Source organism: Pseudanabaena sp. lw0831 (assembly GCF_016584665.1).
Taxonomy (GTDB): Bacteria; Cyanobacteriota; Cyanobacteriia; order Pseudanabaenales; family Pseudanabaenaceae; genus Pseudanabaena.
In genome coordinates this window covers 115,344-173,014 of sequence record NZ_BBJB01000016.1, presented here as the reverse complement: position 1 = coordinate 173,014, position 57,671 = coordinate 115,344, and the positions used below count along the sequence as shown (strand labels likewise).

Genomic DNA, 57,671 nt, shown 5'->3' with positions numbered 1-57,671 from the left:
TTCAGATCATCACCCTGATCCGTAATTACCCACCAGTACATTTGTGAAACTATCGAAAATTTAACAGTGATTTGCTTGCATGGATCAAGAGAGTTTCCATGTTTTACAGCATTAACTAATGCTTCTTGCAAACCTAACCGTAACTCTGCTTGCCATTCTGACGGGACTTCGTCAAGCAACAAGTCTAGTACTGGGACAAGATAAAGCGTTGAAGTAAAACTGAGATTTCTCCACTTTCGCCCTAATGGACGCACAGGTGTCACAATCACGGACTTTTAACTCCTCTGAAAGACGGCTGTAGCTTGCTTTTGTGCTTTGTGAATAGCAAAAATATTCACTAAACATGCAATGGAATTAATTAAATTCACGATCGCCATACAATAGATTTATCTATATATTCTAGCGAAAAAATCTTCCTTAAAAATCTTTACCTAATCAATATGACTTTTACGCAGCGAAAAATTTCTCCTTTTAATCCCACCGAAAACACTCGCACGATGGGAAAAGGGATGCGGGCGGCTATTTTATTTTTGCTAAGTGTATTAGTGTTAATTGGGATTTTAGGCGGACGACTTTTTTACTTGCAACTGATTGAAGGCGATCGAAATCAACAACTTGCCGAGAATAATCGGATCAGATTAATTGCGAAACCTCCAGAGAGGGGGAGACTATTTGATCGCAAAGGTAATATTCTTGCTTCAAGCCGCTTAGCGCATGTAGTTTACCTATGGCCGATCGCTCAATCTAAAGACAAATGGCAACCAATTATTAATCGTTTAGCTGGGTTAATTGGCGTTTCGGCACAGACAATTACCGATAAGCTTGAACAGGAAGGCTATAACTCACCGAGCCTAGTCCGAATTTCTACATCGATTAGTCCAAAACTTGTAACTGTTCTCTCCGAGCATAGCCTTGAATTACCAGGGGTAAAAGTTGAGGCTGAAGCAGTGCGTTATTACCCCAATGGTGATGTCGCAGCTCATGTGCTGGGCTATACAGGAGAACTAACTGCCGAAGAGTTACCCAAATTACGCGAAAAAGGTTATCGCCCTGGGGATGTGATTGGTAAAGCAGGTGTGGAATATGCCTTTGAAAATCATCTACGTGGCGAATGGGGCGGACAACAGGTAGAAGTCGATGCTTTTGGCAAGGTACTGCGAATTTTAGGTCAAAAACCACCTAAAGCGGGTAACGCCGTCAAAATGACAATTGACGTAGATTTAGAAAAAGCAGTTGAGAAAATTTTAGGCGAGCAGCAAGGCGGGATTATCGCGATGAATCCTAATAATGGGGAAATACTCGCCATGGTTAGTCATCCCGCCTTTGATCCAAATCTGTTTTCGGGCAAGATTTCTGACGCAACTTGGAAACGCTTACAAGAAAAAGACCATCCTTTTGTAAATCGAGTCTTGCAGGTATATCCGCCCGCTAGTACATTTAAGGTCGTAACCATGACCGCAGGTTTAGAAACCAACAAATTTGGTATAAATGATGTCCTTGCGACCTACCCCTATCTTGATGTGGGTGGTTTTCAATTTTGGGATCACAACAAAGCGGGGTTTGGCACAATTGGTTTTTATGAGGCGATGGCATACAGCAGCAATACTTTCTTTGGACAGGTAGGTATGCGTGTGGGTGAGAAAGACCTTGCCGCGTGGTCGCATAAATTTGGTTATGGTGAATATTCAGGCATTGAAATAAAAGAGGAAGAAACCAAAGGTACAGTTCCTGACGAAGAATGGAAAAAGCGGGTAATTGGCGAACCTTGGTATGTCGGCAATACTCTGAATATGTCGATTGGACAGGGTGATGTGCAGGCTAATCTTGTTCAAGTTTCGATGATGACTGCTGCTGTTGCTAATGGCGGATTTAAAATTAGACCCCATTTGCTATTGGACGATAATGATGCAAGGGAATGGCGACAATCTCTGAATATATCGCCATCAAATTTGGCAGCATTGCAAAAGGCTTTAAAATCTGTGTTTGAGTTCGGTACTGCCTCGTCTCTAAATTCATTGGAAATTTCTATGGCAGGTAAGTCTGGCACTGCTCAAGACCCTCCCCGCCCCAACCATGCATGGTTTACGCTGTACGCCCCCTATGAGAAGCCAGAAATTGTGGTGACAGTTTTTGCAGAGAACGCAGGTGGTGGTGGTGGCAGTGCGATCGCTGCTCCTTTGGCTGTACAGACGATTGAGGCTTATATGCAAATCAAAAATAAGCCCAACTCACCCTATAATCCGCCAATTCCTGCGGAGACTAATTAAACAAAAAAAGCGGCACTTTGTGCCGCTTTTTTTGTTTAACCGATGAGACTAGATCTTCTTCAACCAACTAAACATAGCGCGGAGGTCTTTACCGACAGATTCGATTTGATGCTCTGCTTCTTGACGACGCATTGCTGTAAAGCCTGGTTTACCAGCTTGGTTTTCAAGGACAAACTCACGAGCAAATTGTCCAGATTGAATTTCCGAAAGAATTTTCTTCATTTCAATCTTAGTCTGCTCATTCACCACGCGAGGACCACGGGTGTAATCGCCATATTCAGCAGTGTTCGAGATGCTGTAACGCATATTCGACATACCGCCTTCAACCACCAAGTCCACAATCAGCTTTACTTCATGTAGGCACTCAAAGTAGGCGAGTTCGGGCTGATAGCCAGCTTCTACAAGGGTTTCAAAACCTGCCTTGATCAGCGCACACAAGCCGCCACAAAGTACAGCTTGTTCGCCGAATAGATCGGTTTCAGTTTCTTCACGGAAAGTCGTTTCGAGAACGCCGCCGCGTGTACCGCCGATACCTTTGGCATATGCCATCGCGCGATCGCGTGCTTGTCCAGTGGCATCTTGATACACAGCGAACAAAGCAGGAACGCCTTGACCTTGGGTATAGGTGCGACGAACCAAGTGTCCAGGACCTTTAGGAGCGACCATGATCACATCGACATCCGCAGGAGGCACAACTTGCCCGAAGTGAATATTAAAACCATGGGCAAAGGCTAGGGTATTACCAGCTTTAAGGTTTGGAGCGATTTCGGTAGCATAGATTGCTTTTTGCGTTTCGTCAGGCAATAAAATCATAATTAGGTCAGCAGCAGATGATGCGTCTGCAACAGTCTTGACAGTTAGACCTTCAGATTCGGCTTTTTGCCATGAGGGACTGCCTTGATATAACCCCACGATGACATCCACGCCGCTTTCTTTTAGGTTAAGGGCATGGGCGTGACCCTGAGAACCGTAGCCGATAATTGCAACTGTCTTACCTGCTAGAAATTCAAGATTTGCGTCCGTGTCGTAGTACATCCGAGCCATAGTGTGGTTATCTCCGAGACAAAAGATGGGGTGAGTAGTTTTTTGATGTAGTTTGGAAGATTTATTGTCAATTGCCTTCAAACACTTTTCCTAGTCTAACAAAAATCGCCACAACTCTTTAAATATCTTTAAGAGACCTATTTAGAATAATAAAATCCAAAATTATTGCGGCGGGCTTTGCCCACCACAATAATTTTGGGCTTTATTTGGATCATTTATTGCTTTGCTGTCTCTAAGTGCGCCGCCGAAGGCGAGGACGATTGCGATCTGCTTTATCGCGTTCGTAATTAATTAGTCTGCCGTAATATTCGTGTTTGGCGAGATTTAGCGACAAGAAAACATGTTCTCTGGCATTACCAAAACCTTTGCGGGTAAAGAAATTAATCGCTGGCGTATTTGCAGGATCGGTATCAACGAGCATAAACCTTACATTGTCCTCGATCATCCGCTCAACGATTTTATCGACTAGGCGATCTGCGATACCCCGACGCTGAAAATTTGGGCTAATTCCTAGCCAAGTAATGTATCCATATTTCCATGAAGCCTTAATGATAATTGTGCCAAGAATAAATCCTGCTAGTTGCTCATCAACTTCGGCAACTAAGCAATACTCTGAGTCAGTGTTATACATGCCGATCACCTCCCACTCGTCCCATGTGCGATAGAGATATGGATAGAGATCGCTAGTAAATAATTGCTCTCCTAAATGAAAAATCGGTGCAATATCATCGATATTCATCTCGCGAATGGAGATGCTACTGCTTTCGGGGCGATCGCGATCGCTATCCTTGTCGGTAGATTTATCAGGTAAATCGTTCATAATTGTTATATATATTTTTAAAAACCTGTTAAAAAACTATGTTTGAGTTTGCTTACATCTGTCAAAAGCATTAAAATATATTACAGCTATCAAAAAATTGTTAAATAGTTCAGCAATCTTGGGTCTTTCAATTACATGAGTAAAGTTTACGATTGGTTTAACGATCGCCTTGAAGTCGGGGCGCTCGCTGAGGACATTACTAGTAAGTACGTTCCCCCTCACGTCAATATTTTTTACTGTCTTGGTGGCATCACCCTCACCTGCTTCCTGATTCAGTTCGCGACAGGTTTCGCGATGACCTTTTATTACAAGCCATCCGTAACCGAAGCATTTGACTCAGTGCGCTACATTATGACCGACGTTAACTTCGGTTGGTTGATCCGCTCAGTCCACCGTTGGTCGGCAAGCATGATGGTATTGATGATGATCTTGCACGTTTTCCGCGTGTATTTAACAGGCGGTTTCAAAAAGCCCCGCGAATTGACTTGGATCACTGGCGTAATCCTTGCTGTAATCACTGTTACCTTTGGTGTAACAGGCTACTCCTTACCTTGGGATCAAGTAGGATACTGGGCAGTTAAGATCGTATCTGGCGTACCTGATGCAATTCCTGTTGTTGGTGGAACATTAGTTGAACTATTGCGCGGTGGTCAAAGCGTTGGTCAACCAACTCTTACCCGTTTTTACAGCTTACACACCTTTGTATTGCCTTGGCTGATTGCGGTATTCATGCTTGCTCACTTCTTGATGATCCGTAAGCAAGGTATTTCTGGTCCTTTGTAAGGTTTCTTATCCTAGAAACACTTATGGGATTTTCCTATTAGATAATTTTAGAAAATTATAACGCAATAATATAGAGCAATAAAATGGCAAAGACTGAGAAGCTCCCCGATTTAAATGATCCAATTTTGCGTGCAAAGTTGGAAAAGAACATGGGTCACAACTACTACGGCGAACCAGCTTGGCCAAATGACCTGTTGTACATGTTCCCAGTTGTAATTACTGGCACGATCGCTTTGATTACTGGTTTGGCTGTGCTTGACCCCACGATGGTCGGCGAACCCGCAAACCCATTCGCAACTCCTTTGGAAATTTTGCCAGAGTGGTTCTTATATCCTGCATTCCAAATTTTGCGGATTGTTCCTAATAAATTGTTAGGAGTATTGCTACAAAGTTTGATTCCTGTCGGTTTGATTCTCATTCCTTTCATTGAGAATGTAAACAAGTTTCAAAATCCTTTCCGTCGTCCTGTAGCGATGGCTGTATTCTTGTTTGGTACTGCTGTTACTCTTTGGTTAGGAATTGGCTCCACAATGCCAATTGACAAGTCTTTGACTTTAGGCTTGTTCTAAGCATCACATTAATCTAAACAAAAAGGGTTTCGAGCAATGCTCGAAACCCTTTTTTAGATAAAAACCAAGAGAGAATTGCGCCGCAACTCTCTCTTGGTTTGGCTACAGATATATTTAATTCAGAGAGCCATTTTGTAGTTTTGTGCTAAAAGTTATATAACGCATCTCAAATTTTCATCAACCTTAATGAAATCGTAGTAGCAAACCGCTATGACTATTACATCCATCATATCCAAACCAGAAATTGCAGCAGCACCAGCTAATAACGCTGTACTGCCAAATATTAGTTGGCAAACCTACCAAGCCATGCTGACTGATATGGGCGACCAGCGATCTATTCATTTAGCTTATTATCACGGAGTTTTAGAAATACAAATGCCTTTGGGATTGCATGAAACCATCAACTACATCCTAGAGAGAATAGTTATTGCACTAACAGAAGAATTAGATTTAGGCATTCGGGGATTTGGCTCGACAAGACTAAATCGAGAAGACTTAGCTGTAGGTGTAGAGCCAGACTGTTGTTTTTATATTCAAAACAGCGATCGCATTAGTGGTCGTGAAATTGACCTTGAGATCGATCCACCTCCTGATTTGGTCGTTGAAGTTGATATTACTAGTCCTAGCGATCGTAGATTTGCAATTTATAGAGATCTAGATGTACCAGAAATATGGAAATATAGCGATTCAAGTATCCGCATCTATAAATTGCAAGGCGACGCATATTTGGAAAACGATTTCAGTTTTGCATTCCCGATGGTTTCTAGTGAGATTCTTAATCGATTTTTGCAACAGTCAGTATCCAATGATGACAACAAATTGATCCGTGAGTTTAGGAAATGGATAAGACAACAGATAAACTCATAAAGAACCAGTTTTTGTGGCGCGGCGAAGTCGCGCCACAAAAACTGGTTCCAAAAAGAAGGGTAGCGCTTCTTCTACCCTTCTTTTTGGGTTTTAAAAATTTGCGTTTACAGAGAAGTAAAGTCCTGAATCTTGCAAATTATTGCCTGAGTTAGAGACATTTACTAAAGGAATTCCATAGTCAAGACGCAGAACTAGATTGCGAAGTGGTTGATAGATTGCACCTAAGCCCAGACCAAACAATGACTGAGTTGTCGAATTTACACCTGAAGAATTCCAAATTGTGCCAGCTTCCACAAAAGGTAATAGCTTCACAATAGATACTCCTTCTTCATCTCGTGCCACGGGAAATTGGAACTCTACTGAAGCCTGAAGCCCGCTATCGCCGGCCAGTTGATTTTGGCGATAGCCGCGAATAGATTGATAACCACCAATACTAAACCGATTAAGAGACAGCAACTGATCTCCCGAAAACTGCATATTGAAGCGAAAGAAAGCCAAGGTATCTTTATCATTACCAAGACGTTGCACCCTCAAAACTTGACCAATCCAATAGAAAAACCTACCATCAGGCGAACCATCATTGCGAATCGTTGCTCCGAGAATATTTAGACCCAGATTTAGGGTGGAACGCAATACCCAAGCACCATCTGGATCGCGGTTTAAATAATCTTGGCTAAATCGTAAAACTCTGGACTGCGATCGCCCATCATCAAACTTGAAATTTTGAAAATTAAATGATCGATTACCAAAATAGGAGCCACTATTCTCAAAAGCAATACTGCCGCCAAGGGCAAACTCTTCACGGGGCGATCGCAATAATGGTTGACGGTATGCTAACTCATAGGTTTGCGAATCTGTGAGAATATTCAAGCTATCGAAAGGCTTCTCAGTAATCGGGTTTTGACCTGCAGAAAAGTTAAAGACTAGGGTTCCACCTTTAGGATTAATCGGGTATTGATAATTCAGTTGATAAACATCTGAGCTGCCAGAGCGGGTATAGCCAACAAAAGTCGAGTCCCCAATACCTGTCGTGTTAAGTTCTTGCAAATTCACGCCAGCGCGATAGATCCCTGTGGAAGTATTGCCATAGTTATCAAAAAATGGACGGATGCTCAGAGACTTTGCTTCGCTAAACGTAATTTGCAAAATGCTCTGATTTTGCTGGCTGCCAGTAGTTAAATTAGCTCGAATGTCCCCAATTAAAGGATCAGATCGCAATAGCTGAAGTGCGTCTTCCAAATAAGTAAAGTTTAGAGGCGTTGATGCTGCTTGCAGGATGCGATCGCGGATATAGCTATCATTTAACCTGCCAATTACATCTCCCGATCTCTTGACATCAACTCGCTCCAAAGCTCCTTCTCTAACTTGAATTGTGACCACACCATCTTTAATATCTTGCGGCGTAAGGACAGCACGAGAAGTAATATAGTTTCGATCTTGATAGATTTGCGTAATTTTATCGGCAACTTCCTGCAATTGGCTGAGCGTAACCGATTTATTTTGTAACGGCGACACAAGTGTTTCAATTTCTACTGATGTGAGAATTGAACTTCCCAAAACATCAATTCGCTTGACTGGAATTAAGACTTCATTTACAGAAGGGGGTGATGGATTGTCTTGTGGACTTGTTGAAGGGGATGTGAGGATTGGAGTCTGTGGTTTAACGGGTAGCTTTGGGGATAAAGCTTCTGGTGGGCGAGTTAATGGGAAAGATGAGGGGACTTGTTGAGCCTCGCTAGGCAATCCAATGAGCAGTAGGCTTGGTAGCAAGATCATAATAATCTTGCTGCTTGCTTTGATTAGACGGTTCAAATTTTGACTCACCCTCACACCTCAAATTGATAAATTACACGAATCTTGTAGCCCAAAGATTGCGATCGCATTACTATACACAACAATTACAGCAATTTACGATCATAAAAAACTTTGTTCAGGTTTGATCGCAAAGCGATGATAAGTCATAGCCAATTACCCACCAAAATAAAAGATGACCAAAAGAAAGGGTGGCTGATATCGACATTTCCAGTTCCCTTTGGCAATGCGATCGCAGCTAAACCTTCAACCCCGACAATTTGATTATTCACAATCTTGACTTTCCCATTTATCAAATCAAGCTGTGCTTTTCTTAGAGCCGTAGCCTTACTCAGCGCATCAGGGAAAGCCTTGTAAAAACTAATCATCAAAGGCGCTGTCCCCGCATCCGATACTGTCCACAGAGATGCAAGAATACTTCTAGCCCCTGACTCAACCGCCAAGCCACTGATACCAAGATTGTTGCCAACAGCAGTTTCACAAGCACTTAAGGTCAGCATATCGATCACAGGTTGATCAAATCTTAGACTAGGGATTTGGCTGGATCGTAGCTTCCCATTCCAAAACTGAATAAACGACTCATTAGATCGATCTTGCAAGAATTTTCCATGCGTTCCTAAATGGAGAATTCCATATTTCTCTTTACCACGTTGCGATTGAAGATTATTGACTGTAAAGTCTCGGTCTAAAAACGTAGTCCCAGCTAACACCTGAGTAGTAATCGTTCTAATTTCCACTTCCACGGCTGGCAATGCACTCAAGCCTTCTCTTGCCTCTGTCAGACCCATTGCTAAAACCCGCGTGTTTTTGCGATCGCGCTCTTCTAGTCTAGTCACCCGTAATGCGGGAATATTTGCCGAAGCATAGCGCTCTACTAAAAACTGTTTACCGTCATGAAGAGCCGCAGGAGGGATCACTCGTAAGCCAGAGTCCATCACAAATACAACTGTTTCAATTTTTAGTGCTTGCAGTTGAGTATCAATCGGACGCATCACCCAGTCATAAAGCTTTCGCGCCTGTTCTAAATAGTCCAGAGAGCTTGTATCGCGGAGGCTGGCTCGATAATCCGTCAAAACTGTAATGATTTCCTCTTCGTTAGCATAGTTGGTATAGCGATGAAAGGGTTTGCCAAGTTCCTTAGGCGGAATGACCAGAATCTCGATGCGATCGTTCAGCATAATCGGATAGATCAACACAGAGGGACTTCCAGATCGCTTTGAGACATCGCTTAATATATCTTGGGCTTGGTTGATGGTTAAAGTTGGCAGCTTGAGAGGTTCCCCCAAGAAAATCCCTAACTCAGAGATATAGGCTTTTTCGATCGCCTCAAAAGCTTTGTCTAATTTTTCTTCTTTTAAGAAGCGATCGACCTCTTTTTTCATCACATCTCTGATTGCGAGCAAATCGTTCTTCTCTATATCAACAGTATTTACCTTGACTAAAATCTTTGGTGGGGTAAATATTGTGTTACCTGATGGCGCGACAAGAATATTGCCTTGCGCAAAAATACTTGTGCCGACGGGAATAATGCTTCCTAGAGCTAAGGTGGAAGATCCTGTAGTAACGATACCTGCGGTTCCATTAGTACTAGAATTGCCAATCACAAATGGGTTAAGTCCACCATGACTCAGAAATATCTGACCGCCTGTGCCACCGCTATTGCTAGCAGAACAAATACTCGATCCTGCACAAGCGGCAAATACACTAGACACAAAGCCAGTAACCCTGATACTTCCGCCTGTTGAGGATGCGAAGAAATTACCACCCTGAATCGATCCCGATGTATTTGCAGAGGTTAGAACAATGTCACCGATGGGATCGAGGCTAATATTGCCGCCAACACCAAGATCGCTACTGGTATTAAGATTAGTGGTTGTAATGCTATTGCGGGCTTTGAAGTTGATATTGCCCCCATTGCCACTGATAGAACTAGCATTAATATCTCCTGTAGTTGTATTAATCGCGCCACCTGTACTAGTCAGGTTGATAGTACCGCCGCCTAATGTGCCTGTCGCCAAAATTTCATTTGTAGTGATGTCCCCAAATGCTTGAAAATTAATAATACCTCCATTGCCATTCCCTCCATTGATCCTTGCTCTAACATTACCGAGGGTCGTGTTAATCGCTCCACTAGTGCTAGTTACAGAGATAGATCCTGCGTTACCAAGTAAAAGACTACTTGCTGCAAGATTACTGGTTGTGACATTTCCTAACGCCTGAAGGAAAATACTTCCACCATTGCCTAAAGCTCCCACATTGAGTTGTCCTAATGTAGTGTTAATAGAACCAAATTGACTGATGAGACTAATTCTTCCGCCGTTGCCACTAGCATCAAATGTTGCAGCGGTTACATTAGAAGTAACAATATTACTGGCCGCTTGAAAGAAAACATTACCAGCATTACCAATATTTGAATTTCCAGCATCTATATCTCCCAAACTCGTATCGATCGCGCCATTCGTACTAGTTATCGAAATCGCGCCAGGAGTCCCAGTACCACCGAAACCGATAATGGAAGACACAGCAGCATTTGGAAATACTCCTGCTCCAGTAATAATATTACCGAATGCTTGCAATGTGATATTACCGCTCTTACCATCAGTTGCAGAAGAAGCAACTCGCCCAGAGCTAACGTCGATCGCTCCGTTTGTACTCGTCAGGGAGATATTTCCTGCATTACCAGTCCCAACAAAGGAACTCACCGAATCTAGAGTATTAGTACCTGTCTTAATGTTGCCAAATGACTGAAAGGTAATGTTGCCACTATTTCCTGTAGGAGTTGTAGCAGTAACTCGCCCAGAACTAACGTTGATGGCTCCGTTTATACTCGTCAGGGAAATATTTCCTGCATTACCACTAAAAGTAGTCCCAACATTTGTTGTAATAGTTTCGTTAAAAATATTGGCAACCCCTGTGGTTTGAATGTTTCCGCCTGCCTGCACAATTACATTGCCGCCATTTCCATTTGTCGGAGGAATCGCTTGGAAGCTATTTACACTGATATTTCCACCAGCAGTGAGATTGATATCCCCAGCATTAGTTGCATTTGTAATTAGATTTCCCGTTCCAGCCGTACCTGTAATATTGCGCCCCGCGCTAAAGTTAATTGCTCCACCATTTGTGGTAATACTATCGTTAAAATTGATATCTCTGTTGGCTTGAGCCGTCAATCCGACACCAGACAAAGCAATTGCCACAGGAGTATTAAAATTTATGTCATTCGTTGCTTGTAAAGTGACATTCGCTAATGCAGTATTAATGAAATTTACATCCAGTGTATTTCCACCTTGATCGATGTCACTAAATTGATCTACATCAGTCAATCCACCTGTAAACGAACCACCAGTACCGATGATGTTAATATCTGTCGGATCAAGCAGTAATGTGCCAATTTTTCCTTTGGGAGCAAAGGTATTTACAGTTCCTCTGAAATCAAGGTTCTGTTTACCTGACACCTCCACAAGTCCTCCATCACCAGAAAGAGTTCCACCTTTGGCAATAATTGATCCAAGAAATCTGGTGTTGAGATCAGACCAAACGATCGCAGTGCCAGCATTTCCACGCAAAAGCGCACTAACATCAATCTTGGAATTCGCACTTACAAAAGTTCTCAACGCATTCGGCGCTATGCCATTACCCTGAAAATTTCCACCAATTAAAACTGTCCCGCCGCCAAGTGCTCCAGACGCATCAATCTGAGCATTCACCAATCCTACTTTTTCACCAAAAATCCCAACATTGCCTGCCTTTGATGCTGGAGAAGATACATCAACTCGCCCCGAAACGATCGCCATCCCATTGGTCACCGCAATATCGGTAGCCGCAGGAGTTGCTACTAGAGCCAGCGAACCATCAGCTTTAACCACCACCTGATTGGCTTCTGGTACTTTGCCAGTAAGTAGCTCCGCTAATTTGGGTAACTCCGTAATCTTGCCATTCCAGTTAGTAGGAATAGCATTGTTTGTCACTTGCAGACCTAAAACTGCATCAGGAGATCGCAGCTCAACTAGACTATTTCCTGCCACAGAAGTTAAAGCAACATTGCCACTAGGAGCCGTCAATGTGCCTGTATTGATAATGCTGCCGCCAGTAAAAGTAATCGATTTACCAGCATCTACCGCTAAATTACCTTGATTGATAAGCCCAGCAGGTTGAGCGATCGCAAAGCGAATCGTTTTCGGATCACCATTGGGAAAGCTAAGAGAATTTCTATCAACATTAAAAGTGCCGCTATCGAAGCCCAAAGCAGTGCCTGTAGTCGCATGAAAGGAGCCACCAATATCTAAACGGGCATTTTGTCCAAATACAATCCCATTGGGATTCATGAGATAAAGATTAGCATTAGGAAAAGCTTGACGGCTCTCAAGCGTGCCTAAAATCGCAGAGGGGTTGTCGCCTGTAACCCGATTGATAATGTTGCGAACGTCAGCGCCATTGACCGCAGAGTTTCCAGTATTAAAGATTACTCCCGACTGCGGTACGTTAAATTCACCAAAGCTATGATAAAGATTATTGCCATTGACCGTGCCTGCTCCTGTTGGAGCGATCGCATTGCCATTTACTTGAGTAGCCGTAGTGCCATCAGTTGCGATCTGGGCTTGGGTAGAATGGGCGATGCTTAAGGAAACGATCGCTGACAAAAGTAGACAAAATTTGTTTCTCATTTCAACTCACACCAGAGAAAAATTAATAACTACTGTCAGCAAAAAGTAGATCTAAGTAGGAAGGCTTGATTAAATGTAGGATGCATTAGTGAAACGTAACGCATCAATTAGTTGTCAATGATGGGTTACGTTATCGCTAACCCATCCTACGTTTAATTCCAACAACTTATCTTACCGACTAAATTATCATGAAGTCCTGAAACAGTAAAGGATTTTTATTCAGCAATTTCTACTATTTGTTAAGCAAAAAATGAGCAGCGATATGAAGCGATCGCAGTCATATGTTTTCGGCTTCGTCGAACTAACGTTAAAATTAAGTAAGTACCTCAGCATAATTAAAAATCCAGAACCAGAATCTGTACCGCCCGCTAAGCGGGCGGTACAGATTCTTGGGGTTTTATATTTAATTATGCTGAGGTACTTAATGGTCAAACTTAGGTCATCATTAATTTTTAGTATTTTTTAGGATTCAAAATTTAAACATGGGCAGTACATTCGGGGCTTTATTTCGCGTCACGACTTTTGGGGAATCTCACGGTGGGGGCGTGGGAGCGATCATCGATGGATGCCCACCACAACTAGAACTGAGCGAAGCCGATATTCAAATTGACCTCGATCGCCGTAAACCAGGACAAAGCAAAATCGTCACCCCACGCCGCGAAGATGATCGCGCTCAGATCTTGTCAGGCGTATTTGCAGGGAAAACCCTCGGCACACCGATCATGATTTTGGTGCAGAACAAAGATGCTCGTAGCCAAGACTATTCCGAAATGGCTGAAAAGTTCCGCCCATCCCATGCTGATGCCACCTATCAAGCAAAATATGGCATTCGTAATTGGCAAGGCGGCGGTAGATCTTCGGCGAGGGAAACGATCGGACGGGTTGCCGCAGGTGCGATCGCTAAAAAAATCCTCAAACAAGCCGCAGGTGTCGAAATCATTGCCTATGTAAAACAGGTTAAAGACATGGTTGCGCCTGATATCGATCCGAATACAGTCACAATGGAACAAGTGGAAAGTAACATTTTGCGCTGTCCCAATCCTGAAATGGCGGAAAAAATGATCGACTTCATCGACAAAATCCGTCGCGATGGCAACTCCGTCGGCGGCATCATCGAATGTGTGGCGCGAAATGTACCTGTTGGTTTGGGCGATCCTGTATTTGACAAATTGGAAGCGGATCTAGCCAAAGCAGTGATGTCTTTGCCAGCCAGTAAGGGATTTGAGATTGGTTCAGGATTTGATGGTGTTCGCTTAACTGGTCGTGAGCATAACGATGAGTTCTACATGGAAGGCGATCGCATCCGCACTCGTACTAATAATTCTGGCGGCATTCAAGGCGGCATTTCCAACGGCGAAAATATCATTTTACGAGTTGCTTTTAAGCCCACTGCGACAATTTTGCTAGAGCAGAAGACGGTATCAGTCACGGGTGAAGATACCACACTCACAGGTCGAGGTCGCCATGACCCTTGTGTATTACCTCGCGCCGTGCCAATGGTGGAGGCAATGGTGGCTTTGGTGTTGTGCGATCGCTATCTCAGCCAAAAAACAGTAAGTATTTAAATCCAAGAACTCAAGTTCTTGGCTAAAAGCTCAAGTCTGCTGAAGCAGACTAAAAAAGACTTCTAAGTAACCCGCTGAAATGGTTTGACACTCAAGCCTAGCTTTGAGTGCAAGTTTGCGATGCTGGTTTTCGCAACCCGTTGAAACGGGTTTTAGCTCTTAGCCTGCACTTGAGTGCAGGGCTTCTGGCTGCGCGGCTAGTTTCGCCCGCATAGCGGGCGAAACAGCCTTTGGGTATAATTGGATGATGACTGAGCAATTACTGCAAGATTCCGAAAAATTACAGGCGCGTTTAAAAGAAATACCTCTAGAAGCGGGAGTTTATTTTATGCGCGATCGCCATGATGGTGTGATTTATATCGGCAAATCTAAGGCTCTACGCAATCGCGTGCGATCGTATTTTCGCAGTAGTCAAGATTTGTCACCTCGCATCGCGATGATGGTGCAGCTAGTCCATGAAATCGAGTTTATCGTCACCGACTCCGAAGCTGAAGCCCTCGCCCTCGAAGCGAATCTAATTAAGCAATATCAACCCTATTACAACGTCCTTCTCAAAGACGACAAAAAATATCCCTACGTCTGCATTACTTGGTCAGAGGACTATCCGCGCATTTTTATTACCCGCAAACGGAAGATGGGTGGAACTAAGGATAAGTATTATGGACCATACGTGGATGTCTTCAATCTCAAACGAACTTTGGGAATTATTAAACGCGCCTTTCCACTGCGTCAAAGACCAATACCAATGTTTAAGGATCGACCTTGTCTAAACTATGACATGGGCTTATGTCCGGGGGTATGTCAGGAGCTAATTTCACCAGAAGAATATCGCAAAATCATGCTGCGAGTTGCCATGATTTTTCAAGGTAGATCCAGTGAGTTGATTGAGACTTTTACCGAGAAAATGGAATCTGCGGCAGAGGCTTTAGAATTTGAGAAGGCTGCCGATCTCCGTGATCGCATTCAAGTTTTGCAAAATCTAGGAACCAATCAAAAGGTATCTCTGCCCGATGATACCGTTTCTCGCGATGCGATCGCCATGGCACAGGATGAGCAACATACCTGCATTCAGCTATTCCAGATTCGAGCAGGGCGACTTGTCGGACGATTAGCCTTTGTTGCCGATAGTCAAAGCGATGTACCTGAGGCGATTTTGCAACGCACTTTAGAAGCGCATTATCAAAACTGCGATCCTGTCGAAATCCCCAATGAGGTACATACCCAATTGGAACTTCCTGAAGTGGAGATTTTGCAAGCATGGCTCAGCGATCGCAAAGGGCGCAAAGTGGCGATCGCAACACCACAAAGACAACTCAAAGCCGAACTAATCGAAATGGTGGAACGCAATGCTCAGTATGAATTAGCGCGGATTCAAAAACAAAGCGATCGTAATTTACAAGGATTGGAAGACTTAGCCGAAATTCTCAATCTTGAGAGTTTGCCACATCGGATCGAAGGATATGATATCTCTCACATCCAAGGCTCCGATGCCGTGGCGAGTCAAGTTGTCTTTATCGACGGTATTCCCGCGAAACAACATTATCGACATTACAAAATCCGTAATCCAGACATTCAGACTGGTCATTCTGATGACTTTGCCAGTCTCGCAGAAGTGATTGCAAGAAGGTTTAGGAAGTATTCGGCTTTTGAAATGGAATCCCTCACCCCCAGCCCCTCTCCCCCTTTGGGAGAGGGGAGTATGAGTGAGGGTGATTTCCCTGACTTAATAATGATCGATGGTGGGAAAGGACAACTTTCGTCGGTAATGAAGATTATTGATAAGTTGGGTTTACGAGATCGCCTGACGGTAATTAGCCTTGCAAAAAAACGCGAGGAAATCTTTTTGCCAGAACAGTCTGATCCATTAATTGGTGGCGATCCAGAACGAGCAGGAGTACAAGTATTGCGCCGTTTGCGCGATGAGGCCCATCGTTTTGCAATTACGTTTCATCGCAAAAAACGCAGTCAAAGAATGCAGCGATCGCACCTCGATCAAATCACTGGTCTAGGGCATCATCGGCAAAAGATTCTGCTGGAAAAATTTCATTCCGTTGATTATATCCGCCAAGCAACAGTCGAACAGATCGCCGAAACCGACGGTATCGGCAAGAAGTTAGCACAACATATTTACGATCATTTCCATCACGCCAGCAATAATGATTAACGGAACATTAACTTGCTTTCTTTATCCCAATTGCGATACATCCAAATTACCGTGTACCAATTCATATAAATCCGAAAGATTTCCATCGCAACTTCCGATTTACCCCGATCGCATAGCCATGTTAATAAAGGCTTGAGCGTGCGATCGTTGAGCGTCCCTCCAAGAGTGAGAATTCCCCAAAGAGCTAAATGCAGCCAAGTTTTTTGGATCATTAACTTGACTTCTAAAGTGGGATGTTTTTGATAAAAAATAATGCTCATTCGACCGCGTTGTTCTTCGAGATCGAGTAACCGAGGCATTTTGTCGATCGAAAACTTAGCATGGTAATGGAAGGCGATCGCCCCCGCACAGGTCAAACGTTTTAAGCCTAATTTTTTAACCCGCATTCCTAGCTCAAAATCTTCCCAACCATATTGGAAGAACCCAGTATCAAATTTTCCTGCTTCCAATAACCATTTACGGGCGATCGCTAAATTACAAGTATCGAAAATAGCAGCGGTAAAATATGGTATCGCTGAGACAGCCTCAGAGTCAGGAGATTCAAGATTACTAGTATCTATGATCCGTCCATAACTATAAACTTTTTCGCCTTGGGCAAGGGTTTCAGTATGAGCTTGAAGATATTCAGGATTAACCGTGATATCACTATCGACAAAGGCAATGTATTTACCAAGTGCAGCATCAATGCCATAGTTGCGGGCAGTAGCCGCAGCCGCATGGTCTTGCGTTAACAGTCGCAGGTGTGGATAGCGATCGCTATTAGCTGTCAAAAACTCAACCGTGCCATCCGATGAGCCATCATCAACAACCAAAATTTCGTATGGCTGGGTTACGGTCTGTTTTTCTAATGCAGCAAGGCATTTTTGTAAAATCGGTAGACGGTTATAAGTTGGTACAACCACTGACCACAACATTTCCGACACTGTGTTTCTCCTATTGCGATCGCAAAAAGGATTATAACCCTAAGTGTCTTTGGGCTTAATCCTTTCCTAGTTAAGAACTAGTTCTTAACTTTACAACGTCTATTATTTCGGCGGGAAGAGAGTAGTGCAGTAAATGGGTGATTTTAAGACATAATTTTGGGGTTGATGTCTCGCAATATTTGCATGAAAGTTGAAATCACAGCAATTCCTGATATTTTACTAATTACACCTAGGGTGTTTGGTGATCAGCGCGGCTTTTTTTATGAGTCTTACAACCACCAGGTTTTTGTCGAAAAAACAGGTTTAGATCTCACCTTTGTCCAAGACAATCATTCACGATCTCAAAAAAATGTATTGCGAGGATTACATTATCAAATTGGCAAGCCGCAAGGCAAATTAGTCAGAGCTTTAGCAGGAATAATTCAAGATGTCGCTGTAGATTTACGACAAAGTTCTCCAACTTTTGGTAAATCGGTAAGTTATATTCTTAGTGCAGAAAACTATCAGCAACTATGGATTCCCGCAGGATTTGCTCACGGCTTTGTTGTATTGTCTGAAATTGCCGAGGTTTCCTACAAAACTACAGATTACTATGCTCCTAGTGAGGAGCGCTGTTTATTGTGGAGCGATCCTGAATTGGCGATCTCATGGCAACTGGATCACCCCCCAGTTTTGTCTGCTAAAGATGCTGTTGGTAAATTACTAAAAGAAACTGAGTTGTTTGCATGAGTCGAGTAGAAAAATTTCAAAAGGTACTTGTTACAGGTGGGGCGGGTTTTATCGGCTCTAATTATGTACATTACGCCCTCACCCATCATTCCAGTTGGGAGATTGTGGTCTTAGATAAGCTTACGTATGCAGGCAATTTAGATAATCTCAAGGATATTAGCGATCGCATTACTTTCGTCCAAGGCGATATTGCTAATCCTGAAGATGTGGACAAAGCCGTAAAGGGTGTCGATGCAATTCTCAATTTTGCTGCCGAAAGCCATGTCGATCGCAGCCTGAGAGATCCACTACCATTCATCCGAACCAATATCGAAGGCACATTACTATTATTGGAAGCGGCAAGAAAACATCAAATCAAACGCTTTCTCCATGTTTCCACCGATGAAGTCTACGGAGATTTAGTCGGTAGCGATCGCCATTCTCTAGAGTCAGATACCCTATCCCCTCGTAGTCCATATGCTGCCTCCAAAGCAGGAGCGGAGCATTTAGTCTTCTCATATGGTATTAGCTATGGTTTAGATGTGTTAATTACCCGTGGATCGAATACTTACGGGCTGTATCAATATCCTGAAAAAATTATTCCTCTCTTCATCACCAATGCCCTAGAGTCAAAATCCTTACCTATTTATGGTGATGGTTCCGCCGTCCGTGATTATCTCTATGTTGAAGATCATTGCTCAGGCATTGATACTGTGCTGCACGCAGGTACAAGTGGTAGAGCTTATAACCTTGGTGCGCGTATGGAAGTCAATGGGATCGAGGTTGCCAAAACTATTTTAGGGCTGCTCGATCGCCCCGAATCCTTAATGCAATCTGTCAGCGATCGTCCTGGACATGACTACCGCTATTCCGTCGATCCTAGTGCAACTGAAGCATTAGGTTGGCAACGTCAATGGGACTTTCAACGCGGTATGGCACATACTGTAGCTTGGTACAAACAAAACTCTGACTGGTGGCAAGCAGTCAAAGATAAGAAAGTATTCCAAGAACATTACAACCAGTGGTATGCCCGATGAGTCAACCTCTAAGAGTTGCCTTAATTGGCGCAAATGGACAATTAGGCTCGGATATTACTAGTCATTTTTCACAATGCGATCGCTATCAACTCACCGCCTTAACTCGATCCGATATTGACATTAGACAGTCTGACATTGTTGATCAAGTCTTAACCAGCCAGAAATTTGATGTGGTGATCAATAGTGCTGCCTATGTGCGTGTCGATGACTGTGAGCAAGAAGTGGATACAGCTTTTGATGTCAATGCGATCGGCGCGTTAAATGTGGCGCGAACCTGTCGTGATATTGGCGCTGTGTGTGTGTACATCAGTACCGATTATGTGTTTCGTGGCGATCGCCAACCTCCTTACACAGAGTCCGATATTCCTAACCCAATTAATATCTACGGCACATCCAAGCTTACGGGGGAATACCTAGTCCAACAAACCCTTGAGCGATCGCTAATTTTGCGAATCTCCAGTGTCTTTGGGAAAGCGGGGGCAAGCGGTAAGGGTGGTAATTTCGTCGAAACAATGATTAAAAAAGCCAAGGCTAGCGATCAAATCAAGGTAGTTAATGACATATTTATGTCGCCAACCTATACCTATGATGCGGCCAGATTGCTTGATGTACTTTTGCAAGAAGGCGCAACATCGGTCATTCATGGCGCTAATTCAGGGAGTTGTTCGTGGCATGAATTTGCTAGTGCGGCGCTTCGTCTTGCTAGTATTCATTATCCCATTGAAGCTATTCCTGCCTCGGATTTTCCTACTAAAGCTACCAGACCGATGAACTCAGCATTAATTAGTAATCAGTTGCCCAAAATTACTGATTTTCATATGCGTCCTTGGCAAGAAGCTCTTGCAGCCTATATTCAAGCTAGATAAGAACACTTAGTGATTTTTATCTAGCATTTACTATTCAAAAATATGAAAGCTCTAATTCTCTCTGGTGGCAAAGGTACAAGATTACGCCCACTGACCTATACAGGTGCAAAGCAGTTAGTACCCGTTGCCAATAAACCAATCCTTTGGTACTGTATCGAAAGTATTGTCGCCGTTGGCATAAACGATATCGGTATTGTTATCAGTCCCGAAACTGGCGATGAAGTAAAAAGCAAAACAGGTAATGGCGATCGCTTCGGTGCAAATATTACCTATATTCTTCAAGATAAACCCGCAGGTTTAGCCCATGCTGTCAAGATCTCCCAGCTATTTCTTGGTGACGACTCTTTCATTATGTTTCTTGGTGACAACCTGATCGAATCGCAATTAGACACATTTTTGACCAATTTCAACCAAAAGCAGCTAGATGCGTTGATTTTATTACGCCAAGTCGCTGATCCTAGTGCTTTTGGCGTGGCAACTGTTGATACTGATGGTAAAGTGATCAAATTAGTCGAAAAACCAAAACAGCCTGAATCAAATCTGGCTTTAGTTGGGGTGTACTTCTTTAAAAAGACAATTCATGAGGCGATCGCCCAAATCTCCCCATCGGCTAGAGGTGAGCTAGAAATCACTGATGCGATCCAACAACTAATTGATACTCACAAAAATGTATCAGCATCCGAGCTAGAGGGCTGGTGGTTAGATACAGGCAAAAAAGATGATATTCTTGCCGCTAATCAAATTGTTCTTGATGCCAGATTAAAATCTCAGAATCTGGGAGAGATCGATAGTGACAGTAGTATTAGTGGGCGCGTAGCAATTGGTATCGGCTCTCAAGTTATTGGTTGCAAAATTCGCGGACCAGTCATTATTGGCGAAAATTGCCATCTTGAAAATGCTTACATTGGTCCCTATACCAGTATTAGCGATCGCGTTACGATCATCGAAACCGATATTGAACATAGCGTTATCCTTAGTGATACCAAAATCACAGGTATCCATCAACGCATCGTCGATAGTGTGATCGGACAAAGAGTGTCGATGAAAGTTTCCCCTAAGCGTCCACAGGCTCTGAGGTTTCTTGTGGGCGATGACTCCCAACTAGAAATCACATAGAAAATACATAGATCAATTTAGGAGAGCGACTTTTGTAGACTCACTCCTAACTAATGTTTTGGAGAGATTACTTGCTGTTAGTAATGAAATGCCATATGTTAGACCAACAAATGGAAGCACTGTAGAGTTTGTAATTAGCAAAAATTTGGTAAAAATCTAAATGAAAGCTGTAATTTTAGCTGGCGGTTTAGGGACTCGGTTAAGCGAAGAAACCCACCTCAAACCAAAGCCAATGGTGGAGATTGGTGGCAAGCCCATTTTATGGCACATCATGAAAACTTATTCAGCCTATGAAATCAATGATTTCATTATTTGTTGTGGCTATAAAGGATATGTAATTAAGGAATATTTCGCTAATTATTTTTTACACATGTCTGATATTACTTTTGACATGCAGTCCAATCAAATGGAAGTGCATCAAAAAAAAGCAGAACCTTGGCGTGTGACCTTAGTGGATACAGGTGAAATCACTCAAACGGGGGGAAGGCTCCAAAGAGTGAAAAACTATGTAGGTAGTGACACCTTCTGTTTTACCTATGGTGATGGAGTAAGTAATGTCAACATCAAAGAATTAATTTCTTTTCATCATAAGCAGAAACATCTAGCTACTGTTACAGCAGTCCAACCTCCTGGACGCTATGGAAATATTAATATAGCGCAAGGCTTGGTCTTAAATTTTCAAGAGAAACCTCAAGGGGATGGTGGATGGATTAATGGAGGTTATTTTGTTTTGGAACCAGAAGTATTTGATTTATTAGAAGGCGATCAGACCAGTTGGGAGTCAGAGACTTTACCAAAGATTGCCTATAAACAGGAATTGTCTGCTTTTAATCATTATGGTTTTTGGCAAGCAATGGATACTCTTAGAGATAAAAATTATTTGGAAAGCCTATGGGAAACTGCTAGCGCTCCTTGGAAAGTATGGTGATGACTTTAGAGTTTTGGCAAGATAAAAGAGTTTTAGTGACGGGGCATACTGGCTTTAAAGGTAGTTGGCTATCAATTTGGCTACAAATTTTAGGAGCTAAGGTCGTTGGCTATAGTTTGTCACCCCATACACAGCCTTGTTTATTTGATTTAGCTCAGGTCAGCGATCGCATTACTTCGATAGTTGGTGATATTCGAGATTTAGATCATCTTGTAAAAACAGTAAAAAAACATCAGCCTGAAATTGTAATTCATATGGCAGCCCAAGCTTTAGTACGTGAATCTTACAAAAATCCTGCTGAGACCTATGCTGTTAATGTTATTGGTACAGTAAATGTGCTGGAAGCAGTTCGCCAAGTGGGAGGTGTAAAAGCCCTAGTTAACGTAACTTCGGACAAATGTTATGAAAATCGGGAATGGGTTTGGGGATATCGTGAGAATGAGGCTCTAGGAGGTTATGACCCTTACAGCAGCAGTAAAGGCTGCTCTGAACTGGTAACATCTGCCTATCGTAATTCTTTCTTCCATCCTCAAGATTATGCACAACATGGAGTTGGCATTGCCACCGCTCGCGCAGGTAATGTCATTGGTGGTGGTGATTGGTCAAGCGATCGCTTGATTCCTGATATTCTCAAGGCTTGGCAGACTGGACAGAAAGTAATTATCCGCTACCCCCATGCGGTTCGTCCTTGGCAACATGTGCTTGAACCTTTATCTGGCTACCTTACCTTAGCAGAGCATTTATATAATGATGGCGTAGGTTACGCAGGTGCTTGGAATTTTGGTCCTAATGAATCTGATGCTCAGACCGTTGGCTGGATTGTTGAGCAGATGGCAAATCTGTGGGGTAAAGAAGCAGATTGGGTTCAGGAAACTTCATTACAACCCCATGAGGCTCACTATTTAAAATTAGATTGCTCTAAAGCGCATAGTCAATTAAAATGGCAACCAAAGTTAGAGGTAAAAACTGCCTTAGCTTGGGTCATTGACTGGACAAAATCTTTGCAGTCTGGAGCAAATATGAGAGATATTACTGCTCATCAAATTAATCAATTTAGCCTTAAATAACTTTAGAGAAAATCCAAATTTCAAGAAATATTAAATAGTTATGCCCCAAGGAAAATGTCGATTTTGTAAAACCAGTTTAAAACATACATTTGTCGATTTAGGTATGTCGCCTTTATCTAACTCCTATTTAAAATTAGACCAGTTAAACAAAGCAGAGAAGTTTTATCCTCTTCATACTTATGTCTGTGAACAATGTCTATTAGTACAGTTAGAAGAATTTGAATCTCCTGATCATATTTTTAGTGATTATGCTTATTTTTCTTCCTATTCAGATAGCTGGTTGAATCATGCTAAAAAGTACACCGATCTGGTGATTGACAGATTTAATCTTAATACATCTAGTCTAGTCATTGAAATAGCTAGTAATGATGGTTATCTTTTACAGTTTTTCAAAGAACAAAACATTCCTATTTTGGGGATCGAACCAGCCGCCAATGTTGCTCAAGTTGCTGAGTCTAAGGGTATCCCTACGCTAGTTAAATTTTTTGGGGCGCAAACTGCACAAGAATTATTTAATCTTGGCAAATCATCTGATTTATTACTAGGAAATAATGTCTTAGCTCATGTTCCTGACATTAATGATTTTGTGGCAGGAATGAAAATTATTTTGAAGCCTGAGGGAGTCTTAACCATGGAGTTCCCACATTTATGGCAGTTAATTAACCAAAATCAATTTGATACTATTTACCACGAACATTTTTCCTATTTGTCTTTTACCACTGTAGAAAAAATATTTGCTTGTCATGGGTTAACTTTATTTGATGTCGAAGAATTATCTACTCATGGTGGTTCACTGCGTATATATGGCATACATGAACACAATCAAAAATTTATAGTTAACGATCGCGTTAGATTATTAAAAGAAAAAGAGCATCAAGCTGGATTAGACAAAGTTGATACTTATCTTCAGTTTAGTAATCAAGTAATGTCCACTAAACGCAAGTTACTCAGCTTTCTAATTGAACTCAAAAACAATGGTAAAACTATTGTTGGTTATGGCGCTCCAGCTAAGGGCAATACCCTGCTGAATTATTGTGGTATTCGCACAGATTTACTTGACTATACTTGCGATCGCAGTCCTCATAAACAAGGATTATTCTTGCCAGGAACTCACATTCCGATCTACCCTCCTGACAAGATTGCAGAGACTAAACCCGATTATGTACTCATCTTGCCTTGGAATCTCAAGGATGAGATTTGCTTACAACTATCCTATATTCGTGAGTGGGGTGGCAAATTTATAATGCCAATCCCAGAGGTAGAGGTGTTGGAATGAAGTTTATAGAAACTAAGCTCAAAGGAGCTTATGTTATCGAAATTGAACCAATCTCCGATAATCGCGGTTTTTTTGCACGATCTTGGTGTCAACAGGAATTTAGAGATCGCGGTTTAAACCCTAACTTAGTGCAGTGCAATATTTCTTTTAATACTAAGAAAGGAACTTTGCGCGGAATGCACTATCAAGCAAAACCCCACGAAGAGGCAAAATTAGTTAGATGTACTAAAGGTTCAATCTATGATGTAATCATTGATATTCGTGACGATTCATCTACTTTTAAGCAATGGTTTGCAATTGAGATAGGTGCAGATAATCGTAAGATGCTATATATTCCAGAAGGATTTGCACATGGATTTATGACTTTAGAAGATAATACTGAGATCTTTTATCAAATGTCTGATTTTTATCATTCAGATGTAGCTAAAGGCATTAGGTGGGATGATCCAGCCTTTGCCATTCAGTGGCATGTTACGAATCAACCGATAATTTCCGCAAAAGATCTAAGCTATCCATTGCACAGCTTTAAATAGCTAAGATGTATCCTCAACCAAATAAACACAAGTGAAACCGCGCATTTATTACACTAAACCATCTATCACGGAGCTAGAAGTCGAGTATGCCACCGATGCTGCTCGAAATGGTTGGGGCGATCGCTGTTACGAATACATAAATCTTTTTGAAGAAGCTTTTAAATCACATTTAGGTGTGGAATATGCGATCGCAACTTCAAGCTGTACAGGTGCTTTGCACATGGGAATGTCAGCAGTGGGAATTGGTGAAGGCGATGAGGTGATCATGGCTGACACTAACTGGATTGCAACGGCTGCTCCAATAGTACATTTGGGTGCTAAGCCAATATTTGTAGATATATTGCCCGATAGTTGGTGCATCGATCCTGACTTAGCGGAGGCAGCAATTACGCCACGAACTAAGGCAATTGTAGCGGTTCATTTATATGGCAATTTATGTGACATGAATCGGTTGCTAGCGATTGGTGAAAAGTATGGCATTCCTATCATTGAGGATGCGGCTGAAGCGATCGGCTCTGTCTATCATGGTAAGCGAGCTGGCAGTATGGGTAAGTTTGGTAGTTTTTCCTTTCATGGTACAAAAACGCTTACTACTGGCGAAGGGGGAATGTTTGTCACCAATGATGCTGACCTTTATGAGACTGTACTTACACTCTCTAATCATGGGCGTGCTAGAGGACAAACTAAACAGTTTTGGGCAGATATGGTCGGCTTTAAGTATAAGATGTCAAATATTCAAGCTGCGATCGGCTATGGTCAAATGCAGCGAATTGATGAACTAATTACTCGTAAGCGCGAAATCCTAAAATTCTATAAAGATCATCTCGAGTGTCTTGATGGTGTGTCGATGAACCCTGAACCAGAAGGAATGATCAATGGTGCATGGATGCCCACAATAGTATTTGACAAACAAACTGGTGTTACTCGTGAACAATTGCAATCTCTTTTTAAATCAGAAAATATAGATGCAAGAGTATTCTTTCATCCTCTATCAAGTTTATTGATGTTTGAGGATAAAGAAGTTAATATTAACTCATGGAATATTCCATTACGCTCGATTAATCTACCTAGCTATAACGATTTGAGCAATCAAGATCTATCTTTTGTTATTGAGTGCGTTTCCAATAAATTAAAAATTCTATCTAGATGCTAAATAATTTACTTACAAAAGAACAAGTAAAAGATTTCAAAGAATATGGCTACGTTGTAATCAAAGGCTTTTATGACTGTAGTTTAGAAATAGAGCCTATACAGTACGGTATATGGAAAATCTTAAAAATTCTTTTTGAGAAATATCATATTGAGGTTGAAGCTAAAGAATTTTCTCCTAAGACCTTCGACTATGGATATCAAAAGCTAATTTCCGTTAATCGCAGATATGGAGGTGAGGTATATGATGCCATTAAACAGATACCTGCTTTTATGCGTTTGATTAGTTTAGAAAAAAACGATCAAATATTTATGCAATTACGAAATACTGATACTCCAGCGATCGCTGCCGCAGGATATGGTATCCGTATTGACAACCCACACGAAGAGAGATATCGCTCCTTGTGGCATTATGAATATCGAGATCAGTTGAGAAGTATAGATGGCATAGTTTTCTGGAGTCCCTTAGTCGCTCTAACCTCTGGAATGGGACCTGTAAAGATCTGTCCAAGATCTCATCTTGGTGGATTGCGGCGATCTTATTTAAAAGATCCAGACAATCTCGAGAAAACAGGAGCATATGCGATGCGTCTAGAAAATGAAGCATCTTTAATTGCTCAATACGGTACTGTCGCGCCACTTTCAGAACCTGGGGATTTGGTGTTAATGGATTTTCTTACTTTACATTCATCGGGTGTTAATATATCTGAAAGGTCTCGTTGGAGTATGCAATTTAGGTACTTTAGTTTTGAAGATCCTAGCGGAATTAGCATTAATTGGACTGGCTGTGTCGCCAATGGCACACAACTTAAAGACATTCATCCTGAGTTAGTTATAGATTAAAGTTACATTTTTATCTAAGTTATCTCTAATCATCTAAACTTAAAATCAACTACTATGACCATCTGTGCATTAACTGGAAAACCGTTGCAAACACCTATCTACCAATCCCAAGGTAGTCTATCTGTTACATCATTAAGTCAAACCTATGAAGGAAAAACGGTTGTCTATTTTAATGAAGAGATAGGACATATTCAAACTAAAGAAATTGAAAACATTGATGTTTACTATGATAAACAATATAAATTTTTTAATCAAAGCGATGAAGATGACATTTTATATAAAGTAGTTGATGGCAAAAAAATCTTTAGACAGGAGCATCAGGTAAATACTTTACTCTCAAAGATTAACTTTGAGGATGAGATGCAAGTATTGGACTATGGCTGTGCTAAGGGTACAGTAATGAAGCGTCTAGGTCTTCAGAAACCCTCTGTTGAGACATACTTATTCGATGTAAGTCAAATGTATGTCAACCTGTGGGAACAGTTTTTACCATCGGATCATTATGCTTCTTACCAAACAAAAGAAGAGTGGCATGAAAAATTTGATGTAGTTACCTCATTCTTTGCCTTTGAACATACTCCAGATCCCGTCAAGGAACTGCGTAATATTAATACTTTGCTAAAGGATGGTGGACATTTTTATTGTATTGTGCCTAACGTCTTTGAGAATACAGGTGATTTTATAGTTGCTGACCATGTACATCATTATAGTGATGCGTCTTTGAGGTATCTGTTTGCAAAAGCAGGTTTTGAAACTGTTGAAATTGATGTTTCTTCGCATTTTGGGGCTTACATTGCTATAGGTAAGAAGGTTTCACAGAAATCTCTAGAATTCCAGATTAACTCCATAGATTTAGCAAATGTGGTAAATGCCGCGCAAGAGACAGCCAATTACTGGAATACGCTGCAAGATAAAATTTGCCAGTTTGAGCAGTCTGTCAGTGGACAAAAAGCTGCGATATACGGGGCTGGAGTTTATGGTAGCTTTATTGCCACATGCCTTAACAATCTAGATGATATTCAATGCTTTATCGATCAAAATCCTCTTTTACATGGAACAACGACTTTTAATAAGTCAATTATTCCTAATAGTGAATTGCCTACAGAAATTAAAGTCATTTATGTAGGACTAAATCCTAAGATTGCCCAACAGGTTGTATCAGGATTTCCAAAATGGCAAGAGACAGTATCTTCTATACTCTTTTTATAAAAAGAAGTTTATATATTTATTTTGTAGAAATGTTGTAAAAACTCTATCGCTCTAAACTACTTGGTATGAATAATTATTCGCATTTTAGTAAATTACTAAGCCTAATATATCAAAAAGCTCCTTTCCAAAAAAAGAAATTAGAGAGCTATTTGGGAAGTCAAACCAATTCTTTTTTTAATGAAGCAGAAGAGTTTACACAGCAATATACTAACTATTTAGACAGTCAAAATATTCCTGTTGAGTATGCTGTAAATGCATATTTAAAAATGTGTAACGATATGATGAGGTGTCAAGTCTCTTTTATGAGATCTGGGAAATATCCAGTTGAGATCTCTAAAGAAACATTTGATAATGTATATAACAATCCTCAAGAAATGAAGTCATACATGATTGGGTTAGCAATATCACAATTTCTATGGGAAAGTCATTATGAAATGTTTTCATGCTTAAAATCAGCTCTAAAAAATTATAGTAAAGATACAACAAGCTATCTTGAGATAGGACCTGGGCACGGACTGTTTTTGAGTCAAGCTGTAAGCACACTCCAAGATTGTAATAAGTATATTGCTGTAGACATTAGCCCAACTTCTATAGAAATCACTAAGTCGATTATGCAGGAATTACATGCCAATAATAAATTAAATATAACTTATTACAATGAAGATATGTTGTCATTGAGTCTTGAGCATAAATATGACTTTATAACAATGGGTGAAGTAATTGAACATGTGAGTTTCCCTGATAAGCTTTTAAATCAATTCCACAATTTACTAGCAGAGAATGGCAAAGGATTTATCTCTACCTGCGTAAATTGTCCTGCAATTGATCATATCTATCATTTCCATTCTGTAGATGAAATAAGAAAAATGTTTAGGAATTGTGGATTAAAGATTTTGGATGAGAGAGTTTGTCCAGTAGAGTCTTTACCGATGGAGGAAATAGTCAAGCGTAAAATTACCATTAACTATTGTGCGTTAGTGTCTAGGGGTGAAAACTATGAGTAGATTTGAACAGATTCAGATAGGAGATAGGGCTGAAATTAGTCATAAGGTTGTTCAAGATGATATTGATAGATTTGTAGAGCTTACAGGTGATGATAATAAGCTGCATACAGACAAGGCTTATGCAGCTAAAACAACATTTAAGAAACCTGTTGTTCATGGGATGTTGGGTGCATCGTTTATCTCTACAATTATTGGTACAAGACTTCCAGGAGATGGGGCATTATGGTTCTCTCAAAGTTTAGAATTCCTTATGCCTGTGCGTGTTGGTGATGATTTAACTATTACTGCCGAAGTCATAAAAAAATATGATAAGTTGCAAACCATTGAAATCCAGACTGATATATACAACCAAGACAAACAGAAAGTAACTACTGGTGTTGCTAAAGTAAAGATAATAGAAGAAATTGTTCCAACACAAGAACAAGAAGTTTCTACGTCTAACAAAAACAAAGTTGCTTTGGTAGTTGGTGCTACAGGTGGTATAGGAAAAGCTGCTTCACTAATGTTAGCAAAAGAGGGATTTGATGTTTTAATCCATTACTTTAGTGATCATGCTGGTGCATTAGAATTGAAACAGCAACTACAGCAATTAAATGTAAAGGCTGAGACTTGTAAAGCAGATGTAACTAAAGAAGAAGATGTAAAAGAACTAATCAAATTTTTTAAGCGCAAGTTTGACGTTTTAACAGTAGTTGTTAACTGTGCCACACTTAAGTTGCCCAATATTAAAATCGAGAATTTAGATTGGGAAGATATACAGAAACAAATTGATATTAATATTAAAAGTAATTTTTTTCTATTAAATCTTTGTTTTCCAATTATGGAGAAAGCTAAGTATGGAAAGATAGTATTTCTGGAAACACAATATACTGAGAGCACTCCTCCTCCAGAGTTACTACCATATATCACTGCAAAAGCTGCTTTATATGGTTTTGGTAAGTCTCTAGCAGTGGAACTAGCATCAAGAGGTATTCGTGTTAATTTTGTTTCGCCAAGCATGACGGAGACTGAGTTAATTGCTAATATACCAGAGAAAGTGAGGTTGGTTACAGCAGCAAAAACACCTCTACGGAGATTGGCAAATCCTGAAGATATTGCCCACGCGATCGCTTTTCTTGCATCTGACAAGTCTGATTTTATGACTGGAGAGACTTTGCGTGTGAATGGAGGACAAGTAATGATTTGATGTATTACCTAAAATAAAGACATGGTTATTGATTGTCATTATTTTGTTCAATATTTAATGATTTAATTTATATTAAATTTGATTTGAATTTATTTGAACTTATGAAAACACTGGTGCTTAAGGATTTAAAATACACTGAAATATTATCCAAGAACAAAGTGCTCGGAGAAAGCTTGTCAAATTCACCAATGTACACAATATCTGTGTTGTCTAACATAATTACATCACAGCTTAATGATATTTTAGAGTTTGTAATCAGAAGTCAAGCAATTAATGCAAAAGTCAATTTTGGAGACTACGATAATATTGTTCAGAATAGTGAAACCTATGCCGACTCTAATGTGGTAATTGTATTTTGGGAATTAGCAAACATAATAGATGGTCTGCAATATAAATCATTAACAATGACTTCAGAGGAGATAGCAGCACTGATTGTAAAAGTAAAGCAAGAAATTGATTTCGTATTTTATTCCTTGTCTACAACACCTTTAGTTATTTTCAATCAATTTAGTACATTAATATTTAATCAACATTTTTTGCGTGCAAACCAGTTTGATGAGATTTGTAATGAACTAAACCAGTATATTAGTAGCAATCTTCCAAGCAACTTTTTTTTGATACCTATAGACAAGCTATTTGCCCAAGTTTCCATAGAAAGAAGTGTTGATTTTCGTTACTACTATTCCTCTAAGTCTCTCTATAGTATAGAGTTCTTTAAATGTTATGCACAATTTATATCTCCTCTTATTCTTTCCGTTAATGGCAAAAGTAAGAAAGTACTAGTTTTAGATTGTGATAATACATTGTGGAAAGGTATTATTGGGGAAGATGGATTAAATGGGATTTCATTGTCTACTAATGACAAAAATGGTATTTTTTTTGAAGAGGTACATCATTTAATTAAAAATTTGTCAAAAGATGGAGTCATAGTTTGTTTATGCAGTAAAAATAATGAATCAGATCTAGATGAGATATGGAAATCCAGATCTGATTTTACTTTGAGTGAAAGGGATATTTTTGCAAAAAAGATAAATTGGCAGAGCAAAGATAAAAACTTACAGGAATTAATTGAAGATTTAAATGTTGGTGCTGATAGTTTAGTTTTTGTAGATGATTCGTCATTTGAGATAAGCTGTGTGGAAAGTAATTTGCCAGAAGTTACAACTTTACAAGTTCCTAAGCTAATTTATACTTATCCTTCTTTGTTTCGAGAGACAACTTCTCTATTTTTTAAGCCATCTCAAACCGCTGAAGATAAAAAAAGGCTAGAAATGTATCATTATGAGGCTCGGCGAAAGAATGAAAGAAAAAAGTTTGCATCAGTAGATGAATACTTAAGTTCACTAGAGCTTAAACTATCAATTCATATTAATCATTCAGATCATCTAACAAGAGCATCTCAACTTACTCAAAAGACTAATCAATTTAATCTTACAACTAAACGATATACAGAAACAGAAATCAAAGATTTATTAGAAGGCGGCGATCATCGTATCTATGTTATGGAAGTGAGCGACAAATTTGGAGATTATGGTCTTACAGGGTTGGCAATTATCGCTATCAATCATACCGAAGCAGAAATAGATACATTCTTATTGAGTTGTAGAGTATTGGGACGTAATATAGAAATTAACTTTGTTAACTTTATTATTAATGACCTAAAAGAATTAGGTATAAATCATATCTTTGCAAATTATGCGAAAACCTCTAAGAATATGCAAGTAGCTAACTTCTATGAAAAAAATGGCTTTGACATTTTATCTGCTAGTGATTCTAGGACTGAATATCGTTTATCATTAAATTCACTATAAGAATGAGTTTTTTGTTTTTAAGTTTATTTTTAAATAGTCTGTATAATATTGAGTTAAATATGATTGACAAAAGAATTAAACAAGTAATGGCGGCAGTGTTTGAGGTTGAAGCTGATTCTATTTCTGAAGATGCTTCTCCAGATACCATTGAAATTTGGGACTCCTTGCATCATATGAATTTGGTGGTTGCATTGGAGGAGGAGTTTACAGTTGTTTTTGATGATGAACAAATTGGTGATTTATTAAACTACAAGCTAATCAAAATTGCCATTTCAGAATTGATAAACTCTTAATTATGTTGTTGAAGAACATTAAACATCAATTTAGGCTTTGGCTCAATAATTTTAAAGTTGCCTATCGTTATGATGTGCTTATGGAGAAGGCAGTCACTCTGAAGTATATAGACACTATTTCATTTGGACATAAGTGTACTCTCCAATCTGGTGTCTACATTTATGGTTCTAGACGCGGGATGAAGGTGATTTTGGGTGATGATGTTGCTATAGGGATGGGCAGTACTATATTAGGAGAAGGCGGAGTCGAGATTGGAGATGCTACACATTTTGGACCTAATGTAGTTTTGACGACCCAATATGGAAATAGGAGTACAAGTTCTCTTGCGGAAACCTCCTTAAAGTATCAACCTGTTAAAATCGGGAAAGGTGTATGGATAGGTGCTGGTAGTATCATTATGCCAGGCACAGAATTGGGAGATTACTGTAGTGTAGCGCCCAATTCTGTAGTATATGGCAGGTGGATAGACAGCAACATACAACTTATGGGTAATCCTGCTAGAAAGCGGAAGTTCTAAATAAGTTTATCTAAATATGAAGATTGTTATATCTCAACCAATGTATTTCCCTTGGGTCGGAATGTTCGAGCAGGTGAATTTATGTGATGCTTACGTAAATTATGATGATGTGCAGTTTTCTAAAGGTAGTTTTACTAATCGTGTACAGATCAAAACTAATTCATCAAGAGGATTTAACTGGCTTACAGTTCCTCTAAAAAATTTAAAACTAGGTGTTTTGATTAATGAATTAGAGATAGATAATCAAAGGGATTGGCAAAACCAACATCTAGAATTGCTTAAACAATCTTATAAAAATGCACCTTATCTTAAGGAAATGCTAGATTTAGTAACTAATCTTTTTGATTGCCATCTTCATACTATTGCAGAAGTCTCTATAAAAAGTATAGAACTTAGTATTGATTACTTTGATATTGCGAAAGATAAAAGTTTTTACACTGCTTCTAAACTGGGGATAGAAGGTAGTAATTCTGAGAGGGTATATCAGATAGTTAAATATTTAAATGGGACTCATTACATTACTGGACATGGAGCTAAAAATTATTTAGATCATTCTCTTTTCGAGAATAACGGTATTAGGGTAGAGTATATGAATTATCTCAAATTGCCTTATCCACAGCAATTTGCTACATTTAACCCTCATGTATCAATACTAGATCTTATTGCTAATATCGGTAAACAAGGGAAAGAATATATTAAGTCATCGACAATTTACTGGGAAGAATTTTTAGCATGAATCCTATCGAACAATTTGAGCAATCTAAGTCTATTAATATTGAAGGTCTAGGCAAGGATGATAAAGCAAAGAATTCGGCTATTCAGTTTATGCTGGATTCTGCACCATATCAGTATACTTATAATTTTTCTTGGTTAGGTCGTCCAATTATTCAGTATCCACAGGATATGTTGGCAATGCAAGAGTTAATCTGGAAAGTGCAGCCTGATTTAATTGTTGAAACTGGTATTGCTCATGGCGGCTCTCTAATCTTTTCAGCTTCGATATTAGAACTTAATGCTATTTGTGGTGGTTGCCAAGATGCTGAAGTATTGGGATTAGATATTGATATTCGCGCTCACAATCGAGATGTCATTGAAGCGCATCCCATGTTCAAGAGGATTTCTATGATTCAAGGGTCTAGCATTGCACCTGAAATTATTGAGCAAGTCAAGGTAAAAGCTGTTGGCAAAAAAAAGATCTTAGTCTTCTTGGACAGTAATCACACCCATGAGCATGTACTTGCCGAACTAAAAGCTTATGCACCGCTAACATCAGTAGGTAGCTACTGTGTGGTATTTGATACTGCGATCGAGGATTTGCCTAATGAAATGTTTAGCGATCGCCCTTGGGGAGTAGGCAACAATCCTAAAACAGCAGTGTGGGAATACCTCAAGTCTCATCCAGAGTTTGAGATCGACAAAAGTATTGAGCACAAACTTTTGATTACAGTTGCACCAGATGGGTATTTAAAGAGAGTGAAATAATGACGAATAATATTGATGAACTTAAAAAACAGCCTTTAGTTAGTGTTGGTATTCCGACATATAATCGTCCCGATGGTCTTAAAAGAACTTTAGAATGTATTACTCAACAAACTCATCTAAATCTTGAGATTATTGTGTCCGACAACTGCTCTACAGATCCCAACGTAGAAATAGTAGTTAAAGAATTTCAAAAAAAAGATGCTCGCATTCATTACTTTAGGCAAATAGAGAATAAAGGGGCAGGGGCTAATTTTTTATTCGTGCTTAAGCAAGCTATGGGTAAATATTTTATGTGGGCTGCTGATGATGATGAGTGGGAGCCTGAATTCATTCAAGTATGTTTAGCCAATTTTGATGACCACACGACACTTGTTTTCCCAAAAATGAGTCTTTTGTATAGAAATAATAATCTGACTGAGGAAATAGTTTTACCAAACATCTCTAGAAATAACTCAAGAGCGGAAAATGTGAGTGCATTTTTAGATTCTCCTGCACCAAGTATGTTTTATGGGTTACATCTCAAAGAATCATTAATACGGAATTATGAACAGAATTATGATGATTTCTGCTTTGATTTTGCTGATTGCTCTATATTAACTAAAATTTTGCTCAACGGACAAGTGGAAGTTTTAAACAGTCTGGACAAAGCGCTCTACATAGCTGGAGTAGATAATACGGAGTATGTTATTAAAGCTGTCGATTCAAGAGTAGATAGAATGCTTGTATACAGTCCATATATCATGAAACAAATCAGCTTAATTTTCACAAGCACTATTAGCTTAAAAGATAAAGTTAAGCTTGTACGCAAAGTTCTAATTACAACTTCTCGACTATTTCTTTGGCATGAAAAAAATTATAAAGATATTAACATTTTCAATAAGCTTAAATTCTTTACTGTAGAACTTCTAATAATGCTTGATTCTAATTTGGTTTGGGTAGTAAAAAAGATTCGCCAAGCAAAGCTTAAAAAAGGAGAAATAACTAAGAATTACCTTGCCCATGGAATCAACGAAAGTTCTATAAAAGAAGAAAAAAACCACTCTAAAATATCTTACTCACAATCAGGTGAAGATTTAATTATTAGGTTTATTTTTGATGCTATTGGAATCCAAATACCATCCTACATTGATATTGGAGCTTATCATCCAGAGTATCTTAGCAATACAGCCTTGTTCTATCAAAATGGTAGTAGAGGTATCAACATAGAGCCTGATCCTCAGCTGTTTGAAAGTTTTAAATCCTCTCGGGCAGAAGATATTAACTTAAATATTGGGATTGACGATGTGCAAGGAGCTAGAGATTTTTACATTATCTCAACTCCTACGTTAAATACATTTTCTAAAGAAGAGGCAGAAAATTGCACTCGAGAAAATAATCATCAAATAGTCGCGATCTCAAAGACTAAAGTAGACGTGATTCCAAATGTTATACAGAACTGTTGCAAAGGAGTTTTTCCAGATTTCTTATCTTTAGATGTTGAGGGACTTGACCTGAAAATCTTACAATCTATAAATTATGAACAGAGTTCTCCGTTGATAATTTGTGTTGAAACTATTTCTTTCTCCGAAACTGGTAACGGGGTGAAAGACATACACATTATTCAGTTTTTAGAAAGTAAAGGGTACATGGTTTATGCTGATACATATATCAATACTATCTTTATCAAGAAAGATAAGTGGTTACTTTCATAAAAATATTTAGATTGACAATAATTGATAACCGTTTCAAATATTTTGAACAGACTTAGGGCATCAGTTTTAATTGAAATCAATACCTGAAAGTAATATCAATATTTAACTTAAAGAGCATTGTTAACTAGTATCCTGAGCCAACAAACACACATTAATGGTAAAACACTATTAGCATAGTGCATACATTAAACTATCTTATCAATATTATGAGGTCTTGACTGTCAATGAATCTGTCATTAGTTAATAAATATGTTAGTCCTGAATTAAGACATTTTTGGGAAATACTTCATGTTTTGGTCAGCCGCAACGTCAATGTTCGTTATCGAGGCTCATTTCTGGGAATATATTGGTCATTATTCAACCCTTTAATCATGACTGCATTATATTCAGTCATTTTTGGCAAGACATTCTCTCAGTATTATGGGTCAATTTGGAACTATATCCTAGCTGCCTTTACAGGGTTAGTAGTAATCAATTTCTTTTCTTCCTCTACATCACAGGCTCTAGTCAGTGTTGTTGGTAATGGTAGCTTACTAAATAAAATCCGTTTACCTGTAAGCGTTTTCCCGATTTCCATGATCGCCGCAAATATTTTTCAGTTTGTTCTGGGACCTTTTCTTCTTCTAGCGATTGTTGCATTAATCAAATCAAAAAGCTTGATTAATGTCTTCGCTATATTTTTACCATTCATTGCATTGGTATTATTTTGTATTGGTGTAGGATTTTTTGTAAGCGCCTTGTATGTCTTTTACAGGGACTTGCCATATTTTTATGAACTATTGGTCTTTATGCTCTGGATTAGCAGTCCTGTATTTTATCCCGCCGAGATCGTGCCGAAATCTGTTCAGCCATTTGTGAATTTAAATCCATTATCTCCAATTATTGAAAGCTTTCGTCAAATAACTCTCTCTGGCAATCTGCCAGATGTTACGCTGATCTTGACCGCACTCTTAAGTGGTATGATTTTTGCAGGATTTGGCTTCTTGTACTTTCAGCGATCTCGATCTCAGTTTATGGATTTACTCTAGGCAAGGAATATTTGAATCTAGGTTGATGCACTAAAATTTTGTACAGTTATTCATTTAGAGTATATAAAGCGTTGACACCACAAGAGTTTAGTTTGCTACTCATGTCAGTTTTGGCGAGTGTGGGGGGGCAGTTCTTCTTAAAATTAGGTGCAATAAAATTAGGAAAAGTTAGTGTTAGCAACGCTTTTGGTCATATCCTCAGTATTATTACAATACCTGAATTAATTGGAGGACTGGCTTTCTATGGGCTAGGGGCTTTGACCTATATCCTCCTTCTTACTAGAGTTAATCTTAGTATAGCTGCTCCTTCTGGTTCATTAATCTATGTTTTTTCTGTAATGCTTGGATACTTCTTCTTCAAGGAATCAATACCTCTTAGCCGTCTATTTGGTTTGAGCTTTATTATGCTTGGAGTAATACTAGTAGTCTGGAAAAAATAGCTTTGTAATTGCAAAAAATTTCTTAAACAGTAGATTCTTTGATATTATGATCTTCACGTTACATTTTCAAGGTTCACAATCGAAAATCATGGATTTACGATAGATGGAAGTTATTCGGCTAGAACAGGTTAGTTTGTGGCGCAGAACTCAAGAAGAGTTTTCCTACGATCTCAAGAAAACTATACTATCTGTATTAGAAGGTAAATATCGTCATCCTGAAAGAAAGCTAGTACTTGATAAGATTGACTTTGTGGTAGAGAAGGGTGAGAAAATTGGGATTATTGGTGGTAACGGCGCTGGTAAATCCACGCTACTAAAAGTAATTTCTGGGATTTTAGAACCCAAAATTGGCACGGTTAGGGTACGTGGCAATATCGCCCCTTTAATTGAATTAGGGGCTGGGTTTGATGCAGAAATCTCAGTCAAGCAAAATATTCTCTTGTACGGGGTGCTTCTAGGCTTTTCTAGAGCAGAAATGACAGAAAGAACAAAATCGATACTTGAGTTTGCAGAGTTAGAAGAATACGAAAATGTCCCTGTGAAAGGACTTTCATCAGGTATGGTAGCTCGCCTAGCATTTGCGATCGCTACAGATGTTCAGCCAGATATCTTAATACTAGATGAAGTTCTATCTGTAGGAGATGAAAGTTTCAAGAATAAATGCAAGAAGCGTTTAGATAAATTTTGGGATTCTCATGTGACTATCTTAGTAGTGTCTCACTCCATGGAATTTATTCGTGAATCTTGTGTAAAAGCAATTTGGATGAATAAAGGCACAATAAAATTAACTGGAGACGCAAATAAAGTAGTTGAATCATATCTTAGTAATGTTAACCACTCTGAATTGATTGTTTAATAATTACTATGCTTCAAACATATTATTGCGATGAATACAAGCTATCAATTTCTTATCTAAATCAATTTAATAGCTTCGGTCGATTAACATTAGAATAAATCAGATAAATTAAGATGTATTTGTAATTTAATCTAATGTCTTGCATAAACATTTAAAGAATAACTTTTAAACGGTTAGGTATTTATGAGGCAATCAAAACAGCTAGAACTGTTACAACAACTTGAAGTAGCTCAACAAAAAATTGCAGCTATGGAAAGTAGTAAGTTTTGGAAGCTAAGAAATGCTTGGATTAAATTTAAAAAATTTTTAAAATCAGAGCCTAATCAATTTGATAATGCTTTAGTTGACTCTGACAATCTGGGGATATCAAACTCAGAAGCCTACAATAATTCTACTCCTGCTCAAATAGGTACTATAAATGAGCAACCGCGTAATCAATGGATTGAGCAACAACTTAGAGAGTTACCTGCTGGATTAAGGATACTAGATGCTGGGTGTGGTGAACAACAACATCGAAAATCCTGTCAGCATTTAAACTATGTTGGTCAAGACTTCGATAGCTATCATGGACAAGGAGATCTTAAAGGACTGCAGATGGGGAATTGGGATCAAAACAATATTGACATTGTTAGTGATATAGTATCTATCCCTGAACCAGACCAATCTTTTGATGTTGTTTTATGCTCAGAAGTATTTGAGCATCTCCCAGATCCATTAGGAGCTTTACAAGAATTTGAGCGTCTACTTGTTCCCGGCGGCAAACTAATTTTAACAGCTCCATTTTGCAGTTTAACTCATTTTTCCCCATATCATTTTTATTCAGGATTTAACAGATATTTTTATGAGACAAACTTAAGAAAATATGGTTTTGAGATACTTAAGATAGAAACCAATGGAAACTTCTTTGATTATGTAGCACAGGAATTAAGGCGTGTAAATTATGTTGCTCAGCGATATGCCAATTATAATTTTTCTGAACTAGACCATAATACAATTTATCAGTCATTATCTCTTTTAGAAATTATTAATCAAGAGAATAATAATTCTTCGGAATTACTATGCTTTGGCTATCATGTATTAGCAGAAAAACAAAGTGTTAATTAGTGTCAGTTGATAAAGCCATGTTAAATATCATTATTTTTAGTAAAAACAGAGCTTGTCAGTTAGATCTATTACTAAGAAGTTTAAAAATATATCTTCAAGATTGGCAGTCTTACTCTGTCCATATTATTTATAGTTACACTAATAATGAATACCAACAAGGTTACGAAATAGTAAAGCGGCAATCCCCTTCATTCAACTATTGGTCAGAATCACAAGAGCAGGTTGCCGCTGATTCCTTTAAAAATATAGTTCTAAATTGCCTTAGGAATAATCAGCCTTATACAATGTTTCTGGTTGATGATTTAGTCTTTAAATCATTTGTCGATCTGACAGATACAACATTTCAAGCATTTATTAATGACTTCAGTATTCTTTGTTTATCATTGAGACTTTCTCCCCAAATTAAATACTGCTATACTTCAAACATCTTTTCACCTCCTCCCTCATTTGAAAATGATCTTGTATGGAACTGGCAAGAATATCCTAAGAATTCAGATTGGGGATATCCTATGTCCCTTGACGGCCATATATTTAGAACATCAGAAATTTACGATCTTGTTGTCTTTAACAGAGCTTTTAACAACCCCAATACTCTAGAGACACAGCTAGCACTTAGACCTCTATCCTCGCCTCAAATGATTTGTTATGCTGAAAGTAAAATTGTTAATATACCAGCTAATAAGGTTCAGAATATTTATAGCAATCGTCATGCTCAGATGTCTGATTTAAATGATTTAAATCAGCAATTTTTAAATGGTTGTCGGCTCAGCTTAAAACCAATTCTAGACACTAAAAATACTTCTGTTCATCAAGAAATACCTCTATGTTTTTTTGATATCCCCAAAAGTGATTCTAATATTTCTGTTGTTATTTATGTTTCAGCCAAGGATAATATTTCAAAATTAATTTATCAAATTGAATCTTTGCTTTGCCAAACAATTTTCCCAGCAGAGATAGCCTGTATATTTAATGAAAGCACTTTAGAAGTAGTCCGAATTTCAGAATTAATTAAAAAAATTTATTCAAACATAAAAACAGTTTTTAATCCTGATCTTACTCAAAATGAAGTATATGTCAAGCAAGCAATTGATACAGACAATAAAACATTTGTTCTGCTAGATGTTAACAAATCAATATCATCTACCTTTATTGAGGATTACCTTAACAGCCATAGCATTGAAATTGCAAATGTCAATTTTTATGATTTGCAGGAGTTAAAACATCAGCAAGAGTCTCTGTGCTTTAATCTAGAACAAGTTAAATCCCAGTTACAATTTCAACTTGAATTTACAAACCCTCAACTGCGCTCTCAACTACAGCAAACCGAATCTCAACTACAACAAACAAAATCTCAACTACAACAGACAGAATCTCAGCTACAACAAACAAAATCTCGACTACAACAAGCAAAAATTAATTTAGAGGCAATACAAAGCAGTAAATTCTGGAAAATAAGAGAAAAGTGGTTCGATTTTAGAAGACAAATAGGCTTAATCAATGAGGATCAGGGTTTATCGTTACAGACTCTCTATCAAATCCTTATCAATAAGTTTAATGCTGAGAAAGATATTTTAGTAGAAATTGCACAAGAGCAATGGGATAAAAATACTCCACTGGTTAGTATAATTATCCCTTGCTACAACTATGGTCAATATTTAGAGGATGCAATTGATTCAGTTCTAGCTCAAACTTTCACAAACTTTGAAATTATTGTTGTTGATGACGGGTCAACCGATCCAGATACGATAATGTTATTAAACAGTTTAAACAAACCCAAAACAAAGATATTTAGAACTAACAATCTCAAGCTTCCTGCAGCTCGCAACAATGGTATCAAAGAAGCGAAAGGAAAGTATATTTGCTGTCTAGATGCTGATGATTTGCTTAAGCCTACATACTTAGAGAAATGCTTGTTTAAGCTCGAAACTGAAAATGTAGATGTTTGCTATACGTGGGTTCAAGAATTTGGTGATAGTCAAACTACAATACCAACTAAAGAATTTGATATTGACTCTTTAATGACTCAAAACTGCCTACATGTTTCAGCAATGTTCAAGCGTGGTATTTGGGAGACTGTAGGAGGCTACAATGAGTCAATGGTTGATGGTTATGAAGATTGGGATTTCTGGTTAGCGATCGCCAAAGCCGGAGGGACGGGAGCTAAAATCGATGAACCACTATTTTTGTATCGAAAGCATGGACATTCAATGATATCTTCTGCTCTTGAAAAGCATGATGATTTATATAAACAAGTAAAGAATAATCACAAAACGCTATACATTAATAGGAAGACCATTAAAGAAATTAAGCGTAATCGAAAGAAATATATTGTCAATAATAGCTTTGTAAATTTACAGCCTACTTTTCGAGAGAATTCTATTGAAGAGAGCAAGAAAAACAATATTTTGTTTGCTTTGCCTTGGATGACAACTGGGGGGGTCGATACAGTAATTTTGCAACTGATTAAAACATTAAAGACTCAAGGCTTTGATGTAACAGTTTGTACAACATCTAAAGCAACTCCAGACATGGGTGATAACACTTCAAAGTACGAAGAGCTTACTCCAAAAATATACGATCTATGCAAATTACTTAAACCTGAAATCTGGAAAGAGCTAGTTTTTTATCTAATTGAATCTCAAAGTATAGAAATTATTTTTCTTTCTGGCTCAAGCTACTTTTACGAAATATTGCCAGATATTAAAGATAAGTTTCCAGACATTAAAATTGTTGATCAACTATATAATGAATTTGGACATATCAACAATAATCGTAGATACTCTAGCTTCATTGACATGAATATTGCTGAGAATGAAGCCGTTGCAAATTGTCTTCTCTTAGAGCATCAAGAGCAATCCGATAGAGTTCGTTTAATTAACAACGGAGTCGATACAAATTATTTCAACCCTAACACAGTCAATAATATTGAATTAGTTGATGATTTGGTTCCCAAAGACAAGTTTATCATTTCTTTTTTAGGCAGATTTTCACAGGAAAAATGTCCCAAACTGTTTGTGGAAATTGTAAATCATTTAAAAAACGATGATTTGCTTTATTTTGTTATGGCTGGCAATGGCAATTTGTATCATGAAACATTAGAGCTAATTAAAAGATACGGATTAGAGAATAAAGTATATCTACCTGGCTTTGTAGACACAAGAAACTATCTAAAAATCTCTAATTTACTTGTGTTGCCATCTCAAATTGATGGGAGACCAAATGCTGTTTTAGAGAGCTTATCGATGGGTGTACCTGTTATTGCCTCATCAGTTGGTGGGTTGACGAAAATCATTAAGGATGAATACAATGGATTTCTATGTCCATCTGGTGATGTAGAAAGTTTTGTAAATTGTATTCAAAAAGTGATTGCAAACAAGGAACTTTATCTAAGCATGAGGAAAAACGCAAGAAATTACGCTGTAGAGTTTCTTGATGTTAATATTGTCCAAAGTAAATATATAGGCTTGTTTGAAGAATTATTGATTCAAAATATATTTAGGTAAAGTGAATAGTTAATATTAATTATTATTGAAAAACAACTTGTGATTTACTAAAGGTATACATAGTGAAAATTGGAATTACTGGAGCATTAGGTTTTTTGGGGTCATACTTGTTAAAATATTTAATGAATCTAGAAAAGTATGAATTGTTCGCTTTAAGCAGAAATATATCACCAGAAAAAATCAAAAGTTGTGGCAAAGTAGTTTGGATTGAGGGAGATTTAAGCTCTAATCAAATTTGTGCAGATTTTGTTAAAAATCTCGATTTAATCATCCATCTTGCACATACTAATACACCTCTTACTTCAAACAAAGATATTTCTAGTGATACATTACTAAACTTAGTTCCTACACTCAATTTATTACAAGCAGTTCGAGACTATGGATCATTTCCTCATCTAATTTATGCCAGTAGTGGAGGCGCTATTTATAAGCATTCTCCCAATTGTCAATCTTTTAAAGAATCTGATCCCTGCGAACCTTCATCTTCTTATGGAATTCAAAAACTTACTGTTGAAAATTATTTGCGTTTGGGTGCAGAACAAAGTTGGTTAACAGCCACCTCCCTCAGAATTGGCAACCCATACGGAGTCTTGCTACCATCAGAGCGTATGCAAGGTTTAATCGGAGTAGCTTTAAATCAAGTTCTTCATCGACAACCAGTAAAAATTTACGGCGATCCTAATAATGTCAGAGATTATATTCATTTAGAGGATATGTGTCGTATGTTTGAGCTGGTTATACATAAACAATCCTCCTTTGAAGTTTACAATGTGGGAAGTGGAAAAGGCTATTCAGTTAATCAAATCTTAGATTTAATAGAAAAACTTACTGGTGTTCCCATAACAAAAGAATTATGGCAAACAAGCCAGACTACTAATCAGTTGCCATCATGGATAGTATTAGACATAAAAAAATCTTATGAGAATTTATCATGGGAACCTTTAATTAAACTTGAACAAGGTTTAGCAGCTTTATGTGAGCAAATACTATGGAATCAGTAAAGGTTTCGGTTTTACTCCCAGTTTATAATGGAGGTTTAACTTTATCTCAAGCGATCGCATCCATCCTTTGTCAGAATATGACAGAGTTTGAATTAATAATTATTGATGACTGTTCCACTGACAACTCTGCTTCTATTATTCGTCAATACGCGGAGAAGGATTCAAGGATCAACCCAGTTTTTCATGATGTCAATATAGGACTAGCTAGAACCCTGAACGAAGGGCTTAGCTTAGCGCAATCAGATTTTGTTGCAAGAATGGATCAAGATGACGAATCTTTGCCCCAACGTCTTAGAATTCAGCATGATTACATGCATGGTCATCCAGAGGTTACAGTTGTTGGCAGCTATGTTTATCACATGGGAGCTAAGCAAGAATTTGATCGCTTAGTAGAACTTCCATCTGAAGCTGAACAAATCAAACAAACCCTGTTGCAATATAACTGTATGTATCATCCTTCAGTGATGATGAGGCGCAATAAAATTTGCGACCTTGGTGGTTATCAGGCTGAGTTTAAGAATGCTGAAGATTATGATCTGTGGCTGCGAGTTAGCAAGATATATCCCCTAACTAACATTACAGAACCACTCCTAAGATACCGATTCTCCGTCACAGGAATGACGCTGAGTCGAAAATGGGAACAGTTGTTTTATGTGTACCTTGCTCAAGCTTGCCATGAAAATGAGATGAGGTCAATGGAATTTGCGAATTTAAAAGCACAAGAAATGTTAAAGAAGATGGATAAAGCTTACTTTCTTAGAGAAGTTGCTAATGGTACAATATCAGAATTATTAAAGCTTAAATTATGGAGAGATGCAATTGATTTGACTTGGAAATTTTCTATTGATGTTGGAGTTAAGAAATCAGTACATCTACTAATGCGTGTCGTAAAGTCATACCTTATACCGCATGTTTCCTAGACTACATTTAGTAGAAGTAAACAGTTTAAATCTTTAACTTCATTTCCAAACACTTGTTTTTCATTCATCAATAAGATAGCATCTACATTATTGTTAAATTTTAGATATATCCATACGATTTAAATTACCTTATGAAAGATTTAATAAGATCTATTCAAGACCTCTTTTCATCTAAGTCAAATGTTACTACTTTGCCAGTAGCTGAGGAGAAAGATAATATCATGTATAAACAGATTCAAGAGTGTAGAGATGCTCATGACGTTCTTCTTAGTCCAGACGTAACCTATTTCGACTTAGCAGAACAACCTTCTTCCATGGATGATCAATGGGATAAATATATATATGTAAATATTAAAGATTTTGATTTAAGTATTTGTATTGATCTTGCTTCAGGACATGGGCGTAACACAAATAAATTAAAAGAATATGCAAAACAAATTCATCTTGTCGATGTCAATAAAAGTTGTATAGATGCTTGCAAGAAGAGATTTGGAGAGAGAGACGAAAAATGCTCTTTCTTTTATTATGTGAATGATGGTCACACCTTGAAAGAGATTAGTAGTAGCACTATCCAATTTATCTATTCTTGGGATGCGATGGTTCACTTTGATAAATTAGTCGTCAAGGATTATATTAAAGAATTTTTCAGGGTTTTGAAATCTGGTGGCTATGGATTTGTCCACCATTCCAATTACGGTGTGATCAATTCAAGCCATGATTGGATGCAAAATCCTGGGTGGAGAACGAACATGACTGCAGAACTATTTGTTGACTATTGTAATGAAGTTGGGCTAAAAATTGTCAAGCAGCAATTTATTCATGACAATTTAGACTGTATATCGATCATCTTTAAGCCATAAAATGAAAATTGCACAATTGACCAAACCAAGTAACTTATCTATCTATTCAACATTATTCCTATTAGTTGTTCCAAGTATTATATGGGCAGGTTTAGATCAGAGAGTTTGGCCTTGGGATCAAGCTTGGTATGCTCAAGTATCAGTAGAGTTATTCTATCGTTTAACGCATTCTCCTTTAGAATGGTTTAAAGATATGATTGCGGCTTTTAGCATTAAAGCACCCGCAGTATCTTGGTTAGGTCAATTGTTTGTCCCTTTTGGTCAGATTATTGGTTCAATTGAAGTTGGTTTACTGTTATCGATTGTACTAACTCAATTTACTGTTTTATTGCTCACATACCATACGATTTTAAAGTTAACGAATAGTCGTTTAATTTCTCTGATTTGTTGTCTTTTTGCTTCTTCTGCACCTTTATCAGTAGCCTTAAGTCACCAGTACCTCGTTGAGCCATTACAAACTACTTCTGTGTCTTGGACTATCCTAATTATGGTTTTTAGTCCTCAGTGGAAAGCGAGAAGAGTATTGTTGCATTTAATCAGTGCTATTTCACTAGGAATGCTTGCTAAGGTAACTTATCCTTTATATACTTTTGGGTCAATACTTATAATTGTCTATTATATATTTAAAAAATCATTCCAAAATAAGTCTTCAGACCAGCTAAACTCAAAAGAATTAAGTCTTTGGTCAAGTCATAAGCCTTTGTATATTTCTACTTTTATTCTATTGACTAGTTTTTTACTATGGTATGGGAAAAATCTCCAGAATATTCTGTATTTCTCTATCCAAGCATCTTCAGGCGAAGCCTCTCTACTGTATGGTGAAAAAGCTAGTTTCTTATATAAACTACACTACTGGTTAGGGGCATTTCAAAAGAGTTTTTTTGCACCCATTACCCTGTTTCTCATGATTGGTGTTTTAATATTAGCCTTAGCAAAAAGTTTTTATGATTTTAAAAAGATAACTAAGACACCGAGACTGGGATATTTTGATCTGACAACCATTGTTTCCTTATTGCAAATAATACTGGTTTTAGCTTGCTTTAGTTTTCAGGTTAATCAAGAAAATAGATATCTGCTACCTTTATTACCTTACTTAGCAGTATTAATAGCTTGGATGCTGAAAAGAGCAAGGCAAAAGTTATTAGTATTTTTTACTGGATTTGTACTGGTTTTACAACTATTTGTAGTTCAAACACAATCACTAGGTATTACTCCAGAAGATCCTAATTTATCATACTGGTTGTATCCAATTGATAGAAGTAGTACGAATAAGCAATTACTATCTAAATTAGTAGACACTACTTGTAAAAATGAAACCGAGAAAGATAGGTATAACATCATTGGTTTAGAGCTTCCTTGGTTTAATGCTAACTCAGCATCATATTTTTCTGCTCAACAACAACTAAAAAAAGAATTTCGTTGTTACTACACTTCATTGGGATATGCTGAAAAGGATATGGACAGAGCTTGGGCAAGACTTTTTGACTTAAATATAAATTACTTTGCTACTTTGCAGCCGCGATCGCAAGCCGAAGCTGCAAATCCACTTAATTTAGTTTCTCTACCTATTCTTGAACGTATTCAAAGAAGTCAGAAATTTACAAGAGAAACATTCGCTGACGATCAATCACATGTACTATTGTATAAGAAAGTTAATCCCTAGATTTTAGATCTTCATGTTTACCTACAAACAGCTTCAGAAATGGCGAAATAGAAACTCATATTATTATCAAGACATAGAGTTCTTTTACCAGTTTTGGGTTCAGCCACGCACTAATATACTGGAAGTTGGCAGCGGCTTAGGTGATTTGCTAGATAAAGTAAAGCCAGATTATGGGCTGGGGATAGACGTAAATCCCTTGGCGGTTGAAAATGCTAAACAAAAATATAATCATCTTGAATTTGAAGCTATTGATGCTGAAGAATTTATAAGCAATGATTTGTTTGACTATATATTACTAGCAAATACGATCAGTTATGTTGGTGATATTCAGAGAGTTTTTACTAATCTCTCAAAAATGTCTCATTCATCAACTAGAGTGATCTTAACTTTTCACAACCCTGGATGGGAATTGGTTCTTAGATTAGCTACATTCCTTAAACAAAGAATGCCTGTATCTTCTCTGAATTGGCTAAATTTGGAGGATATTGAAAACTTATTTAATTTGGCGGGTTTTGAAGTAATTAAACATGGTAAAAGGTGCTTACTCCCTAGAAATATTCCTCTGATTTCATTTATTGTTAACAAGTTTATTGCCCCTTTACCTATATTTAATCAGATCTGCTTAACCGAATATATTATTGCTAGACCGCGTATTAATACCTATGAAGCTCAAGAAAATGCCAGAGAGTTGACTTGCTCTGTAATCATTCCAGCTCGTAACGAGTCAGGAAATATTGAAAGCTGTATTACTCGTATGCCAAGGCTAGGTAAGCATACAGAGATTATTTTTGTTGAAGGACATTCTAATGATGATACTTGGGAGGAGATTCAGCGAGTAAAAAACAAGTATCAAGATAAATGGGATATCAAGACTTGTCAGCAAACAGGTAAAGGCAAGGGTAATGCTGTAAGAGAGGGTTTTGCCATGGCTCAAGGAGACATCCTGATTATTTTAGACTCTGATTTAACTGTTCGCCCAGAAGATCTAATCTATTTCTTTAACGCTGTCGCCTCAGGCCGTTGTGAATTTGCTAATGGATGTCGCTTGATATATCCTGTGTCTGAAGATACGATGCCATGGTTAAATCGTATGGCAAATCGTTTTTTTGCTTGGTTGCTATCGTATCTATTAAATACAAAGATCAAAGATTCGCTCTGTGGAACCAAGGTTTTAAAAAAAATTCACTATGAAAGAATTGCTCAAAACCGCAGTTATTTTGGAGATTTCGATCCCTTTGGCGACTTTGACTTACTTTTTGGAGCTGCCAAATTAGGACTACAGATTCAAGATATTCCTGTAAGGTACATGCCTCGTACGTATGGGCAATCAAACATTCAACATATTAAAGAAGGTTTAGTCTTATTGAAAATGTGTTTATATGCAGCTCAAAAGATAAAGTTTATCTAGAATTTTAGTCATCACTACTAACTATGTTACAAGAATTAATCCGTATTTTAAAACTACCAGAAAAGCAGCAGATTAAGAGCTTAGACGACTCAGAAAACATATACATTCTTAGACAAATTATCCAAAGAAAAATATTTTTACGCAATATCTATTTATCCTTTTATAGAACATTTATTGATATATTATCAACACTTAAAATCAAAGGAGAAGTGATTGAGTTAGGAAGTGGAGCTGGATTTATCAAAAAAAGCTTACCTTCTGTCATAACGTCTGATGTTATTGCTTATGAGGGAGTAGATGAGGTTTTCTCAGCTTTAGATATACCTTTTGAAGACAATAGTGTCAGTGCATTTTTGATGATTGATGTTTTACATCATATCAAAGATTCCCGTTTGTTCTTTCAAGAAATGCAACGTTGTTTGAAGGTTGGTGGAAAGGTAGTAATGATTGAGCCAGCTAATACAATATGGGCAAGGTTTATATATACTAGATTTCATCACGAGCCTTTTGATGCTAATGGTGGTTGGGGTTTTGAAGAAGGAGGTCCGCTATCTGGAGCGAACATGGCTATACCTTATATAATTTTCCAGAGAGACATCAGTCAATTTAAGTATGAATATCCTAACCTTAAAATATGCTCTATCTCATTTCATACGCCATTTAGATACCTAATAAGTGGCGGCTTGTCATTTCGTCAGCTTCTTCCTTCATTTACTTATCCCATAATAGTTTTTGTTGAGTTTTTGTTGACTCCTTTAAATCAATTTTTAGGAATGTTTACAACTATTGAACTGGAAAAGATAAGTTGAATGGAGAAAAGCTTTCTTGCTTTTTCGCTACCCACCAAATATTGAATCACAACAATTAGTTATTCTAATGTATGAGATATATTTTATTCAGGAATTACTATACAAAAAAGCAAAAGCTAATCTGCTGAGCACTCGAAAAACTAGCAAGAAAATTTCAAGAATAAAACACTTTAAGCTAATTGCTTAACATTAATTTTCTTTTAATGTTTATACATACAACATATTTCAAAAATTTAAGTTTCGTATAATATAGGATTGTAAAATGAAAGCAATTGTTATAGGCGGTTCAGGATTCATTGGCTCTTATATTACTCAAGAACTAGTCAAACAAAATATTTCTACAAGTGTTTATGATAATTTCTCAACTGGCAATATAAAAAACCTTAGTTCAATTAGCTCGAAAATACAAATTATAAAAGCAGATGTCACTGATTTAGATCAGCTTAAAACATCAATGAAAGGGATGAATTATGTATTTCATTTAGCAGCTCAGACATCAGTAACTGAATCTTTGGTAGACCCATTTTCAACAAATCAAATCAATAATACGGGTACATTAAATGTGCTTTGGGCTGCATTACAAGCCAAAGTTTCAAGAGTAATAATTGCTTCAAGTTGCTCAGTATATGGAGATGTCCATCAGCCTCCGTTACAAGAATCTTATTTGCCTAATCCTAAATCTCCGTATGCTGCCAGCAAATTAATAGCAGAAGCATTAGCTGAGAGCTTTTACCATTCTTATGGTCTAGAAACAATATGTCTAAGATACTTTAATGTATATGGCTTACTTCAAAGAGCTGATTCAGATTACGCAGCAGTGATTCCTCGTTTTATAGAATGTTATCGCAAAAAAAAGGCTCCTCAAATTTATGGTTCTGGGCATCAAAGCCGAGATTTTATTCATGTTTCTGATGTAGCTAGAGCTAACATCTTTGCTGCAAAACTATCAAGCAGTATAGCAAGTAAAAATCGAGTTTTTAATATTGGAACAGGCTATCAAACAAGCCTTTTAGAGTTACTTGATGTAATTCGCAAACAGACAAATTACTACTTAGAACCTATTTTTTTAGAGTCGCGACAAGGTGAAGTTAAGCATTCTTGTGCCAATATTGACTTGGCCCAAGAGAAACTTGGATTTCAAGCTTTAGTAAGTTTAGAAGAGGGGATTAAAACACTATTATGAAAATAGTCTATGTACTCACAACTAATTTGCTGTGTGGTGGGCATATAATAGTTCTCCAACATGTTTCTCGACTAGCTAAGAGAGGTCATGATGTCTCCATATGTATCTTAGATGAGACTATACCCACAAAACCAGCTTCGTTCTCTTGGTTTCCCGATTTTGACTGTCACGTTATTCATCCAAAAGATTTTCCTGAAAATGTTGACATTTGTTTTGCGACTTTCTGGGATACATTAATACAAGTTCTTAAATTGCCTGCAAAACACAAAGTTTATTTTGTTCAGTCAGATGAAACCCGTTTTTATGATGATCTAATCATGAAAAACTGGGTTGTTTTGACTTATTTATGTAATATTCATTATATGACTGAGGCAAAGTGGATTGTTAATTGGCTTAATGAAAACTTTGGACATCAAGCTGCCTATATTCCTAATGCTATTGATACTAATATTATTTATCCAGACAAACCAATTGCGAAAAAAAGAGAAGATAAACTAAGAATATTAGTTGAAGGTACGATAGATTCCCCTTTCAAAAGAGTAAAAGAAGCAATTAAAGCAAGTGAGGGATTAGGTTGCGAAATCTGGTGTGTTTCAAATGGTGGTAAACCTTCCCCAGAGTGGAAGATTGATCGCTTCTTTTATAAAGTTGACTTTAGTAAAATGAAAAGGATTTACTCTAGTTGTGATATTTTAGTTAAACTTAGCAATGTAGAAGGTTTTTTTGGCCCACCTTTAGAAATGATGGCTTGTGGTGGCGTATGCGTTGTTAGTGATGTTACTGGATATGATGAATATATCAAGGATGAATATAACGCTCTAGTCATACCCAATGGAGACATTGATCTAGCTCATCAAGCCTTAAAGAGACTAATTGAAGATAAAGATTTATATAGGAGACTCCAGAGCAACGGACAGATAACAGCTAATTCTATGCAGTGGGAGGATTCTATTGATAAGCTTGAGTCTTATTGCCAAGGGCTCTCTTCTCAGCCTAGATCATCTCATGTGAAAGGCGAAAGAATTGAAGTTTTGCGGAAATTACTAACAGATTATTACTTTCTAAAATGCGAAAATCCAGAAATAATTAATTCATATAAATTATCAAGATTGGAATATATTGTGGTTAACAATTTCAAGAAAATTAAGCAAATAATTCCCTTATCTATAAGGCTAAAAATCAAAGCAAGAATCAATAGAATTATTAAAAAATAGTTGTTTACTCCGTAATATGCAGACTAAAGTAGCAGCCTACATCACATGTTATCAAGATCAAGAATCTGCCAATAGATGTATTCAATCTATCGGATCTCAATCAGTTCAAGTTAAAGCTATTTATATAGTAGATAATTCCAATGAGCCATTGCTATTAAATAATAAAAATGGTCTGTTATTGATTCATCATCATCCTGATAATATCGGAATTGTTGAAGGTATGGTAAAAGCTATTGAATGGGCGATCGCAGAAGGATACGACTTCCTATGGACATTTGATCAAGATAGTGTTCCCGCACAAAATTGCCTAGAAATATTAATCGCTATATATAATGAATCAACACAACAAAATAATTACAAAGTTGGTATTGTTGCCCCAACTCCTTCCGATCCTAGAACAGGTGAAATTATAGAAGGTGCAGTTTTTTATAGCGATCGCTTTCAAGGAATTAAACATAATAGTAATGTTGATTTCTATGAATGCGATTCACCCATAACATCAGGCTCCTTAATTTCACTAGCTGCAGCCCAAGAGCTTCCTCCGCCTTGCATAGATTTATTCATCGATGGTATTGACCTAGACTATGGATTTAGGCTAAGACAAAAAGGATTTCACAATCTGATTTCTAGTAAAGCTACTATGCATCACAATTATGGAAATCCTATCAAAGTGATGTTTATGAATAAATATCGCTATATCCAACAATACTCAGCTTTACGTCATTACTATATTTGTCGTAACCATACTTATTTAGAAACGCGATTTTCTCAAGGTTACTATCGTTTTACTAGCTTAATTCAACGATTAAGATATATGCTAGTTAATATTCTTTGGATTATTCTTTACGATTTTGATAATAAGCAATTAAAAATATGGGCTTGTTTGTTAGGAAGTTATCATGGGCTTGTTGGTAAGCTTGGGAAAATTTGGCAATCTAAATAAATAAGTTCTTTAAACATGTACTATAGATTTAAGTTTGTTTGTCTTAATAATAGACAATTGCCACTTACTCCTTAAAAATCAGTTATGCCAAATTTCAAATATTATTATTCACAATCATTTTGCAAAAAATAATATTTCTAAATTTAAATTCGTAAAAACAACAAGTATTCAATTAATTTAAATGCTACTAACGGAAAAAGTTGCCATTGTTCTAGCTACTTATAATCCCAATTTACAATACTTCCAAAAACAGATCGATTCAATAAAAAAACAAAGTTTTGAAAATTGGGTTTGTCATATTGTTGATGATTTTTCTTTAGTAGAGTTTCAAACATCCATTCAAAGACTTGTCAATGATGACTCACGATTTATTTGTCACTTTCATAGTCATAATCTTAATCATTATTATAATTTTGAGCGCGGTTTAAAATATTGTATTGAAGATGAAACGATCAGCGCTATAGCTTTGTCAGATCAAGATGATATTTGGTATCCTGAGAAGCTTGCAATACTTTTAGAAAAGCTAAGATCGGAACAGGCAGTTTTGGTACATTCCGATTTAAGAATGATAGATCGTGAAGATAAGATAATTAGTCATTCTACTTGGGGATTTGAAGGGCGTAATCCAGAAAAACTATCGATCGATCTACTATTACTCTGTAATGTAATAACTGGATGTTCTTTACTATTTTGTACTTCTATAGTAAGGGATATACTCCCGTTCCCGAATCAAGACAAAATTAATTGGTATCACGATTGGTGGATAGCTTTAGCTGCAGCTCAAAAAGGTAAAATAGAGCATGTTCGCCAACCATTAGTTATGTATAGAATTCACGGCTTAAATAATGTAGGAGTAACTAAAGATTCAGGAAAATTTTATCGTGAAATATTGTCTTTAACAAGTAAAAAATTTAAATTTACTCGCAACAGCTATTTAGTCCGAAGAAACTTCAGCAAACTATTCTACGAAAGATTTAAAGAAGAACTGGATGTTTTAAATTGGACTAATCCCTTCGACGATAAAAATATAGACTTAGGATTAAAAGTAATTAGGTTGTTATGTAAAAGTATTACTTCAGGATATAATGCTGAAGGTGTTGCTTTAAGAATTTGGTGTTTAAAAATTTTATTTGACATCCAGAAAATCAAAGAATATTGTTTAAAGCTCTGTACTGCTAAGTCCAGATAGCTTTGAAATCCTTATTCTACAATATTGCTAAGCAGTGAAAATATGGCGATCGCTTATTCAGAGACAAGTGCCATATTTAAAGGCTCTTAAAATAAATAGGAAAAAGAAATAGCATGTCACTAACTGATTTCGTTTCAATTATTTTAGTCAACTTTAACGGAGAAGATGTTTTGGTTGATTGTTTAAGCTCTTTAGAAAGATTTATTCCTAAGGATAAATGCGAAATTATTCTGGTTGACAATAATTCTCAAGACAATAGTGTAAATCTTATTGAAAGTAAATTTCCTAGAATTAAGCTAATTAAATTGTCTCAAAATCTAGGCTTTGGAGCTGGCAATAATGTTGGAGCAAAGGAAGCCAGAGGAAATTTCTTGTTTTTATTGAATACTGACACGATAGTTACGAGTAACTTTTTGCCACACCTAGTGGAATTAATGGTTAAAAACTCAGATGTAGGTGTTATTGGTACTAAGTTGATTTTTCCAGATGGGCATTTCCAGATTTCTTTCTCACCTGAAATTGGGATAATGGGAGAAATTAAAGCTAAAAAAATGCATAAAAATGCTAAAGACAAAAACGGTTTAAATCTTATGGAACAGGATTTTCGAGATATTAAAAATGTAGATATCGTTGTTGGGGCTGCTTTTTTCATCCGAACAGATTTATTTAATTTATTAGGAGGATTTGACGAAAGGTTTTTTATGTATTTTGAAGAATCTGATTTATGTCAAAGAGTTAGGAATAAGGGATATAAAATTTTGTACACACCTTATGAACCTATAATTCATTTGAGAGGGCATTCGGTTAAAAAATCTTCAAATAAAATGTCTTTAGAATATAGGCGCAGCCAAATTTACTATTATTATAAACATCGTCCAATGTGGGAAATATTGATTTTAAAAGCATATTTATTTATTAAATTCTTATATGAATATATCAAAACACCTAATTTCTATAATTTAGAAATCATAAAATTAGTTTTTACCTATCAATAATTTTGTCTTTATTAATTAATTATTCATTCTTGTTAACTAAACCTACTGGCACTACAAATTATGCTCTTAATCTTTTACCTCATTTAAAAAAAATTGAACCAATAGTTTTGACCTCGCAATCTTTACCTAACTATAATTGCTATTACACTCCTGTTAACCAAACTTCAGAACAAGGATTTGAAGGACATCTGCGTCGATTGCTGTGGATACAATTCCAGTTGCCCAAAATATATGGAGAGCTAAAATCGCAACTTTTATTTTCACCAATTTCAGAAGCCCCGCTATGGTCAAAATGTCGTAGTGTCATCATGGCTCATGATTTCATTCCCTTACGGTTTCCTAAAAAGTTTTCTCCACTTACCGCATACCATCAATACTACGTTCCACAGGTTCTAATTCAATCAGAACATATTGTTTGTAATTCCCAATCTACAGCTAAAGATATTGTTGAATTTTGCCATATTACAGCTAGTAAGATTACACCGATTCTTTTAGCCTATGATTCTAATCATTTTCGACCATTAGGGGTGTCTCAGTTACGATCACAAACTCATCAATATTTTCTATACATTGGTAGACACGATCCCTATAAAAATATTAGCCGCCTATTTTCCGCCTTTGCAAACCTGCGATCAAGTCATGAATACCAACTTTGGCTAGCAGGACCTTCAGACAATCGCTACACTCCAGCTTTAAAGAAACAAGCCAAAGAATTAGGCATCACGGATCAAGTGAAATTTCTGGATTATGTTCCTTATGATGATTTGCCTAAAATAATTAGTGGTGCGATCGCCCTAGTATTTCCATCATTGTGGGAAGGTTTTGGGTTGCCTGTACTTGAAGCAATGGCTTGTGGCACGCCTGTGATTACATCGAACCTTTCATCGTTGCCAGAGGTTGCAGGCAACGCAGCAATTTTAATCGATCCTTACAAAGTAGAAGAAATTACAGATGGAATGCAGGCGATCGCTAATGATGCAGGATTGAGATCTCACCTTTCAGAGCTTGGACTAGCTAGAGCTAGTCTATTTAGCTGGGAGAAAACTGGACAAGAAACCGCAGAGGTTTTAAAGAGATTTATGTAATATCTTTAAAACCTCTGCGGTTTCTATATTGTGACCTCAGGAATGTCAGCGATATTGCTAGGGATAAAACTAGTTAACACATCGCCCCGATCGCAGCGATCGCGGAACTCACAATAATTACAATCAGGACTATTAAGCGGTAATTTGGGGTAATTAATGGCTTGGTTAATTTCTGTCAAAATTTGCTTTAACTGGGTTTCAGTACTTATATACTCCGCTTGAGAGTATGGAATAATTACCGATTTGGCTGTATTGGCAAACCAATAGGTCATTGACAACTGCTCAGGCGCATAGTTAGTTGTTTTAGCTAGTAGATATAGATAAAGTCGGGTTTGCCAATTGGTTTTTAGTTTTTCAGCAGCGATCGCCACCTGATGGGTTTTCCAATCGAGGATTTGCGCCTTGCGATCGCCCAAAATCAAAAAGTCGTAAATTGCAGTTAAGACAAAATACGCTTGACCACAATCGCTATTCTCACTATGATGCAGCGACATTTCGATTGTCATTTCTAATGTGCGTCGATGCTCACAGAGGCGATCGCCATCAATCATTTCTGGTGGTTGATGCTCAAAGGCAGCTAGCCACGATTGCAACTTCGGATCGCTACTTGCTAGTGACAATACATCCAGCCCTAGTTCTTTTTGCTGCATCAGCAAGTGAAAATTTGACCCTAACAGCAAATTTTTTTTGCGCTGCAAATCAGCTTCGGGTAAACTCAACTCCTCTAAAAAACTATATTGATATCTACGCCGACAAATTTCCCAAATATTGAGATGTCCTTGTGAAATTGAGGTAATTGGCGAAATAGCTGTCATTGCAGATTTGCGTTCTTGTAGTACCATATCGTCAAACGATCGCCATCATCCATGAATACACCCAGATGACCGCACCTGTCATTCCTAACTCTAATTCTTCGATGCGCCGATTTCTAAAAATCGTCAACCTGCGTCCAGACGAAGCTGAACGCACGTTTTTGATGTTTTTATTTTACGGTGCAACATCGATTGGAGCGGTATGGCTTGAGTATTCTAGCTCTACCCTATTTCTCGAAGCCTATACAGCCGAGAAATTGACTTGGGTATACATCGCTACAGCTTTTGTGGTGACGGCTTTTGGGGTTTTTTACTCATGGTTGCAAAAACTATTTCCTTTGCGTTGGGTGATGCTGGGCATTTCCTGCTTGCTTGCATTACCCCTGCCCGTAGCATGGATGGGGCTGATGCAACAAAAAAACACATTTATATATATAGCAGCCGTATTTGGGATTCGCCTATG

50 protein-coding genes (2 of these 50 cut by a window edge) are annotated in these 57,671 nt (G+C 37.8%); 43 read left to right on the top strand and 7 right to left on the bottom strand.

Annotation, left to right across the window (positions count from 1 at the left end; translation table 11 throughout):
* A protein-coding gene (locus APA_RS03865; RefSeq protein ID WP_201320994.1) for an ATP-binding protein crosses the window boundary here: on the bottom strand, positions 1-269 show its 5' portion. 172 nt of this gene lie to the left of the window's left edge; only the first 269 of its 441 coding nucleotides appear in the window; it begins with the start codon at positions 267-269; its stop codon lies beyond the left edge, outside the window.
* 171 nt (positions 270-440) lie between these two features.
* Between APA_RS03865 and mrdA the strand changes: the two genes are divergently transcribed.
* Positions 441-2,267: a penicillin-binding protein 2 gene (gene mrdA / locus APA_RS03860; protein ID WP_201320993.1), complete on the top strand. Its 1,827-nt coding sequence runs from the start codon at positions 441-443 to the stop codon at positions 2,265-2,267.
* 48 nt (positions 2,268-2,315) lie between these two features.
* On the opposite strand, the gene ilvC is transcribed toward mrdA, so the two are convergent.
* Both ilvC and APA_RS03850 read right to left on the bottom strand, forming a co-directional pair.
* A complete protein-coding gene (ilvC, locus tag APA_RS03855) occupies positions 2,316-3,311 on the bottom strand; it encodes a ketol-acid reductoisomerase (protein WP_201320992.1) in 996 nt (331 codons plus the stop codon).
* 232 nt (positions 3,312-3,543) lie between these two features.
* Positions 3,544-4,131, bottom strand: a complete 588-nt coding sequence (locus APA_RS03850) for a GNAT family N-acetyltransferase (RefSeq protein WP_201320991.1) — start codon at positions 4,129-4,131, stop codon at positions 3,544-3,546.
* A gap of 135 nt (positions 4,132-4,266) precedes the next feature.
* Here APA_RS03850 and petB point away from each other — a divergent pair, with 135 nt between their 5' ends.
* The 3 genes from petB (at position 4,267) to APA_RS03835 (ending at position 6,350) form a co-directional block, all read left to right on the top strand.
* Positions 4,267-4,914, top strand: a complete 648-nt coding sequence (petB, locus tag APA_RS03845) for a cytochrome b6 (protein ID WP_201320990.1) — start codon at positions 4,267-4,269, stop codon at positions 4,912-4,914.
* Between the two features lie 83 nt (positions 4,915-4,997).
* Complete coding sequence (gene petD / locus APA_RS03840; protein WP_094528536.1) at positions 4,998-5,483, top strand: cytochrome b6-f complex subunit IV; 486 nt, start codon at positions 4,998-5,000, stop codon at positions 5,481-5,483.
* Between the two features lie 210 nt (positions 5,484-5,693).
* The gene (locus APA_RS03835) at positions 5,694-6,350 is read left to right on the top strand and encodes a Uma2 family endonuclease (RefSeq protein ID WP_201320989.1); all 657 of its coding nucleotides are present in this window, start codon (positions 5,694-5,696) and stop codon (positions 6,348-6,350) included.
* 90 nt (positions 6,351-6,440) lie between these two features.
* On the opposite strand, the gene APA_RS03830 is transcribed toward APA_RS03835, so the two are convergent.
* Both APA_RS03830 and APA_RS03825 read right to left on the bottom strand, forming a co-directional pair.
* Positions 6,441-8,126, bottom strand: coding sequence for a ShlB/FhaC/HecB family hemolysin secretion/activation protein (locus APA_RS03830; protein WP_201320988.1), 1,686 nt, complete (start codon positions 8,124-8,126; stop codon positions 6,441-6,443).
* Positions 8,127-8,308: 182 nt separating this feature from the next.
* Positions 8,309-12,826 carry a CHAT domain-containing protein gene (locus APA_RS03825; protein ID WP_201320987.1) on the bottom strand — a complete coding sequence of 1,506 codons (4,518 nt, stop codon included), beginning with the start codon at positions 12,824-12,826 and terminating at the stop codon, positions 8,309-8,311.
* A gap of 482 nt (positions 12,827-13,308) precedes the next feature.
* Between APA_RS03825 and aroC the strand changes: the two genes are divergently transcribed.
* Both aroC and uvrC read left to right on the top strand, forming a co-directional pair.
* Positions 13,309-14,391, top strand: a complete 1,083-nt coding sequence (gene aroC / locus APA_RS03820; RefSeq protein ID WP_201320986.1) for a chorismate synthase — start codon at positions 13,309-13,311, stop codon at positions 14,389-14,391.
* A 247-nt stretch (positions 14,392-14,638) separates the two neighbouring features.
* Positions 14,639-16,555 carry an excinuclease ABC subunit UvrC gene (uvrC, locus tag APA_RS03815; RefSeq protein WP_236579394.1) on the top strand — a complete coding sequence of 639 codons (1,917 nt, stop codon included), beginning with the start codon at positions 14,639-14,641 and terminating at the stop codon, positions 16,553-16,555.
* On the opposite strand, the gene APA_RS03810 is transcribed toward uvrC, so the two are convergent.
* Positions 16,552-17,478, bottom strand: a complete 927-nt coding sequence (locus APA_RS03810; protein ID WP_201320984.1) for a glycosyltransferase family 2 protein — start codon at positions 17,476-17,478, stop codon at positions 16,552-16,554. The two genes, uvrC and APA_RS03810, sit on opposite strands and share 4 nt — an antisense overlap.
* A 183-nt stretch (positions 17,479-17,661) precedes the next feature.
* On the opposite strand from APA_RS03810, the gene rfbC (APA_RS03805) reads away from it, so the two are divergent.
* The 36 genes from rfbC (APA_RS03805) (at position 17,662) to APA_RS03630 (ending at position 56,396) form a co-directional block, all read left to right on the top strand.
* Positions 17,662-18,207, top strand: a complete 546-nt coding sequence (gene rfbC / locus APA_RS03805) for a dTDP-4-dehydrorhamnose 3,5-epimerase (RefSeq protein ID WP_201320983.1) — start codon at positions 17,662-17,664, stop codon at positions 18,205-18,207.
* The gene (gene rfbB, locus APA_RS03800) at positions 18,204-19,223 is read left to right on the top strand and encodes a dTDP-glucose 4,6-dehydratase (protein ID WP_201320982.1); all 1,020 of its coding nucleotides are present in this window, start codon (positions 18,204-18,206) and stop codon (positions 19,221-19,223) included. The genes rfbC (APA_RS03805) and rfbB overlap by 4 nt, the downstream gene beginning before the upstream one ends.
* Positions 19,220-20,089 (top strand): dTDP-4-dehydrorhamnose reductase, encoded by an 870-nt coding sequence (gene rfbD, locus APA_RS03795; RefSeq protein WP_201320981.1) that lies wholly within the window; start codon positions 19,220-19,222, stop codon positions 20,087-20,089. Before rfbB ends, rfbD begins: the two co-directional genes overlap by 4 nt.
* Before the next feature lie 42 nt (positions 20,090-20,131).
* Entirely contained in the window at positions 20,132-21,205 is a 1,074-nt protein-coding gene (locus APA_RS03790; protein ID WP_201320980.1) for a glucose-1-phosphate thymidylyltransferase, read from the top strand.
* 160 nt (positions 21,206-21,365) lie between these two features.
* Complete coding sequence (gene rfbF, locus APA_RS03785; RefSeq protein ID WP_201320979.1) at positions 21,366-22,133, top strand: glucose-1-phosphate cytidylyltransferase; 768 nt, start codon at positions 21,366-21,368, stop codon at positions 22,131-22,133.
* Positions 22,133-23,200, top strand: coding sequence for a CDP-glucose 4,6-dehydratase (rfbG, locus tag APA_RS03780; protein WP_201320978.1), 1,068 nt, complete (start codon positions 22,133-22,135; stop codon positions 23,198-23,200). Before rfbF ends, rfbG begins: the two co-directional genes overlap by 1 nt.
* Positions 23,201-23,240: 40 nt before the next feature.
* Entirely contained in the window at positions 23,241-24,476 is a 1,236-nt protein-coding gene (locus APA_RS03775; RefSeq protein ID WP_201320977.1) for a class I SAM-dependent methyltransferase, read from the top strand.
* The gene (gene rfbC / locus APA_RS03770; protein WP_201320976.1) at positions 24,473-25,009 is read left to right on the top strand and encodes a dTDP-4-dehydrorhamnose 3,5-epimerase; all 537 of its coding nucleotides are present in this window, start codon (positions 24,473-24,475) and stop codon (positions 25,007-25,009) included. Before APA_RS03775 ends, rfbC (APA_RS03770) begins: the two co-directional genes overlap by 4 nt.
* A 31-nt stretch (positions 25,010-25,040) precedes the next feature.
* Positions 25,041-26,162 (top strand): DegT/DnrJ/EryC1/StrS family aminotransferase, encoded by a 1,122-nt coding sequence (locus tag APA_RS03765; protein WP_201320975.1) that lies wholly within the window; start codon positions 25,041-25,043, stop codon positions 26,160-26,162.
* Positions 26,156-27,001 carry a phytanoyl-CoA dioxygenase family protein gene (locus tag APA_RS03760; RefSeq protein WP_201320974.1) on the top strand — a complete coding sequence of 282 codons (846 nt, stop codon included), beginning with the start codon at positions 26,156-26,158 and terminating at the stop codon, positions 26,999-27,001. The genes APA_RS03765 and APA_RS03760 overlap by 7 nt, the downstream gene beginning before the upstream one ends.
* 54 nt (positions 27,002-27,055) lie before the next feature.
* A complete protein-coding gene (locus APA_RS03755) occupies positions 27,056-28,210 on the top strand; it encodes a class I SAM-dependent methyltransferase (RefSeq protein WP_201320973.1) in 1,155 nt (384 codons plus the stop codon).
* A gap of 65 nt (positions 28,211-28,275) precedes the next feature.
* Positions 28,276-29,214 (top strand): bifunctional 2-polyprenyl-6-hydroxyphenol methylase/3-demethylubiquinol 3-O-methyltransferase UbiG, encoded by a 939-nt coding sequence (locus APA_RS03750; RefSeq protein ID WP_201320972.1) that lies wholly within the window; start codon positions 28,276-28,278, stop codon positions 29,212-29,214.
* The gene (locus APA_RS03745; RefSeq protein WP_201320971.1) at positions 29,207-30,400 is read left to right on the top strand and encodes an SDR family oxidoreductase; all 1,194 of its coding nucleotides are present in this window, start codon (positions 29,207-29,209) and stop codon (positions 30,398-30,400) included. The genes APA_RS03750 and APA_RS03745 overlap by 8 nt, the downstream gene beginning before the upstream one ends.
* Positions 30,401-30,501: 101 nt before the next feature.
* The gene (locus APA_RS03740; protein WP_201320970.1) at positions 30,502-32,211 is read left to right on the top strand and encodes an HAD family hydrolase; all 1,710 of its coding nucleotides are present in this window, start codon (positions 30,502-30,504) and stop codon (positions 32,209-32,211) included.
* A gap of 59 nt (positions 32,212-32,270) precedes the next feature.
* The gene (locus APA_RS03735; RefSeq protein WP_201320969.1) at positions 32,271-32,504 is read left to right on the top strand and encodes an acyl carrier protein; all 234 of its coding nucleotides are present in this window, start codon (positions 32,271-32,273) and stop codon (positions 32,502-32,504) included.
* A 2-nt stretch (positions 32,505-32,506) separates the two neighbouring features.
* A complete protein-coding gene (locus APA_RS03730) occupies positions 32,507-33,022 on the top strand; it encodes a DapH/DapD/GlmU-related protein (protein WP_201320968.1) in 516 nt (171 codons plus the stop codon).
* 16 nt (positions 33,023-33,038) lie between these two features.
* The gene (locus tag APA_RS03725) at positions 33,039-33,758 is read left to right on the top strand and encodes a WbqC family protein (RefSeq protein ID WP_201320967.1); all 720 of its coding nucleotides are present in this window, start codon (positions 33,039-33,041) and stop codon (positions 33,756-33,758) included.
* Entirely contained in the window at positions 33,755-34,504 is a 750-nt protein-coding gene (locus APA_RS03720) for a cephalosporin hydroxylase family protein (protein ID WP_201320966.1), read from the top strand. Before APA_RS03725 ends, APA_RS03720 begins: the two co-directional genes overlap by 4 nt.
* The gene (locus APA_RS03715; protein ID WP_201320965.1) at positions 34,504-36,195 is read left to right on the top strand and encodes a glycosyltransferase; all 1,692 of its coding nucleotides are present in this window, start codon (positions 34,504-34,506) and stop codon (positions 36,193-36,195) included. Before APA_RS03720 ends, APA_RS03715 begins: the two co-directional genes overlap by 1 nt.
* A 224-nt stretch (positions 36,196-36,419) precedes the next feature.
* Complete coding sequence (locus tag APA_RS03710; protein ID WP_201320964.1) at positions 36,420-37,223, top strand: ABC transporter permease; 804 nt, start codon at positions 36,420-36,422, stop codon at positions 37,221-37,223.
* Between the two features lie 71 nt (positions 37,224-37,294).
* Positions 37,295-37,663 carry an EamA family transporter gene (locus APA_RS03705; RefSeq protein WP_201320963.1) on the top strand — a complete coding sequence of 123 codons (369 nt, stop codon included), beginning with the start codon at positions 37,295-37,297 and terminating at the stop codon, positions 37,661-37,663.
* A gap of 103 nt (positions 37,664-37,766) precedes the next feature.
* Positions 37,767-38,519 carry an ABC transporter ATP-binding protein gene (locus tag APA_RS03700; protein ID WP_201320962.1) on the top strand — a complete coding sequence of 251 codons (753 nt, stop codon included), beginning with the start codon at positions 37,767-37,769 and terminating at the stop codon, positions 38,517-38,519.
* 183 nt (positions 38,520-38,702) lie between these two features.
* The gene (locus APA_RS03695; RefSeq protein WP_201320961.1) at positions 38,703-39,623 is read left to right on the top strand and encodes a methyltransferase domain-containing protein; all 921 of its coding nucleotides are present in this window, start codon (positions 38,703-38,705) and stop codon (positions 39,621-39,623) included.
* Positions 39,623-43,126: a glycosyltransferase gene (locus tag APA_RS03690; protein WP_201320960.1), complete on the top strand. Its 3,504-nt coding sequence runs from the start codon at positions 39,623-39,625 to the stop codon at positions 43,124-43,126. Before APA_RS03695 ends, APA_RS03690 begins: the two co-directional genes overlap by 1 nt.
* Before the next feature lie 62 nt (positions 43,127-43,188).
* On the top strand, positions 43,189-44,127 hold the full coding sequence (locus APA_RS03685; protein WP_201320959.1) for an NAD-dependent epimerase/dehydratase family protein: 939 nt from the start codon (positions 43,189-43,191) through the stop codon (positions 44,125-44,127).
* Positions 44,115-45,047 (top strand): glycosyltransferase, encoded by a 933-nt coding sequence (locus APA_RS03680; RefSeq protein ID WP_201320958.1) that lies wholly within the window; start codon positions 44,115-44,117, stop codon positions 45,045-45,047. Before APA_RS03685 ends, APA_RS03680 begins: the two co-directional genes overlap by 13 nt.
* 131 nt (positions 45,048-45,178) lie before the next feature.
* Entirely contained in the window at positions 45,179-45,907 is a 729-nt protein-coding gene (locus APA_RS03675) for a class I SAM-dependent methyltransferase (protein WP_201320957.1), read from the top strand.
* Position 45,908: 1 nt separating this feature from the next.
* Positions 45,909-47,570: a hypothetical protein gene (locus APA_RS03670; protein ID WP_201320956.1), complete on the top strand. Its 1,662-nt coding sequence runs from the start codon at positions 45,909-45,911 to the stop codon at positions 47,568-47,570.
* A 13-nt stretch (positions 47,571-47,583) separates the two neighbouring features.
* Positions 47,584-48,978, top strand: coding sequence for a glycosyltransferase (locus APA_RS03665; RefSeq protein ID WP_201320955.1), 1,395 nt, complete (start codon positions 47,584-47,586; stop codon positions 48,976-48,978).
* A gap of 23 nt (positions 48,979-49,001) precedes the next feature.
* Positions 49,002-49,787 (top strand): class I SAM-dependent methyltransferase, encoded by a 786-nt coding sequence (locus APA_RS03660; protein WP_201320954.1) that lies wholly within the window; start codon positions 49,002-49,004, stop codon positions 49,785-49,787.
* 262 nt (positions 49,788-50,049) lie between these two features.
* Positions 50,050-50,970 (top strand): NAD-dependent epimerase/dehydratase family protein, encoded by a 921-nt coding sequence (locus APA_RS03655; protein ID WP_201320953.1) that lies wholly within the window; start codon positions 50,050-50,052, stop codon positions 50,968-50,970.
* Entirely contained in the window at positions 50,967-52,184 is a 1,218-nt protein-coding gene (locus APA_RS03650; RefSeq protein WP_201320952.1) for a glycosyltransferase family 4 protein, read from the top strand. The genes APA_RS03655 and APA_RS03650 overlap by 4 nt, the downstream gene beginning before the upstream one ends.
* 16 nt (positions 52,185-52,200) lie before the next feature.
* A complete protein-coding gene (locus APA_RS03645) occupies positions 52,201-53,127 on the top strand; it encodes a glycosyltransferase (protein ID WP_201320951.1) in 927 nt (308 codons plus the stop codon).
* Between the two features lie 181 nt (positions 53,128-53,308).
* Entirely contained in the window at positions 53,309-54,316 is a 1,008-nt protein-coding gene (locus APA_RS03640; protein WP_201320950.1) for a glycosyltransferase, read from the top strand.
* A 113-nt stretch (positions 54,317-54,429) separates the two neighbouring features.
* Complete coding sequence (locus APA_RS03635) at positions 54,430-55,311, top strand: glycosyltransferase family 2 protein (RefSeq protein WP_201320949.1); 882 nt, start codon at positions 54,430-54,432, stop codon at positions 55,309-55,311.
* Positions 55,308-56,396 carry a glycosyltransferase family 1 protein gene (locus APA_RS03630; protein WP_201321023.1) on the top strand — a complete coding sequence of 363 codons (1,089 nt, stop codon included), beginning with the start codon at positions 55,308-55,310 and terminating at the stop codon, positions 56,394-56,396. The genes APA_RS03635 and APA_RS03630 overlap by 4 nt, the downstream gene beginning before the upstream one ends.
* A gap of 23 nt (positions 56,397-56,419) precedes the next feature.
* On the opposite strand, the gene APA_RS03625 is transcribed toward APA_RS03630, so the two are convergent.
* Entirely contained in the window at positions 56,420-57,238 is an 819-nt protein-coding gene (locus tag APA_RS03625) for a PD-(D/E)XK nuclease family protein (RefSeq protein WP_201320948.1), read from the bottom strand.
* Here APA_RS03625 and APA_RS03620 point away from each other — a divergent pair.
* Positions 57,211-57,671 carry the start of an MFS transporter gene (locus tag APA_RS03620; protein ID WP_236579393.1) on the top strand. Its footprint extends 2,647 nt past the window's final position, so the window shows 461 of its 3,108 coding nt (coding positions 1-461); it begins with the start codon at positions 57,211-57,213; the stop codon falls past the right edge of the window. The two genes, APA_RS03625 and APA_RS03620, sit on opposite strands and share 28 nt — an antisense overlap.

Bases quoted from the DNA above. Each gene is read 5' to 3' on its own strand.
- APA_RS03760 (WP_201320974.1), top strand. From the start codon at position 26,156: ATGCTAAATAATTTACTTACAAAAGAACAAGTAAAAGATTTCAAAGAA.
- rfbG (WP_201320978.1), top strand. From the start codon at position 22,133: ATGACTTTAGAGTTTTGGCAAGATAAAAGAGTTTTAGTGACGGGGCAT.
- APA_RS03830 (WP_201320988.1), bottom strand. From the start codon at position 8,126: ATGATCTTGCTACCAAGCCTACTGCTCATTGGATTGCCTAGCGAGGCT.
- APA_RS03735 (WP_201320969.1), top strand. From the start codon at position 32,271: ATGATTGACAAAAGAATTAAACAAGTAATGGCGGCAGTGTTTGAGGTT.
- APA_RS03720 (WP_201320966.1), top strand. From the start codon at position 33,755: ATGAATCCTATCGAACAATTTGAGCAATCTAAGTCTATTAATATTGAA.
- rfbD (WP_201320981.1), top strand. From the start codon at position 19,220: ATGAGTCAACCTCTAAGAGTTGCCTTAATTGGCGCAAATGGACAATTA.
- APA_RS03740 (WP_201320970.1), top strand. From the start codon at position 30,502: ATGAAAACACTGGTGCTTAAGGATTTAAAATACACTGAAATATTATCC.
- APA_RS03755 (WP_201320973.1), top strand. From the start codon at position 27,056: ATGACCATCTGTGCATTAACTGGAAAACCGTTGCAAACACCTATCTAC.
- APA_RS03835 (WP_201320989.1), top strand. From the start codon at position 5,694: ATGACTATTACATCCATCATATCCAAACCAGAAATTGCAGCAGCACCA.
- rfbF (WP_201320979.1), top strand. From the start codon at position 21,366: ATGAAAGCTGTAATTTTAGCTGGCGGTTTAGGGACTCGGTTAAGCGAA.
- APA_RS03635 (WP_201320949.1), top strand. From the start codon at position 54,430: ATGTCACTAACTGATTTCGTTTCAATTATTTTAGTCAACTTTAACGGA.
- APA_RS03790 (WP_201320980.1), top strand. From the start codon at position 20,132: ATGAAAGCTCTAATTCTCTCTGGTGGCAAAGGTACAAGATTACGCCCA.
- APA_RS03725 (WP_201320967.1), top strand. From the start codon at position 33,039: ATGAAGATTGTTATATCTCAACCAATGTATTTCCCTTGGGTCGGAATG.
- APA_RS03700 (WP_201320962.1), top strand. From the start codon at position 37,767: ATGGAAGTTATTCGGCTAGAACAGGTTAGTTTGTGGCGCAGAACTCAA.
- APA_RS03825 (WP_201320987.1), bottom strand. From the start codon at position 12,826: ATGAGAAACAAATTTTGTCTACTTTTGTCAGCGATCGTTTCCTTAAGC.
- APA_RS03745 (WP_201320971.1), top strand. From the start codon at position 29,207: ATGAGTAGATTTGAACAGATTCAGATAGGAGATAGGGCTGAAATTAGT.
- APA_RS03660 (WP_201320954.1), top strand. From the start codon at position 49,002: ATGTTACAAGAATTAATCCGTATTTTAAAACTACCAGAAAAGCAGCAG.
- APA_RS03850 (WP_201320991.1), bottom strand. From the start codon at position 4,131: ATGAACGATTTACCTGATAAATCTACCGACAAGGATAGCGATCGCGAT.
- APA_RS03645 (WP_201320951.1), top strand. From the start codon at position 52,201: ATGCAGACTAAAGTAGCAGCCTACATCACATGTTATCAAGATCAAGAA.
- petD (WP_094528536.1), top strand. From the start codon at position 4,998: ATGGCAAAGACTGAGAAGCTCCCCGATTTAAATGATCCAATTTTGCGT.
- APA_RS03750 (WP_201320972.1), top strand. From the start codon at position 28,276: ATGAATAATTATTCGCATTTTAGTAAATTACTAAGCCTAATATATCAA.
- APA_RS03665 (WP_201320955.1), top strand. From the start codon at position 47,584: ATGTTTACCTACAAACAGCTTCAGAAATGGCGAAATAGAAACTCATAT.
- ilvC (WP_201320992.1), bottom strand. From the start codon at position 3,311: ATGGCTCGGATGTACTACGACACGGACGCAAATCTTGAATTTCTAGCA.
- APA_RS03670 (WP_201320956.1), top strand. From the start codon at position 45,909: ATGAAAATTGCACAATTGACCAAACCAAGTAACTTATCTATCTATTCA.
- petB (WP_201320990.1), top strand. From the start codon at position 4,267: ATGAGTAAAGTTTACGATTGGTTTAACGATCGCCTTGAAGTCGGGGCG.
- APA_RS03655 (WP_201320953.1), top strand. From the start codon at position 50,050: ATGAAAGCAATTGTTATAGGCGGTTCAGGATTCATTGGCTCTTATATT.
- APA_RS03715 (WP_201320965.1), top strand. From the start codon at position 34,504: ATGACGAATAATATTGATGAACTTAAAAAACAGCCTTTAGTTAGTGTT.
- APA_RS03640 (WP_201320950.1), top strand. From the start codon at position 53,309: ATGCTACTAACGGAAAAAGTTGCCATTGTTCTAGCTACTTATAATCCC.
- mrdA (WP_201320993.1), top strand. From the start codon at position 441: ATGACTTTTACGCAGCGAAAAATTTCTCCTTTTAATCCCACCGAAAAC.
- rfbC (WP_201320983.1), top strand. From the start codon at position 17,662: ATGAAAGTTGAAATCACAGCAATTCCTGATATTTTACTAATTACACCT.
- rfbB (WP_201320982.1), top strand. From the start codon at position 18,204: ATGAGTCGAGTAGAAAAATTTCAAAAGGTACTTGTTACAGGTGGGGCG.
- rfbC (WP_201320976.1), top strand. From the start codon at position 24,473: ATGAAGTTTATAGAAACTAAGCTCAAAGGAGCTTATGTTATCGAAATT.
- APA_RS03680 (WP_201320958.1), top strand. From the start codon at position 44,115: ATGGAATCAGTAAAGGTTTCGGTTTTACTCCCAGTTTATAATGGAGGT.
- aroC (WP_201320986.1), top strand. From the start codon at position 13,309: ATGGGCAGTACATTCGGGGCTTTATTTCGCGTCACGACTTTTGGGGAA.
- APA_RS03775 (WP_201320977.1), top strand. From the start codon at position 23,241: ATGCCCCAAGGAAAATGTCGATTTTGTAAAACCAGTTTAAAACATACA.
- APA_RS03650 (WP_201320952.1), top strand. From the start codon at position 50,967: ATGAAAATAGTCTATGTACTCACAACTAATTTGCTGTGTGGTGGGCAT.
- APA_RS03710 (WP_201320964.1), top strand. From the start codon at position 36,420: ATGAATCTGTCATTAGTTAATAAATATGTTAGTCCTGAATTAAGACAT.
- APA_RS03695 (WP_201320961.1), top strand. From the start codon at position 38,703: ATGAGGCAATCAAAACAGCTAGAACTGTTACAACAACTTGAAGTAGCT.
- APA_RS03730 (WP_201320968.1), top strand. From the start codon at position 32,507: ATGTTGTTGAAGAACATTAAACATCAATTTAGGCTTTGGCTCAATAAT.
- uvrC (WP_236579394.1), top strand. From the start codon at position 14,639: ATGACTGAGCAATTACTGCAAGATTCCGAAAAATTACAGGCGCGTTTA.
- APA_RS03675 (WP_201320957.1), top strand. From the start codon at position 45,179: ATGAAAGATTTAATAAGATCTATTCAAGACCTCTTTTCATCTAAGTCA.
- APA_RS03625 (WP_201320948.1), bottom strand. From the start codon at position 57,238: ATGGTACTACAAGAACGCAAATCTGCAATGACAGCTATTTCGCCAATT.